This is a genomic window from Chitinophagaceae bacterium (genome assembly GCA_007695095.1).
Lineage (GTDB): Bacteria > Bacteroidota > Bacteroidia > Chitinophagales > REEL01 > REEL01.
Window position 1 is genome coordinate 1 of sequence record REEL01000102.1, and the last position, 56,462, is coordinate 56,462.

Annotated in this window: 49 protein-coding genes; 39 read left to right on the forward strand and 10 right to left on the reverse strand. The window is 35.2% G+C overall.

What is annotated here, in order from left to right; genetic code table 11:
• Positions 1 to 108: 108 nt before the first annotated feature.
• Together lysA and EA412_06350 are read right to left on the reverse strand one after the other, a co-directional pair.
• Complete coding sequence (gene lysA / locus EA412_06345) at positions 109 to 1,347, reverse strand: diaminopimelate decarboxylase (protein ID TVR79415.1); 1,239 nt, start codon at positions 1,345 to 1,347, stop codon at positions 109 to 111.
• A gap of 71 nt (positions 1,348 to 1,418) precedes the next feature.
• Positions 1,419 to 1,820 carry a hypothetical protein gene (locus tag EA412_06350; protein TVR79416.1) on the reverse strand — a complete coding sequence of 134 codons (402 nt, stop codon included), beginning with the start codon at positions 1,818 to 1,820 and terminating at the stop codon, positions 1,419 to 1,421.
• 343 nt (positions 1,821 to 2,163) lie between these two features.
• Between EA412_06350 and paaN the strand changes: the two genes are divergently transcribed.
• The 3 genes from paaN to EA412_06365 all read left to right on the forward strand — a co-directional run bounded on the left by paaN (position 2,164) and on the right by EA412_06365 (position 5,739).
• The gene (gene paaN, locus EA412_06355) at positions 2,164 to 3,819 is read left to right on the forward strand and encodes a phenylacetic acid degradation protein PaaN (protein TVR79417.1); all 1,656 of its coding nucleotides are present in this window, start codon (positions 2,164 to 2,166) and stop codon (positions 3,817 to 3,819) included.
• A 14-nt stretch (positions 3,820 to 3,833) separates the two neighbouring features.
• On the forward strand, positions 3,834 to 4,646 hold the full coding sequence (locus EA412_06360; protein TVR79418.1) for a YceI family protein: 813 nt from the start codon (positions 3,834 to 3,836) through the stop codon (positions 4,644 to 4,646).
• A gap of 163 nt (positions 4,647 to 4,809) precedes the next feature.
• A complete protein-coding gene (locus EA412_06365) occupies positions 4,810 to 5,739 on the forward strand; it encodes a hypothetical protein (protein TVR79419.1) in 930 nt (309 codons plus the stop codon).
• A gap of 69 nt (positions 5,740 to 5,808) precedes the next feature.
• Here EA412_06365 and priA read toward each other — a convergent pair whose 3' ends face one another.
• Both priA and EA412_06375 read right to left on the reverse strand, forming a co-directional pair.
• On the reverse strand, positions 5,809 to 8,286 hold the full coding sequence (gene priA / locus EA412_06370; protein TVR79420.1) for a primosomal protein N': 2,478 nt from the start codon (positions 8,284 to 8,286) through the stop codon (positions 5,809 to 5,811).
• Between the two features lie 13 nt (positions 8,287 to 8,299).
• A complete protein-coding gene (locus EA412_06375) occupies positions 8,300 to 9,460 on the reverse strand; it encodes a hypothetical protein (protein TVR79421.1) in 1,161 nt (386 codons plus the stop codon).
• A gap of 265 nt (positions 9,461 to 9,725) precedes the next feature.
• Here EA412_06375 and EA412_06380 point away from each other — a divergent pair, with 265 nt between their 5' ends.
• From EA412_06380 to EA412_06465, 18 genes are all read left to right on the forward strand, one after another.
• Positions 9,726 to 11,231 (forward strand): F0F1 ATP synthase subunit beta, encoded by a 1,506-nt coding sequence (locus EA412_06380; GenBank protein TVR79422.1) that lies wholly within the window; start codon positions 9,726 to 9,728, stop codon positions 11,229 to 11,231.
• A gap of 45 nt (positions 11,232 to 11,276) precedes the next feature.
• The gene (gene atpC, locus EA412_06385; protein ID TVR79423.1) at positions 11,277 to 11,546 is read left to right on the forward strand and encodes an ATP synthase F1 subunit epsilon; all 270 of its coding nucleotides are present in this window, start codon (positions 11,277 to 11,279) and stop codon (positions 11,544 to 11,546) included.
• Positions 11,547 to 11,831: 285 nt separating this feature from the next.
• Positions 11,832 to 13,118, forward strand: a complete 1,287-nt coding sequence (locus EA412_06390; GenBank protein TVR79424.1) for a cytochrome C — start codon at positions 11,832 to 11,834, stop codon at positions 13,116 to 13,118.
• A 27-nt stretch (positions 13,119 to 13,145) separates the two neighbouring features.
• The gene (locus tag EA412_06395; GenBank protein ID TVR79425.1) at positions 13,146 to 16,229 is read left to right on the forward strand and encodes a 4Fe-4S dicluster domain-containing protein; all 3,084 of its coding nucleotides are present in this window, start codon (positions 13,146 to 13,148) and stop codon (positions 16,227 to 16,229) included.
• Between the two features lie 25 nt (positions 16,230 to 16,254).
• The gene (locus EA412_06400) at positions 16,255 to 17,667 is read left to right on the forward strand and encodes a hydrogenase (GenBank protein TVR79426.1); all 1,413 of its coding nucleotides are present in this window, start codon (positions 16,255 to 16,257) and stop codon (positions 17,665 to 17,667) included.
• Positions 17,668 to 17,669: 2 nt separating this feature from the next.
• Positions 17,670 to 18,206 carry a DUF3341 domain-containing protein gene (locus EA412_06405; protein ID TVR79427.1) on the forward strand — a complete coding sequence of 179 codons (537 nt, stop codon included), beginning with the start codon at positions 17,670 to 17,672 and terminating at the stop codon, positions 18,204 to 18,206.
• Positions 18,207 to 18,223: 17 nt separating this feature from the next.
• Positions 18,224 to 18,889 (forward strand): cytochrome c, encoded by a 666-nt coding sequence (locus EA412_06410; protein TVR79428.1) that lies wholly within the window; start codon positions 18,224 to 18,226, stop codon positions 18,887 to 18,889.
• Positions 18,890 to 18,912: 23 nt separating this feature from the next.
• Positions 18,913 to 20,109, forward strand: a complete 1,197-nt coding sequence (locus EA412_06415) for a quinol:cytochrome C oxidoreductase (protein TVR79429.1) — start codon at positions 18,913 to 18,915, stop codon at positions 20,107 to 20,109.
• Positions 20,110 to 20,136: 27 nt separating this feature from the next.
• Entirely contained in the window at positions 20,137 to 21,204 is a 1,068-nt protein-coding gene (locus EA412_06420; protein ID TVR79430.1) for a cytochrome c oxidase subunit II, read from the forward strand.
• A gap of 10 nt (positions 21,205 to 21,214) precedes the next feature.
• Positions 21,215 to 23,032, forward strand: coding sequence for a cytochrome c oxidase subunit I (locus EA412_06425; protein TVR79431.1), 1,818 nt, complete (start codon positions 21,215 to 21,217; stop codon positions 23,030 to 23,032).
• A gap of 23 nt (positions 23,033 to 23,055) precedes the next feature.
• A complete protein-coding gene (gene cyoE / locus EA412_06430) occupies positions 23,056 to 23,958 on the forward strand; it encodes a protoheme IX farnesyltransferase (GenBank protein ID TVR79432.1) in 903 nt (300 codons plus the stop codon).
• Positions 23,959 to 24,585 carry a hypothetical protein gene (locus EA412_06435; protein TVR79433.1) on the forward strand — a complete coding sequence of 209 codons (627 nt, stop codon included), beginning with the start codon at positions 23,959 to 23,961 and terminating at the stop codon, positions 24,583 to 24,585. It abuts the gene before it with no gap.
• Between the two features lie 10 nt (positions 24,586 to 24,595).
• The gene (locus EA412_06440) at positions 24,596 to 25,312 is read left to right on the forward strand and encodes a cytochrome oxidase subunit III (GenBank protein TVR79434.1); all 717 of its coding nucleotides are present in this window, start codon (positions 24,596 to 24,598) and stop codon (positions 25,310 to 25,312) included.
• A gap of 21 nt (positions 25,313 to 25,333) precedes the next feature.
• Entirely contained in the window at positions 25,334 to 25,705 is a 372-nt protein-coding gene (locus EA412_06445; GenBank protein TVR79435.1) for a hypothetical protein, read from the forward strand.
• Positions 25,706 to 25,717: 12 nt separating this feature from the next.
• A complete protein-coding gene (locus EA412_06450) occupies positions 25,718 to 26,425 on the forward strand; it encodes an SCO family protein (protein TVR79436.1) in 708 nt (235 codons plus the stop codon).
• 39 nt (positions 26,426 to 26,464) lie between these two features.
• Positions 26,465 to 26,989, forward strand: a complete 525-nt coding sequence (locus EA412_06455) for a DUF420 domain-containing protein (GenBank protein TVR79437.1) — start codon at positions 26,465 to 26,467, stop codon at positions 26,987 to 26,989.
• Between the two features lie 92 nt (positions 26,990 to 27,081).
• Entirely contained in the window at positions 27,082 to 27,945 is an 864-nt protein-coding gene (locus EA412_06460) for a hypothetical protein (GenBank protein TVR79438.1), read from the forward strand.
• Positions 27,946 to 27,999: 54 nt separating this feature from the next.
• Positions 28,000 to 28,230, forward strand: coding sequence for a pterin-4-alpha-carbinolamine dehydratase (locus EA412_06465; GenBank protein TVR79439.1), 231 nt, complete (start codon positions 28,000 to 28,002; stop codon positions 28,228 to 28,230).
• Here EA412_06465 and uvrA read toward each other — a convergent pair.
• Positions 28,222 to 31,077: an excinuclease ABC subunit UvrA gene (gene uvrA / locus EA412_06470; protein ID TVR79440.1), complete on the reverse strand. Its 2,856-nt coding sequence runs from the start codon at positions 31,075 to 31,077 to the stop codon at positions 28,222 to 28,224. The genes EA412_06465 and uvrA overlap by 9 nt on opposite strands.
• Positions 31,078 to 31,360: 283 nt before the next feature.
• Here uvrA and EA412_06475 point away from each other — a divergent pair, with 283 nt between their 5' ends.
• From EA412_06475 to dnaJ, 7 genes are all read left to right on the forward strand, one after another.
• Complete coding sequence (locus EA412_06475; protein TVR79441.1) at positions 31,361 to 33,658, forward strand: ATP-dependent DNA helicase; 2,298 nt, start codon at positions 31,361 to 31,363, stop codon at positions 33,656 to 33,658.
• A gap of 18 nt (positions 33,659 to 33,676) precedes the next feature.
• Positions 33,677 to 34,336 carry a DUF4290 domain-containing protein gene (locus EA412_06480; protein TVR79442.1) on the forward strand — a complete coding sequence of 220 codons (660 nt, stop codon included), beginning with the start codon at positions 33,677 to 33,679 and terminating at the stop codon, positions 34,334 to 34,336.
• 12 nt (positions 34,337 to 34,348) lie between these two features.
• Entirely contained in the window at positions 34,349 to 35,659 is a 1,311-nt protein-coding gene (gene murA / locus EA412_06485; GenBank protein TVR79443.1) for a UDP-N-acetylglucosamine 1-carboxyvinyltransferase, read from the forward strand.
• A gap of 3 nt (positions 35,660 to 35,662) precedes the next feature.
• Positions 35,663 to 36,091, forward strand: a complete 429-nt coding sequence (locus EA412_06490; protein ID TVR79444.1) for an acyl-CoA thioesterase — start codon at positions 35,663 to 35,665, stop codon at positions 36,089 to 36,091.
• A 62-nt stretch (positions 36,092 to 36,153) separates the two neighbouring features.
• Positions 36,154 to 36,702, forward strand: coding sequence for a TlpA family protein disulfide reductase (locus tag EA412_06495; protein TVR79445.1), 549 nt, complete (start codon positions 36,154 to 36,156; stop codon positions 36,700 to 36,702).
• Positions 36,703 to 36,779: 77 nt separating this feature from the next.
• Positions 36,780 to 37,358: a nucleotide exchange factor GrpE gene (grpE, locus tag EA412_06500; protein TVR79446.1), complete on the forward strand. Its 579-nt coding sequence runs from the start codon at positions 36,780 to 36,782 to the stop codon at positions 37,356 to 37,358.
• Positions 37,359 to 37,367: 9 nt separating this feature from the next.
• Positions 37,368 to 38,531: a molecular chaperone DnaJ gene (gene dnaJ / locus EA412_06505; GenBank protein ID TVR79447.1), complete on the forward strand. Its 1,164-nt coding sequence runs from the start codon at positions 37,368 to 37,370 to the stop codon at positions 38,529 to 38,531.
• Between the two features lie 63 nt (positions 38,532 to 38,594).
• Here the strand turns inward: dnaJ and EA412_06510 are convergent, their stop codons facing one another.
• On the reverse strand, positions 38,595 to 39,314 hold the full coding sequence (locus tag EA412_06510; protein TVR79448.1) for a glycosyltransferase family 2 protein: 720 nt from the start codon (positions 39,312 to 39,314) through the stop codon (positions 38,595 to 38,597).
• A 232-nt stretch (positions 39,315 to 39,546) separates the two neighbouring features.
• On the opposite strand from EA412_06510, the gene EA412_06515 reads away from it, so the two are divergent.
• From EA412_06515 to EA412_06540, 6 genes are all read left to right on the forward strand, one after another.
• On the forward strand, positions 39,547 to 41,193 hold the full coding sequence (locus EA412_06515) for a glycosyltransferase family 39 protein (protein TVR79449.1): 1,647 nt from the start codon (positions 39,547 to 39,549) through the stop codon (positions 41,191 to 41,193).
• Between the two features lie 9 nt (positions 41,194 to 41,202).
• Entirely contained in the window at positions 41,203 to 41,994 is a 792-nt protein-coding gene (locus tag EA412_06520) for an alpha/beta hydrolase (GenBank protein TVR79450.1), read from the forward strand.
• Between the two features lie 152 nt (positions 41,995 to 42,146).
• Positions 42,147 to 43,052 carry an ATP-binding cassette domain-containing protein gene (locus EA412_06525; protein ID TVR79451.1) on the forward strand — a complete coding sequence of 302 codons (906 nt, stop codon included), beginning with the start codon at positions 42,147 to 42,149 and terminating at the stop codon, positions 43,050 to 43,052.
• Positions 43,053 to 44,360 carry an ABC transporter permease gene (locus EA412_06530; GenBank protein TVR79452.1) on the forward strand — a complete coding sequence of 436 codons (1,308 nt, stop codon included), beginning with the start codon at positions 43,053 to 43,055 and terminating at the stop codon, positions 44,358 to 44,360. It begins immediately after the preceding gene.
• Positions 44,348 to 45,286: a hypothetical protein gene (locus EA412_06535; protein TVR79453.1), complete on the forward strand. Its 939-nt coding sequence runs from the start codon at positions 44,348 to 44,350 to the stop codon at positions 45,284 to 45,286. Before EA412_06530 ends, EA412_06535 begins: the two co-directional genes overlap by 13 nt.
• The gene (locus EA412_06540) at positions 45,283 to 46,161 is read left to right on the forward strand and encodes a DUF1295 domain-containing protein (protein ID TVR79454.1); all 879 of its coding nucleotides are present in this window, start codon (positions 45,283 to 45,285) and stop codon (positions 46,159 to 46,161) included. Before EA412_06535 ends, EA412_06540 begins: the two co-directional genes overlap by 4 nt.
• A gap of 2 nt (positions 46,162 to 46,163) precedes the next feature.
• On the opposite strand, the gene EA412_06545 is transcribed toward EA412_06540, so the two are convergent.
• Entirely contained in the window at positions 46,164 to 47,063 is a 900-nt protein-coding gene (locus EA412_06545) for a MerR family transcriptional regulator (GenBank protein TVR79455.1), read from the reverse strand.
• Positions 47,064 to 47,379: 316 nt separating this feature from the next.
• Here EA412_06545 and EA412_06550 point away from each other — a divergent pair, with 316 nt between their 5' ends.
• The 3 genes from EA412_06550 to EA412_06560 all read left to right on the forward strand — a co-directional run bounded on the left by EA412_06550 (position 47,380) and on the right by EA412_06560 (position 50,914).
• The gene (locus EA412_06550) at positions 47,380 to 49,302 is read left to right on the forward strand and encodes a T9SS C-terminal target domain-containing protein (GenBank protein ID TVR79456.1); all 1,923 of its coding nucleotides are present in this window, start codon (positions 47,380 to 47,382) and stop codon (positions 49,300 to 49,302) included.
• A 101-nt stretch (positions 49,303 to 49,403) separates the two neighbouring features.
• Positions 49,404 to 49,970, forward strand: coding sequence for an AraC family transcriptional regulator (locus EA412_06555; protein TVR79457.1), 567 nt, complete (start codon positions 49,404 to 49,406; stop codon positions 49,968 to 49,970).
• A 209-nt stretch (positions 49,971 to 50,179) separates the two neighbouring features.
• Complete coding sequence (locus EA412_06560) at positions 50,180 to 50,914, forward strand: heavy-metal-associated domain-containing protein (GenBank protein TVR79463.1); 735 nt, start codon at positions 50,180 to 50,182, stop codon at positions 50,912 to 50,914.
• An 83-nt stretch (positions 50,915 to 50,997) separates the two neighbouring features.
• Here EA412_06560 and EA412_06565 read toward each other — a convergent pair whose 3' ends face one another.
• Complete coding sequence (locus EA412_06565) at positions 50,998 to 51,681, reverse strand: T9SS C-terminal target domain-containing protein (protein ID TVR79458.1); 684 nt, start codon at positions 51,679 to 51,681, stop codon at positions 50,998 to 51,000.
• Positions 51,591 to 52,145: a hypothetical protein gene (locus tag EA412_06570; protein TVR79459.1), complete on the reverse strand. Its 555-nt coding sequence runs from the start codon at positions 52,143 to 52,145 to the stop codon at positions 51,591 to 51,593. Before EA412_06570 ends, EA412_06565 begins: the two co-directional genes overlap by 91 nt.
• 294 nt (positions 52,146 to 52,439) lie before the next feature.
• Between EA412_06570 and EA412_06575 the strand changes: the two genes are divergently transcribed.
• A complete protein-coding gene (locus EA412_06575; protein ID TVR79460.1) occupies positions 52,440 to 52,820 on the forward strand; it encodes a hypothetical protein in 381 nt (126 codons plus the stop codon).
• On the forward strand, positions 52,795 to 53,895 hold the full coding sequence (locus tag EA412_06580; protein TVR79461.1) for a hypothetical protein: 1,101 nt from the start codon (positions 52,795 to 52,797) through the stop codon (positions 53,893 to 53,895). Before EA412_06575 ends, EA412_06580 begins: the two co-directional genes overlap by 26 nt.
• Positions 53,896 to 53,954: 59 nt before the next feature.
• On the opposite strand, the gene EA412_06585 is transcribed toward EA412_06580, so the two are convergent.
• Positions 53,955 to 56,444, reverse strand: a complete 2,490-nt coding sequence (locus EA412_06585) for a hypothetical protein (GenBank protein ID TVR79462.1) — start codon at positions 56,442 to 56,444, stop codon at positions 53,955 to 53,957.
• Between the last annotated feature and the right edge of the window lie 18 nt (positions 56,445 to 56,462).

Here is a 56,462-nt window from a genome sequence, read left to right on the forward strand (position 1 = left end):
CTATTTAGTGTAGATACTATTGCAATAATTTTAATTGAATTAATAGATTAAACAAAAAAAGAGCCGGAAATTTTTCCGGCTCTTTTTTGTTATAAAGATTTTTAGAGCTTAAAAAGCTCCTTTTAAATCGACTACATTTCTGGTTAAGTCTTCCATTTCTTCTCTTTTTCTTATGAGGTGATCTTTGCCTTTGTAAACAAATACTTCAGCAGGTCTTAATCGGCTATTATAATTAGATGACATGGCAAATCCATAAGCTCCCGCATTCAAAAAAGCAAGAAAATCTCCTTCTCTGACTTCTTTTAATTTCCTGTCAGAAGCAAAAGTATCAGTTTCGCAAATGTAACCGGCTACTGTATATATACGGTCTTTTCCAATTGGGTTAGAAATATTGATTATTTGATGAAAGGCATTGTAAAACATGGGACGCAGCAAGTGATTAAATCCACTGTTAACACCTGCAAAAACAGTAGCCGTTGTATGTTTCACTACATTTGTTTGTACACAAAAGATACCGCTTTCACTTACTATATACTTACCGGGCTCAAACCATAATTCAAGCTCCCTGCCATATTCTGAGCAAAACTCCTTAAACCGTTTGCTTAGCTTTTTTCCTAATTCTTTAATATCTGTTGAAATATCGTCGTTTTTATAAGCTACTTTAAATCCACTCCCAAAATTCATGAACTCTAAGTCTTTAAAAGTTTTAGCAGCATCTAATAAAATCTCTGCACCCTGCAAGAAAACATTTACATCTAAAATGTCAGATCCGGTATGCATATGCAAACCATTAATCTTAATATTTGTGGATTTTGCAATTCTCTCTATGTGCCTTAACTGATAAATGCTGATTCCAAATTTAGAGTCAATGTGTCCGGTAGATATATTTGCATTACCTCCGGCCATAATATGCGGGTTTATGCGAACACAGACAGGAACACTGTCTCCATATTCACTTCCGAATTGTTCTAAAATAGAAAGATTGTCAATATTGATGATTACACCAAGTTCAACTGCTTGTTTGATTTCTTCAAATGAAACACAATTTGGGGTAAAAATAATATCCTCAGGAGCGTAGCCTGACTCCAATCCTAAAATCACTTCACCTATAGAAACAGTATCCAGACCGGCACCTAATTTTTGGATAAATTTTAATACATTGGGGTTTGTCAGGGCTTTACAGGCATATTTAAGTTTTAATTTTAAATCAGGGAAAGCGCTGTTTAACTCTTTATATCTTTTTTCAATTATGTTGCCATCATATATATAAACAGGTGTGCCATATTTTTGGCACATGTCTATCACCGGGACTCCACCGTGCAGGTAAAGGTTGTTTTTTAATTCCATTGTAATTTTTTTATCGGGCTGTAAAAATAAGTTTTGTAAGATTATTAGCAGAAAAAAAGAAAGTTAAGCGTTTAGTCATTTGTTTTTATGTTTGCTTTTTTGAGAGCAGCTGCCATACCATCTCTAGAAGGTACGTTTTTGACAATAAGTAAAACGGCAGGAATGCAAAAAAGTAAATACCAGTAACTTTGGGTTGACTTCAACAAATAAATATTTGCAATTATCACTATAGTAGATATTACATAGATTATTAATCGACTGTTATAATAATCATCCAGATGTAAGTCAATTGTTCTTTTTGTAGAAAAGCGTTTTAATAAGCGTTCGGAAACATAATGTGCTGCAAAAAGGAAACTCAGACTTAAAAAAGCAACTACAAAAATTCCGCTTTCTGAGGTGCCAACATATTTACCTGCGTTCATAAATGCCGGGAAATAGGTTTCGGCAAAGATAAATAATAGTCCAATGAACACGACTATGCACATAACACTTATGTAAAACACTATAAAAATAGTGGAGAATGTGTTTTCTAATAACTTAAAGGGATTGGATGATTTTTTCATAATATTGGGCAAAAATACTATTATTTACAAGATTTTGAAAACATCAACATAGGGATATTTGTATTATAAAGGCAACTATTAATTAATACATTTTAACAAAACGGCTAAGTAATGTTTATTATTAGTGCAAAAATTATTGACGGTCTAAGATGGAAATTGTAAGTTAAAAGCATTTTTCAGAAATGATTGGGTTGATTATACTTGTAGAAAAGTATTTTAAAACCTAATTTTACACCTCCAAAAACAAGAAATTATGGCAATACAAGAAAATTACAAAACGATATTAGACAATGCTTTAAAAGCAAATAAGGAAAGAGTATTCTATGCTCAATACCCTGAGCACCCTAAGGCTTATGGTGAAGATGCTACTAAAAAGGCGTTGGATAACTTCCAAAACATGCTGAATAAAAAGTTTACTACTTTAAAACAAGCTGAGGCCTCTGATTTTAAAGGAGAGGAAGTTTCCCCTTATACAAATGACCCTTTAAATGTAAGCTATCCGATTTATGATGCTGATGAGATAATTGGTCACACTCACAAAGCTTTTGAAAGTTGGAAAAAAGTATCTGTGGAAAAAAGATCGGAGGTTTTGATTCTTGCTTTAGAAAAAATTAAAGAAAAGTTTTTTGAAATTGCCTTTGCAACCATGCATACAACGGGTCAATCTTTTATGATGTCTTTTCAGGCGTCAGGGCCACATTCAGCTGACAGGGCGCTGGAAGCTATGGCAATGGGTTATCAGGAACTTTCCAGATTTCCTGAAGAATTGAACTGGAAAAAGCCAATGGGAAAATTTGATGTTGAGCTTAAAAAGAAGTTTAAGCCGGTTCCCAAAGGAATTGGTTTAGTGATTGGTTGCTCGACATTCCCGGTTTGGAATAGTGTCCCCGGCATTTTTGCCAACTTGATTACAGGCAACAGCGTAGTTGTGAAACCACATCCCGGTGCTGTATTACCTATAGCTATTGTAATTGCTGAAATACAATCTGCATTATCTGAAAAAGGCCTTGATCCTAACACTGTGTTTTTGGCAAGCGATACTAGCGGAAATTTGATTACTAAAGATTTGTGTGAAAGAAATGAGATTCATTTAATTGACTATACCGGCGGTCCGGGATTTGGTGATTATGTAGAAAACCTTAAAGGTAAAAGTATTTTTACGGAGAAAGCGGGTGTGAATTCCGTAATTCTTGACTCTGTAGCTAATTTAGATGAGGTGCTTCAGAATTTATCTTTTGCAGTTTCGCTTTATTCCGGTCAAATGTGTACAGCTCCGCAAAACTTTTTTATTCCTGAAACAGGCATTAATACAGCAGAGGGAAAAGTGGACTACAATACAGTAATTGAAAAGTTAAAAACCCAAATTAGTGGTTTGGCAAATCACCCCAAAATGGGTGCAGGAACATTAGGAGCTATACAAAACCCTGCAACACTTCAGCGTGTTAAAGAAGCAGAAAGCATGGGAGCAAAAGTTATTTTGAGTAGCAGCCCGGTAAAAAATGAAGAATTTCCAAATGCCAGAACGGTTTCTCCAATAATATTGGAAGTTTCAGAAGAGCAGATGGACATCTTTGCTCAGGAGCTTTTTGGTCCGATAATCGTAGTTGTAAAAACTAAAAATACGAATCGTTCTATAGAGTTAGCCAGAGATTTAGCCGGTCGTCAGGGTGCTATTACCTGTGCCGCTTACACAACAGATGATAAGGTAGCTGAGAAAATAGAAGCTGAGATGGAAAAAGTATTTGCTCCGGTTTCATTCAACTTTACAGGACCTATTTGGGTAAATCAGCATGCTGCCTTTTCAGATTTTCATGTAACAGGTGGTAATCCGGCAGGAAATGCTAGCTTTACAAATCCTGATTTTATAAACAGAAGATTTGTATGGGTTGGGCATCGTTATAAATCTTAATTGATAAAAATTAGTTGATAGGCTCAACTTTTTATAAAAATTTAAATATTTTAAACCTTTTTTTGAACCAAATTGATAACCCTTTGTTATTGACGTATAAAAAATTATTAAACATGAATACAATGAAACATTTTTCAGCAATTGCAATTCTCGCATTTTTATTTACAGCATGTGCTGAAGCTCCCAAGAGTGACCAGGCCGAAGTTGGCGATCGATTAGACTTACCGGATACTTCTTTAGAAGCCATGGTATTGAAAGTAGACACAGATAACAGCTATGTTAGCTGGATAGGTACTAAACCAACCGGATCTCATAATGGTACAATTAAAATCTCACACGGTAAAATGTCTATGGAAAATGATATTTTAGTTGGTGGTGACTTTACAATTGACATGAAAACACTTAAGGTATTGGACATGGACGAGGAGAATAATGCAAAATTAGGCGGACATTTGATGTCAGAAGACTTTTTTACTGTTGAAGAATTTCCAACAGCCAAGTTTGAATTGGTATCTACTACCCCTTTAACTGAAGAGCAAATTGCAAATATTGAACACGATGAGACTTCAATGGCGATTAGAGATGTTACTCATAGAGTTACGGGCAACTTAACAATGATGGATAAAACCAGAAGTGTAACTTTCCCTGCCAGAATTAACATTTCAAATGATCGTATGGAAGCTGTAGCAAATTTTAATATTGACAGAACGGATTGGGGAGTTACTTACGGAAGTGACCGCTCATTGGGAGATAACTTTATTCGCCCCACTGTAAACATCGGATTGAATATTAAAGCAGAGATTGAAGACGTAGTTGCTTCTAACTAATTTTTAATTATAGATATATGAAAGGTCGGCTGATATTCAGCCGGCCTTTTTTGTGTTCCGGAATACGGATATTGATTAGAGATAAAAAATGTAATATTTCGAAACTTTTTTCGGAGGTCGCCGTAAACATTGGCAACCGAATTTTTAACCGAAATAAAAGTTTATGAAAAAACTATTTACTCTCTTTAGCTTATCTGCAGTCTTATTATTTTTTAATGATGTTAAAGCACAAGAGGTTGGTTTTGGAGTGGGTACAAGTAATTACTTTGGAGATCTGGGCAGACAGGGTATGGGTAATTCTTATGTGAGTGATTTGTGGATAGAAGAAACCAAACCATCTTTTACTCTTTTTTACAGATATAGTTTTTTAGAAAGGTTTGCTGTCAAATCATCATTAAGTTTAGGATGGATTGGTGCAGATGATGCGCTTATTTCAGATGTTGAAAGAGGAGATGATGCATGGTTCAGACAATACAGAAATTTACATTTCAAATCACATATTTTTGAGTTAAGTGTTATGGGAGAAGTGAATATTTTGCCTTATGCACCGGGAAGCTACAGAGATAGATTTACACCTTATATAACCGGAGGCATTTCTGTTTTTCATTTTGATCCTAAGGCAGAGTATAATGGCGAATGGGTGAGATTACAACCTTTAGGTACGGAAGGTCAGAATACTCCTGAATATCCTGACAGACAAAAATACTCATTAATTCAGCCTGCTATTCCTTTGGGATTAGGTGTGAAGTACAATATAAATAACAATTTGATTTTAAACTTTGAGGTTGCACACCGATTTACATTTACAGATTATTTAGACGATGTTAGTTTAGATTATGTAGATAGAAGAGTGTTTGACAATAATTATGAAACAGAAAGAGCTGATATGATTTTTGCATTAAGTAACCGCTCAGGTGAAGTTGATGTGGAAGGAGTTGACAGAAATGTGACAGCTCCCGGACAACAAAGAGGAAATCCGGCTGGGAATGATGCTTTTGTTTTTACAACTATTTCTTTATCGTATTATTTCGGAAATCCGAATAACAATTTCACCGACCCGAGGATGATGAGAAGACATCGCCTTCGTTGGTAAAACTCGACTTTTTCATTGCGATTGTTTTTGGGTTTAAAGGGCTCTTTCATTTTTGAAAGAGCTCTTTTTTTATAAGGGATCTACATCTATGCTAATTTCAAATCGTTTGTCTCTGTATTGATGTTGAATTTCCTCAAAGTAAGCCTTTATATCTTTTTTAAGAGCTTCATTTATGGCCTGATTTTTAGGACTTTTAATGAGTAGGTTTTTTAAATATTTACCTTTAATTCTTTTGACAGGAGGATCGGCCGGACCTAAAACGTGTATGTTTTTATTTGAGGATAAAAAATAAGCCAGACGTTCACAAAATTTATTAAGCAGATGAACATTGCGGTGTTTGACAGTTAATTTTATCAGTCGGCAAAAAGGAGGATATAGAAAATCTTCTCTTGATATAAGCTCTTTTTCTACAAAATCTTCATATCTGTCCTCCTTAAGGTATTGCAAAATATAGTGCCCTGTTTTATAGGTTTGTATAATTACTTTGCCCTTTATCTTTTTTCTACCGGCTCTACCTGCTACCTGTACAAGAGTTTGAAAAGCTTTTTCTTCAGATCTGAATTCAGAAAATTGCCAAAGCTGGTCAGCTAATAATATACCGACAACTTCTACATTTTCAAAGTCAAGCCCTTTGGTAACCATTTGTGTTCCCACTAATACATCCGCTTCATTATCCCCGAATTTTTGTAAAATATTTGAACTCCCGTGTTTTTTTCTTGTAACATCCTGATCTAATCTGAGCGTTTTAACTCCTTTAAGATGAAGGCCCAAATCTTCTTCAATTCTTTCAGTGCCAAATCCTTTCAGGGATAAATTTTTACTGCCGCAATCAGGGCAGGAAACAGGCACAGCCGTTCTGTAATTGCAATAATGACATTGCATTTTTTCCTGCAGCTTATGGAAATTTAATGAAACATCACAATGTTTACATTCCGGAGACCATCCGCAGTCCATGCAATTTAGACTGGGTGCATACCCTCTTCGGTTTTGAAATATAATAGCCTGACGCTTATTGCTTATCGTTTTTTCTAATTCACGAACAAAAGTATCTGTGAAAGGGCTGTAAAATTGATTATTTTTGATACTATCCGGAATAGAAACTAATTGAATTTCAGGCATTTCTACACCTCCATACCGATTCAACAGCTTTATGCAGGTAAATTTGTTAAGTTTTGTATTGTAAAGACTTTCAATGGAAGGAGTAGCAGAGCCTAATAAAACAGGCGCTTTTAGCATAGAAGCTAATACCAAAGCAGCATCCCGGGTGTGATATCTTGGAGCCGGATCTTTCTGTTTAAATGAACTATCATGTTCTTCATCAATAATGATGATGCCCGGTTTTGTTATTGGTAGCCAGAGTGCTGAACGTGCGCCTATAATTAAAATAGGTTCACCGTTAATCAGTTTATACCAAATTTCTGTACGCTCATTCTCGTTAAACTTTGAATGATAAATAAAAAGCTTATCCCCAAAATGCTTTTTTAAACGAAAAACAATTTGTTGTGTAAGAGCTATTTCCGGTAGAAGATATAGTGCTTGTTTTCCCTGATCCAATTGCTCTCTGATCAGCTCAATGTAAACCTCCGTTTTGCCACTCCCGGTAACTCCAAATAAAAGTGCCGGTTTATCTTTTGCGAAAGAGTCTTTTATTTTTTTAAAAGCATCAGTTTGTTCCTCACTTAAGATTACCTCCTTTTCTGTGATATACTCCCCTTCAAAATCAAAACGGGAAACAATTTTCTCAATAGTTTTAATCAAACCTTTCTCTTCCATTTTTTTCAATGTTGAGAGGTCTGTATCGGCGCGTTTTAAAAGATCTTTTTGTTTTAATGGTAAAAATTTATCTTTTTGAGAGAGTAAAATCAATAAAATAGCTTCCTGTTTTGGAGCCCGGCTAAGACTATCCAACGCATCATGTAATAATTCTTCTTTGCTGAATTTCTCATCAAGGGAAATATATTTTTCAATTCTGGGCTTATACCTTTCCTTTAGTTTGGTATCTAAAATGATAGCATCTTTTTCCCGAAGTTTATTAAGAATGTTTAAAAAATGCTTTTTCCCTAGAATACTTTCAACAGATGAAAATTCAATATATTCATTATCAGCCAGAGCATCTAAAATCATATTTTCATCAACAGTAAACATTGTACTTTCTCCAATGAAATAAGGGTTTGCCCGAATTGTAGTTTCACTATCCAGCCTTAAACCGGCAGGTAAGGCGATTTTCATGACTTCTCCGGGCTCACAGGCATAATAATTCCAAATCCATTCCCAAAATTTAAGATATAGCTCAGGAACAACAGGAGCCTCATCCAAAATAGATAAAATTGATTTTACCTTTTTAAAATCCGGTCTTTGGAAATTTATATCAAAAACGATTCCCGCATATATTTTTTTTGCCCCAAATGGGACTTCTACCCTTGAGCCTTTTGAAATATAACTATTGAGTTCTATTGGTACAGCATAAGTGTACAAACCCGGAGCAGCAAGTGGTAATATTACCTTTGCATACATTTGCTGATTTATTTTTTCTCCGGAATTTTCCATTAGAGTTGAAGGCTTAGGTGATTATTTTTTCCCGTTCAAAAGGAATTGTCTCATCAAAAATATAGCGATAAGTGATGTGTACTTTAGTTATTTTGCCACCCAAATTTTCAGCAACCCGCATCATTTTAGGATTAAAATCTCCTATCCATGTCATTTGCATCTCTTCATATTTATTCCCTTTTTGGACGATTTTATCTGCTGCCATTATAATTCCGCCTTCGACTCCTTTTCCTTGAAATTCAGGTGTTACGCCAAAGACCATTCCAAAAATTTGTTTATTGGTACCCATTAATTTGTGGTATAAGTACTTAAGTTTTCCAATAAAATTCATTTTACCATTCACATATTTAAAATACTGATTGAGTTCCGGCAACATTAAAAAAACAGCTATAGGTTCTTCCTTATAATAGCCAAACCACATTAAATCTTCAACGATTACATCTTTCATACTGTTCATAAGACCAACGGCCTGCGATTCAGTCATTTTTTTAAATCCGGGATGATTTCCCCATGCTTTATTATAAACTGTAAGAAAATCTATGGCATACTTTTTAAGATTTTTCTTTTGAATATGCACAAAACGGTAGTTAGGATCATCTTTAAAAGTAGCGGCTCTTTTCATGTAAACTTCAGGCCTCGGATCGGCTACCTTAACTCCATAAGTAAACTGTTTGAAGTATAATTTAAAACCATAATTTTCAAACAATTTTTTATAATAAAGGGGGTTGTAATTCATCCCATACAGAGGTGGTGTGAAGCCTTCAACCAATAGCCCCCACCAGAAATTTCGTTCCCCAAAATTTATCGGACCGTCCATTGCATTAAGTCCTCTTTCTTCAAGCCATGTTTTGCATTTGTCGAAAAGGATATTTGCTGCATCCTGATTATCTATACAGTCAAAAAAGCCCATTCCGCCAACGGCTAATTTCCCTTTGGAAGGCTTTTCATTTGATACAAAAGCAGAGACTCTGCCTATATACTCGTTTTTTTCATCTAAAAGTAACCAACGTATAGCTTCGCCATTGCGAAATTTTTTGTTTTTCTTAGGGTTAAAAACGTTTTTTATATCGTCATCCAGAGGGCGAATATAATTGGGGTCATTTTTGTAGAAATTTACCGGAAACAACAAAAAATCTTCCTCGAGTTTTTTATTATTAACTTCTATTATCTGCATTTTGTTCGGATATTTTTGGGGTAAAAGTAAGAAATCAAAAGTAATAAAGAATTTGGCTCATGCCTAACAAGTTTAGTGTCAAATTTCTTGAGCAACTAAAATAAAACATTCATAATTATATTGTAACTGTTACCTTATGAAGTAAAGCTAAATATAATCAGCGAAAAAAATCAAAAAAGAAAAAGCGAAAAAAGGATTTTTTTTATAAAATATCCTTTTATGTATGTAAATTTGCGTCCGATTTTAAAAACGTAAAACACTGTTGATGGCAAACATAGGTAAAGTAAATCAAATAATTGGTCCGGTATTAGATATTAGCTTTGATGGAGAGGGAAACAAGCTTCCTGAAATCTTAACAGCATTGGAAGTTACTAAAGATGACGGACAAAAAGTGGTACTGGAAGTTCAACAACACTTAGGTGAAAACAGGGTTCGTGCTATTGCAATGGATTCTACTGAAGGACTTCGCCGTGGTATGGATGTCATTGACCAGGGCAGGCAAATAACTATGCCGGTCGGGGACGAGATAAAGGGTAGATTATTTAACGTAACGGGTAATGCTATCGATGGAATAAATGAGGTCGAAACGAAAACCAGACGTTCAATTCACAGTAAGCCACCGGTTTTTGAAAATTTATCTACTGAAGAAGAAGTTTTATACACCGGAATCAAGGTAATTGATCTTATTGAGCCTTATGCTAAAGGTGGAAAGATTGGTTTGTTTGGGGGAGCCGGAGTAGGTAAAACGGTTTTGATACAGGAGTTAATTAATAATATTGCCAAAGCATATTCCGGGTTATCTGTATTTGCGGGAGTTGGAGAGCGTACAAGAGAAGGTAATGATTTGTTGAGAGAGATGGTAGAGTCCGGAATTGTTAACTACGGAGAAGGATTTTTAGAGTCTATGGAAAAAGGTGGTTGGGATTTAGATAAAGTGGATGTTGAAAAGCTAAAAGAATCTAAAGCAACTTTCGTTTTCGGACAGATGAATGAGCCACCGGGAGCTAGAGCAAGAGTTGCACTTTCCGGTTTAACATTAGCTGAATATTTTAGAGATGGAGATGAAGGAGATGCAGGTGGAAAAGACATTCTTTTCTTTATTGATAACATTTTCCGATTCACTCAGGCAGGTTCTGAGGTTTCTGCATTACTTGGCCGTATGCCTTCAGCAGTTGGTTATCAGCCAACGCTTGCTACAGAGATGGGGTTAATGCAGGAAAGGATTACTTCAACAAAAAGAGGTTCAATCACATCAGTGCAGGCTGTTTACGTACCTGCGGATGATTTAACTGACCCGGCGCCGGCAACAACTTTTGCCCACCTTGATGCAACCACAGTACTTAGTCGTAAAATTGCTGAGTTAGGTATTTATCCTGCTGTTGATCCTTTGGATTCTTCTTCCAGAATTTTATCACCGGATATTGTAGGACATGAACATTATAATACAGCACAAAGAGTAATTCAAACACTTCAAAGATATAAAGACCTTCAGGAAATTATTGCGATTTTGGGTATGGAGGAGTTGTCAGAAGAAGACAGAATGGTTGTTTATCGTGCTCGTAAAGTTCAGCGTTTCCTTTCTCAGCCTTTCTTTGTAGCGGAACAGTTTACAGGATTAAAAGGTGTGTTAGTGCCAATAGAAGATACAATCAAAGGTTTTAACATGATTATGGATGGCGAGTGTGATGAGTATCCGGAAGCAGCTTTCAACCTTGTTGGATCAATTGAAGAAGCTATAGAAAAAGGTAAAAAACTACTGGAGCAACAGTAATATCAGTTTTAAGCTGATTTAAATAAGAAAAATAATATTAAGTATATGAAATTACAAGTGTTAACACCCGATAAAGTTATCTTCGAAGGAGAGTCTAAAGGAGTTCAGCTTCCGGGAATTAACGGCTCGTTTGAAATACTTGAAAATCACGCTCCAATTATTTCTGCATTGGCTCATGGAAAAGTTAGAATAACGAAAGCCGATGGTTCTGTTGAAAACTTATTGATAAAAGGTGGGATAGTAGACTGCCTTAAGAATAAAGTAATAGTACTTATTGAAGGAATTCAGGAAAAGAAAGACGAATCAAATAAATAAACTACATTGATTTTATGCTTGTCAATGTAATCTGTCCAAAGAGTAAATAAATCCGGTTTAATGATTTTTTCTCAAAAAAATGCAATTAAATAGTTCATATAGAAAAAATTAATTATGCCGAAGTGCTTCTCTGAATATGTTTATGTAAAAAACCTTTATTTAAAAGAAAAATATTGAATAATCACTTGATTTATTTTGCTTTTTTCTTGATTAAATTGATAAGTATATCTTAAATTTGCTCAAATTTTACAATTCTGTGACAATAGAGTTAAAGTACGCATAGATATGAAAATTAAAAAAATAATAGCTTCAATCATTTTTGCCGCCTTGATAACCGGTAATTTATTTTTGTTGAACGCTAACGCTCAGGATGGAGCAATGGACCCTACGGAGGAATCTGTATATGAGGAGTTTGAGTCTGCAGAAGAACCTGCAGAGGAATTTGCTGATGCTGAGATAGGGCCTGACATAGAGCACGGGAGACGTTTGTTTTCCAGTCAGTGTGCCAGTTGTCATGGCATTAACAGAGCTTTAATAGGACCCAAAATGTATGGGTCAGAAGACAATTGGGAAAACAGAGATGATTTATATCGCTGGGTGCGTAATTCTCAGGAATTAATAAGAGAAGGGCACCCCTATGCTGTACAGATTTTTGAAGAGTGGAATCGTTCTGTGATGCCTGCTTTTCCATTGTTGTCGAATGATGATATAGATGCTATTTTTGCCTATGTTGAACATGAGGCCACTTATGTTCCTGATGATGTAGCGCTTGATATAGACTTAATAGGTGTGCCTGCTGATGATGCCTTCACAACTACCTTTTTGATAGTACTTGTTATAGTACTGATTTTCACTTCTTTAATTCTTTATAGAATTACGATTGTACTTGACCGTCTTGCAAAAGAAAAAGAAGGTGAGCCAATCCCTGTGCCGGTTCCATTCTATAAAAGTAAAAAGCTAGCGGTGACTATCGGATTGGTTGTTATTATCTTTTTAGGATACAATGTGGTCGATGGGGCTATAAATTTAGGTCGTCAGCAAGGATACGCACCAACACAGCCAATTAAATTTTCTCATGCATTACATGCCGGAGTTCATCAGATAGATTGTCAATATTGTCATGGTGGTGCAGCGAAAGGCAAGCATGCAAACATACCTGATGTAAGTCTTTGTATGAACTGTCACGCAGCAATAAAAGAAGGGCCGGAATATGGCGAAACTGAAATTGCAAAATTGATAGAGTATTGGGAAACAGGAACGCCCATTAAATGGGTAAGAATTCACAATTTGCCGGATCACGTATATTTTAATCATGCTCAGCATGTGAATGTTGCAGGACTTGATTGTCAAAGTTGTCACGGACCGGTTGAAGAAATGGACGTATTGTATCAGCATGCCAGCTTATCTATGGGTTGGTGTATTGATTGTCATAGAACATATGATGCCGATTTTCAGAATAATGAATATTATGAGATATATGAAAGGTATCACCAGGAATTAAAATCAGGAGATAGAACAAGAGTAACTGTCGAGCAGATTGGTGGAACAGATTGTCAGTCTTGTCATTATTAATTTGTTAAATAAAGTTAAGTATTACCCATGGTAAAAGCTTCTAAAAAATATTGGAAAAGCCTTGATGAGCTAAATCAAACACCGGAATTTGTTGAACAACAAAAAAATGAATTTCCTCAGGAGTTAGAGGTGAATCCCGGTGATGATAAAAAAGATTTGTCTGAAGTTCAGGGCGGAAGAAGAGATTTTCTAAAAGTACTAGGTTTTAGTGTTACAGCGGCTACTATTGCGGCCAGTTGCGAAATGCCTGTAAGAAAATCAATTCCCTATTTGGTAAAACCGGAGGAGATAACACCCGGTATCGCAAATTATTACGCTTCATCTTATGTAGATGGAGGTGAATATTGCGGTGTTTTGGTGAAAACCAGAGAAGGAAGACCTATCAAAATTGAAGGGAACACTTTAAATCCTATTACAAAAGGAAATACATCAGCCAGAGTACAGGCTTCAGTTTTGAATTTGTATGATGGTCACAGACTTCAGTATCCTATGAAAAATGGTGAAAAAACCGATTGGGAGACTGTTGATGGTGAAATTTTAAACTTACTAGAGCAAGCAGCTGCGGCTAATAATCAGGTGGCTATTTTATCCTCCTCAATCATTAGCCCTTCACTTAAGAAAGCAGCTGCAAAGCTGATGGAGAAATATGGGAATATTAAGCATGTAACTTATGACGCTAATTCAGTTAGCGGTCTTTTAGATGCAAATGAAGCTACTTTTGGTAAAAGAGTGGTTCCTCATTATGATTTTGAAAAGGCAGATATTATAGTAAGTATTGGAGCAGATTTTCTGGGTAACTGGATTTCTCCCTCTGAATATTCGAATGCTTATGTTCAAAGAAGAAAAGTATCTAAAGATAATTTGAACATGAACAGGCATATTCAGGTTGAAGCCGGTATGTCACTTGCAGGGGCAAATGCAGACACAAGAGTTATTGTAAAGCCTTCTGAAGAAGCTGCTTTTATACTTCATTTATACAATGCTTTAGCAAGAAAATCAGGAAATGCCACTTTATCAAACCTTCCAACATTAAATGTTTCTGACAAAGCTCAGTCAATTGCCGATGAACTATGGGCAAAAAGAGGTGGTTCATTAGTAGTTTCAGGTATAAATAATAAAGATGTTCAACTAATTGTAAATGCAATTAACAGCATTCTTAATAATTATAACTCAACTATATCAATATCTAAAGGTACTGAATTGAGACAGGGGAGCGATGAAGCTTTGGATGGATTAATATCAGAATTAGAATCTGGCCAAGTTAATGGAATAATAATTTTAGACTCCAACCCGGTTTATGATACCAGATATGGAAAAAGATTTGAAGCAGCCATAGATAATCTTGAATTATCGGTTTATATGGGAGAGTATCCCGATGAGACAAATGCTGTTTCTACTTATACTTGTCCGGTACACAATTATCTGGAAGCATGGAATGATGCTCAGCCGAGAAATGGGGTTTTTGCATTGGGGCAACCAACGATTGAGCCACTGTTTAAAACAAGACACGCAGGGGAGTCCTTTTTGAAATGGGCCGGTGAAGAGCAGAACATGTATGATTTTATTCGCAAAAATTGGCAAGAAAATATTTTCCCAATGCAGGAAGTTCATTCCAGCTTCAATACATTTTGGGATGTATCTCTTCACAATGGTTTTGCAAAAGTAGATATCCCTGAAAGGCCGGAAGAGCTTAGCACAGATAGCCCACAAATAGATGTTCAGTCTGCTGCCGGAAATGTTAGAAATGTAGAAAGTGGTGATTTAGAGATTTTCTTCTATGAAAAAGTAGGTATTGGCAGAGGAAAGTTTGCCAATAATCCATGGTTACAAGAATTACCTGATCCAATTTCAAAAGTTACCTGGGATAATTACGCTACTGTTTCTCCAAAATTTGCTAAAGAAAATGGCTTTGGTCAAAGTCAGTATCAAAGAGATACAAAGCAATTTAAATTAATGGAGATAACACTTGATAATGAAACTCTAAAGTTGCCTGTGTTTATTCAGCCGGGACAGGCAGACAATACTATCGGATTAGCTTTAGGATACGGAAGAAAAAAATCAGGAAAAGCCGGAACTGATGTGGGGGTGAATGTATATCCATTTGTAAATTTTGATGGAAAGAATTTTAATTATTACCGCACGGATGCTCGATTTGAAGGTGTTTCCGGTATTTATAAATTAGCATCTACTCAGGATCATCACAGTTTGTTTGATGGTTTGAATGAAAGACCAATAGCAAAGGAAACAACACTTGAAGAGTATGCAAAAAACCCTAAAGCCGGAAATGAAGACAGAGATTTTGTATTGGATCACTTACATTCATTATATCCGGGGCACGAATTTAACGGACATCATTGGGGACTTGCAATAGACTTGAACTCTTGCATAGGTTGTGGAGCCTGTGCAGTTGCATGTCAGGCCGAAAATAATGTACCTGTTGTCGGAAGAGATGAGGTAGCCAATTCAAGAGAAATGCATTGGATTCGGATTGACAGATATTACACAGGTGAAGCCGATAATCCGGCTGTGGTTTTCCAGCCGATGATGTGTCAGCATTGTGATAATGCACCTTGTGAAAATGTATGTCCTGTTGCTGCAACACCTCACAGCATGGAAGGATTAAATCAAATGGCTTATAACAGATGTATTGGTACTAGATACTGTGCGAATAACTGTCCATATAAAGTAAGAAGATTCAACTGGTTTGATTATCAGAATGCGGATAGTTTCACTAAAGGCACTATTTTCGATAATGTTCAGGATGAGTTGGGAATGACTGAAGATTTAACCAGAATGGTTTTAAATCCTGATGTTACTGTTAGAGCAAGAGGAGTGATGGAAAAATGTTCATTCTGTGTACAAAGAATACAGGAAGGAAAGCTAAACGCTAAGAAAGATAGAAGAAAATTGGAAGACGGAGATATAAAAACAGCTTGTCAAACAGCTTGTGCAAGTAATGCCATCGTTTTTGGGGATTTAAATAATCCTGAATCAATGGTAGCGAAAGTAGATTTAGATGAGCGGACATTTAAAGTTATTGAAGAGATTCATACTTTACCTTCCGTCTCATACAAGACAAAAGTTAGAAACAGAAGTTCAAGAGAAGTATAAATTTATAATATCTAAATTTTTTTAAATGGCAATGTACGAATCACCCATAAGAGAGCCATTAATAACGGGAAAGAAAGATTATCATCAGATAACGGAGGATATTAGTCGTTCTACTGAAGGAGTTCCACCTCTGTCCTGGTTTGCATTAATGGGAGTAACATCTTTACTAACCCTGGTTGGATTAGTAGCAATGGGTTATACCATATTTATTGGAATTGGTGCCTGGGGGTTGAATAAAACAATTGGCTGGGCATGGGATATTACAAACTTTGTTTGGTGGATAGGTATTGGTCATGCCGGTACTCTTATATCTGCTGTATTATTACTTTTCAGACAAAAATGGAGAACAGGTATTAACCGCTCAGCAGAGGCAATGACAATCTTTGCTGTTACTTGTGCCGGTTTATTTCCTGCTATTCACATGGGAAGACCCTGGCTTGCATTCTTTATTTTTCCCTATCCCAATACTAGGGGACCTTTGTGGGTAAACTTTAACTCCCCTCTATTATGGGATGTTTTTGCAATAAGTACTTACGCTACAGTATCTATTTTATTCTGGTACTCCGGTTTATTGCCCGATCTTGCAACACTAAGAGATCGTTCTAAATCCAGTATCAGAAAATCTATTTATAATGCATTAAGCTTTGGTTGGACCGGTTCAGCAAAGCATTGGCAAAGATTCGAATCATTATCATTGGTATTAGCCGGTTTAGCTACACCATTAGTACTTTCTGTACATACAATTGTAAGCTTTGACTTCGCAACTTCGGTTATTCCGGGTTGGCATACAACGATTTTTCCTCCATATTTCGTAGCCGGTGCTATTTTCTCGGGTTTTGCAATGGTACTAACCCTAATGTTAATTACCAGAAAAGTGTTGAAGCTTGAGGATTACATTACCGTGGCTCACGTAGAGTCCATGAATAAAATTATTCTACTTACGGGTTCAATTGTTGGTATAGCCTATATAACAGAGTTATTTGTGGCCTGGTATTCAGGGTTTATATATGAACAGTACGCTTTTTATAACAGAGCCTTGGGGCCATACCTTTGGGCTTACTGGATAATGATGACTTGTAATGTTATCAGCCCTCAGTTTTTCTGGGTAAAAAAGTTCAGAAGAAATTTGTACTTCACATTCGTTTTGTCAATATTGATAAACATCGGTATGTGGTTTGAGCGATTTGTGATTATTGTTACATCATTACACAGAGATTATTTACCAAGTAGCTGGACATACTTCACCCCAACATGGATAGAAGTCGCTATATACTTAGGTACTATAGGCATGTTCCTGACATTGTTTTTACTCTTTGCACGAACCTTGCCGGTTGTTGCAATAGCAGAGGTTAAATCAATTTTTAAAACTTCCAGCGAAACAATGAAAAATAAGCAAAAAGAAAAATTAGCAGAATCAGAAACAACTACAAACACTTAATCATGGATAAATACATCGTAGGGTTATTCAAAGATGAGGAAATTTTGATGGATGCCGTCAAAGAGGTTAGAACAGCCGGCGTTATCATTGATGATGTGCAAACACCTTTTCCTGTTCACGGACTGGATGAGGTTATGGGACTAAAAGAATCTAACCTTCATACGGCCGGCTTTTATGGTGGATTGACAGGAGCTGCTATTGCATTTGGTTTTATGACTTGGGTAAATACATCCAGTTATCCGCTGAATATTGGTGGTAAGCCTTTCTTCTCAGTTCCTTCATTTATTCCTATTACATTTGAGTTGACGATATTACTGGCTTCGTTTGCTATATTTTTTGGATTTTTGATTCGTTGCGGGCTTTATCCCGGAAAGCAACCTAAAATTTTTGATAAAAGAATTACTGATGACATGTTTGCCATGATTTTCAAAGTAAATGAAAATACAACAACAGAAGAAGAAGCAAAAATCAGAAATTTGTTAACAGATAATGGAGTAGCTGAAATTAATGTTATTGATTTTGACGAAGAAGACGAATAATTTAAAAATAATTAGAGATGAGGTTTAATCTTTTTATAACAGTTTGCCTGACAATCATTATGATTTCATGTAGCAATGATCCGGAAAAGCCGGGTAGAATATTTATGCCTGATATGGTTTATCACCGCTCATATCAGCCCTATGCTCCCAGCCCTGTTTTTGATGACTCACTTTCTTCAAGAATGCCTGTGCATGGAACTATTCCATTTGGAGCATTACCGCAAGATCCGGATGTTCAAACAAATGAAAATATGTTAATTTCTTTCAGATATCACCACTATATTCCAAACACTGAAGAGGGATATGAAATGGCCGGAGAAATGTTGGAAAATCCTTATCATTTAACAGAAGAAATTATTAGCAAAGGGAAACGATTATATGCTATAAATTGTGCTGTTTGCCATGGAGATGATGGTGGGGGAGTTGGTCCAATTGTAGAAAATGGAGCTTATCCTCAAGTGCCTTCTTTTCAGGATAGATTACCATTAATAACTGAAGGGCAGATGTTTCATTCCATAACTTACGGAAGGAATTTAATGGGGCCATATGCAGGACAAGTAACACCTGAAGAAAGATGGGCACTTATTTATTATATTCAGCAATTGGCAGGAACCGGTCCTTTTATGGATGAGGGTACAGAAGAAGAAACTGAAGCTGAGATTATTATCACAGCCGAATTATAAATTAATAATTAATCTGCTAGGAAATGACAGAAACATTTAACTTTTCAGACAAAGCGAAAAAGATATTATTAGGACTCATTGCTATTGGTATATTGGGACTCATTTTGGGTTTTGTTTTATATAGCGATAACAACAGAGTATGGGCGAATTTACTTCTAAACGGGTATTACTTTTTAGGCATTACCCTTGCCGCAATATTCTTTGTTTCCGTACACCAGGTAGGGTATTCAGGGTGGCATGTTCTTATTAAGAGAATTCCGGAAGCTATGGGAGCTTTTATTCCTTTTGCCAGTGCAGTTATCCTATTAATAGTTATTGGTACGGCAGCAGGTTTCCATACCTTGTATGAATGGGCAGTTCCCGGAGTTACGGATCCTAATTCTGATAATTATGACAGCATTATTGCGGGTAAAGCTCCGTATTTAAATATTCCATTCTTCACAATTCGTATTGTTATTTATATCATTTTATGGATTGCCTTAATCACATTTATCAGAAAACTTTCTCAAAAAGAAGATTTAGTAGGAGTTTCTATTTATGGCAAATCAAAGTTGTATGCTACTTTATTTCTTGTGGTGTTTGCCATAACATCTTCTACTATGTCTTGGGATCTGGTAATGTCAATTGATTCTCATTGGTACAGTACTCTTTTTGGATGGTTAAACTTTTCAAGTTATTTAGTGGCCAGTGTCGCTATTATGATACTTATATTGATTTATTTAAAATCAAGAGGTTATATGTCTGCGGTGAATGAGAATCATTTACATGATTTAGGTAAGTATCTGTTTGGTTTCAGTATTTTTTATACCTATCTGTGGTTTTCACAGTATCTTTTGATATGGTATGGAAATATTCCTGAGGCTACTTATTATTACTATTACAGGTTTAAAACTCCTTTCTTCCAGATTTTGTTTTTTGCTTCATTAATTATAAACTTTATCTTGCCTTTCTTTGTTCTTATGACAAGAAAATCAAAGAGGAGAGTCAATGTATTGGCTTTCGTTTCTATCATGCTCTTGATTGGACACTGGATAGGCTTCTATTTTATGATAATGCCGGGTACTGTAGGACCGGAAGCAAGTATTGGAATAGTTGAAATATTTATGGCTATCGGATTTTTTGCAGCGTTCTTCTTTATTGCGCTCAGGGCACTTACGACTACTTCTCTATTGCCTGTGAATAACCCTTATGTTAAAGAAAGTTTAAAGCATCATACTTAAAATTTAAAGTGAAATAAAATACATGTCATGATAGAAGTAATTGGAATTATAGCATTATTAATCATTTTTTTAATAGTAATCCAGATAGCACGCACATCTGAATTGGTAAGTGTTATTCGTGGAGATGGCGAGACAACTCACTCAACTAATAAAATTAATGCATATTTGATGCTCGTAGTAATGGTTGTTGGTCTCTTAGGAATTATAGGTTCTGTGTTTTATTATAAAGATGGATTTTTACCTGTATCTGCATCTGAGCACGGAGTTTGGATTGATTCTATGTTTAACTGGACTTTATTTTTTACCGGTATAGTTTTTTTGATTACACAGATTATATTGTTTTATTTTGCTTTTAAATACAGATCAACTAAAAAGACAAAAGCATTTTATTATCCTGAAAATAATAAACTTGAATTGTTATGGACAGCTGTTCCTGCCGTTGTTTTGACCTTCTTAGTTGTAATGGGATTGGAAAGTTGGTTTAAAATTTTCAGCCCTGTACCTGATGATCACCATGTTGTTGAGGTTACCGGCTATCAGTTTGGTTGGAATGTTCGCTATCCGGGTTTGGATGGTGAATTGGGGAAAAATTCAATCAGAGATATAGAAGGTAGCAACATTTTGGGGATTGATTGGACTGATGAAGCTAGTCACGATGATATTTTAGCGTCAGAAATACATTTACCTGTAGACAAGCCTGTTTTATTTAAATTAGGCTCCAAAGATGTTTTACATAGCTTTTTCTTACCTCACTTCAGAGTGAAAATGGATTGTGTTCCGGGTATTCCAACCCAATTTTGGTTTACGCCTACTATAACAACAGAGGAAATGCGTGAAATTACCGGTAATCCTGACTTTGATTATATACTTGCTTGCGCTGAACTATGCGGAGCCGGTCACTATAATATGGGTTTAACGGTTATAGTTGGAACTCAAGAGGAACATGACGAATGGGTTAGCAGTCAAAGACCTTTATATGAAATTCTTAACATCGCAGAGCAAATGGAAGAGAAAACTGAATCAGATGAAGAACCCGCTACTGAAATTTCTTCTGATGAAGAAGTAGAAGTTAAAGATTTAATAAGCGCTTTATAAAATTTAAGAGATGGATTCAACAAAAACAAATGTACAGGAACATGAATTAAATGTTCATTCTCATGGAGACCATCATGAGCATCATGAAGATAATTTTATAACAAAGTATATCTTCAGTACAGATCATAAAATGATAGCAAAACAATTTTTGGTAACAGGGATTATCTGGGCAATTATTGGTGCTTTACTATCTGTATTTTTTAGATTTCAATTGGGATGGCCGGATCAGTCTTTCCCTTTTTTAGAAACATTATTGGGCAGATGGGCTGAAGGTGGAGTAATTAGCCCTGATTTTTATTACGCATTGATCACGATGCACGGTACTATTTTGGTTTTTTTCGTACTTACAGCCGGATTGAGTGGTACATTTAGCAATTTTCTAATTCCACTGCAAATTGGTGCAAGAGATATGGCTTCTCCGGTAATGAATATGCTTTCTTACTGGATCTTCTTTATAGCAAGTGTTGTAATGTTTTCTTCTTTGTTCGTTCAAACAGGACCTTTCTCAGGAGGCTGGACTGCTTATCCTCCATTGTCTGCTTTACCACAAGCTTCCCAAGGTTCCGGAATCGGAATGGACTTATGGCTAATAAGTATGGCGCTCTTTATAGTCTCAGTAGCTATGGGTGGATTAAATTATATAGCTACCGTAATTAATATGCGTACCAAAGGTATGAGCATGTATAAAATGCCACTAACAATTTGGGCATTTTTCCTTACAGCAGTAATCGGATTGTTATCATTCCCGGTTCTGTTGGCAGCAGCTTTATTATTGATTTTTGACCGGTCACTGGGAACAAGTTTTTATCTTTCAGATATATATATTGGAGGAGAATTGCTAACTCATGCAGGTGGTAGTCCAATATTGTTTCAACATTTATTTTGGTTTTTGGGACACCCTGAAGTTTACATAATTATATTGCCTGCTATGGGTATAGTTTCTGAAGTTTTGGCTGTTCATGCCAGAAAACCTATTTTTGGATACAAGGCAATGATTCTTTCCATGTTAGGTATAACTGTTCTAGGCTTTGTCGTTTGGGCACACCACATGTTTGTTTCAGGCCTTAATCCATTTGTTGGCTCTGTATTCGTATTAGTTACTTTATTAATTGCAGTACCTTCAGCTATTAAAGTTTTTAACTGGCTGACAACCTTGTGGAGGGGTAATATAAATTTTACAAGTCCTATGTTGTTTTCGATAGGTTTTGTATCCTTATTTATATCAGGCGGATTAACCGGTATATTTTTAGGTAACTCTACGATTGATATTCAACTTCATGATACTTACTTTGTCGTTGCGCATTTTCATATTGTAATGGGAGTTGCTGCATTTTTTGGTTTGTTTGCCGGTGTTTATCACTGGTACCCGAAGATGTTTGGACGTTTTATGAATAACTCACTTTCGTATATTCACTTTTATGTTACCCTTATAGGTTCATATTTTATATTCTGGCCAATGCACTATATGGGTATGACAGGTGTTCCTAGAAGGTATTATTCATTTGAGCCGTTTGATGCTTTTAATATTTATCAAGGAACAAACCAAATGATAAGTATTGTGACGATTATAGTATTTCTGGCCCAAATTTTATTTGTTGTAAATTTCTTTTATAGTATGTACAGAGGTAGAAAGGTGAAAACGAAAAATCCTTGGAAAGCAACTACACTTGAGTGGACTACCCCAATAAACCCGGGTCATGGAAACTGGGAAGGAAAAATTCCAGAAGTTCATCGTTGGGCTTATGATTACAGTAAAAATGGAAGAGATTTTGTAATGCAGGATGAGCCGTTGTCTGAGGAAGAGAAGAATGAAGTTCATACTGCTTAAAGCTGATTTAATACCTATTTGAGATGAAAGAAAGTACAAAGGAATTATCGCTAGAACTGGCAATACAGTTTGTCTATCAAAGGCTGATGGATTATACTATGATGACTAAAATGCGTTTGACTAGTTCTGTAGTATTATCTTCAATTATTGGGTATCTGTTTGCCGGGGGAAGTTTTAGTTTTCAAATTGTTTGGTTCATTATAGCCGGGTTTTTAGTAACAGCTTCGGCAAATTCAATCAATCAAATTTTGGAGAAGGATTTGGATCGGTTGATGAACAGAACAAAAAACAGACCATTGCCTACAGGTAGGTTGTCTGTTCCGGAGTCAACCTTATTTGCAGGTTTAACCGGAGTAGCAGGACTGACTTTACTATATGTATTATTTAGTCCATTAGCCGGAATGCTAGGCGCCCTTTCTCTTTTTTCTTATGCATTTATATATACACCACTAAAACGTTTAACACCTTTTGCTGTATTTGTAGGTGCTATACCGGGTGCTTTACCTCCATTAATTGGATGGGCAGCAGTAAGTGGAGAACTTACTATAGTGGCTTGGACTCTTTTTTTCATTCAATTTGTTTGGCAAATGCCTCATTTTTGGGCTATCGCTTGGGTAGCTGATGAGGATTATAAAAAAGCCGGTTTTAACTTATTACCAACTACTGAAGGTAAAGGTATATCGACAGCAATTATGATATTAATATATAATGTATTTTTACTTTTAATCAGCATTTTGCCAATAATACTTTTTAACCTGAATTTGTTTTTTATAATACCGATTGTTATTTGCAATATCTTTTTTGTAAAGCAAGCAATAGATTTATATAAAAAACCGGAAGATGCTTTGGCTAAAAAGTTAATGTTTGGCTCTTTTGGGTATTTACCGGTAGTAATGTTATTACTTTATTTTTCAAGTATTTTATAAATGGTAGGAAGCGCATCAAATACAATATCCGGAGAAAGTCCTCGCAAAGGCGGCTTTGTCGTACATCCTAAAAAGTTTGCTCTATGGGTTTCTTTTGCAAGTTTGTCTATGATGTTTGCCGGATTAACGAGTGCTTACATTGTTAGAAAAGGAATGGGCAACTGGACAGAATTTCCTTTGCCTAGTGCATTTACATACTCTACTATAGTTATTATTTTGAGCAGTCTGACTATGTATTGGGCATTTCGTGCTTTTCGTTCAGAGCAATTATATCAATACAGAATTGCATTATTATCAACCTTTTTCTTAGGTTCTCTATTTGCTTATTTTCAATTGATGGGTTGGGGGGCTATGCAAAATATGGGCATAATGCTTCAGGGAAACCCCTCAGGTTCATTTATATACGTTATTAGTTTGGCGCATTTAGCCCATTTAGCAGGGGGTATGATATTTTTATTGGCAGCTATATTCAGATCTTTTTTCGTTTTTAAGAATCCTGCCAATATGTTGATATATATAGTTGACGAAAATAAAAAGGTAAGAATTGAATTATTGGCTTCTTACTGGCATTATGTTGATTTTTTGTGGTTATATTTGTTTATATTTTTTCTATTAAATCATTTGTAAAAATTAGTTCATGTCTGCAACAGAGAATACTGTAAAGCAAGAAATAAAAGAAGAAAAAAACTTATGGGACGGTGGTAGGTCGCCGTTTAAAGCAAGTTATGGGAAGATAATGATGTGGTATTTCTTAATAAGTGATACCTTCTCATTTGCCGGACTACTTCTTGCTTATGCGGCAATCCGCTTAAGTGCTGTAAGTTGGCCGGATCCTCACTACGTATTTACTGCTTTCCCGGGTATGGGTGATATTTCTCTCCCATTAATGTTTGTAAGTTTGATGACTTTCATACTTATTCTTAGTAGTGTAACGATGGTTAGGGCTGTTCAGGAAGGTGTTCAATTGAACAAATCCGGAGTAGTTAAGTGGCTCAGTTTCACAATTATTGGAGGTATTCTATTTTTATTATGTCAGGCCTGGGAGTGGTCTCACATGATTAATGCTGAATTGCCTACAACTATATATGAAAATCCATTTGGTGCTGCTGCCGGAAGATTGGGCGAAGCGGGAAGCGGAAATGTAAATTTTGGACAATTCTTTTTTGTCATCACCGGTTTCCATGGAATGCACGTGTTAGTAGGCGTTTTAATTAATTCATTCGTTTTAGTTAACGTATTAAATGATAAATATCAAAAATTAGGAAACTACGAAATAGTTGAAAAGGTAGGATTATACTGGCACTTTGTAGATTTAGTGTGGGTATTTGTATTCCTCGCTTTTTATCTAATCTAGTAAACTGTAAAACTTTATAAAATGGAATATCAGGAACAAGAACATCAATTACCAATGAAGGAAGAGGAGTACAAGCATCATGTGAATGCAGTATGGGTTACTACCGCATATCTTTCTGTTATCACTATAGTTGAAGTGGCAGTAGCTTTACTTTATGTGGCTGTGCTTTTCCCGGATGCGGGTGCCTCAAGATTACCATTGACAATATTTGTAACCATAGCTACCATAGCTAAAGGCTATTATATTATGAATGTATTTATGCACTTAAAATATGAAAAGTCGGCAATGGTCTTAACTATAGTTTTACCATTTATCTTTTTAGTTTATGCAATTATCGCATTTGGACTTGACGGCTATAGCTGGAACTTACTTAGAAATTTCTGGTATGATTAAGTTCAATAGAGAATGCGCAAAATGTCTTTAAAAAATGCAATAGCTCTCTTCATGGCTATTGTAATGCCATTGATTTTTTATTTTATTGTTTCTTCAATACTTAATAAACAATCCAGTGACTTCGAAATAAGAACATTACCTACTTTTTACGAAGAACCTATCCGTGATTTTACTTTATACTCTCATGTGGGAGACACTATTAACAGAGATTCATTAAAAGGTAAAATCGTAATAAGTGAATTCTTTTTCACTACCTGCCCGGGTATTTGTCCGGTAATGATTGGTCAGATGCTCCGCGTTCAGGATTTTCTGTTAAATCATCCCGGTCTCAGACAACAATATCAAATTTTGTCCATTACAGTGGACCCTACTAATGACAGCATTAGTAGATTAAAAGAATATGCAACTGAGAATAAAGTTGACGGGTCTCTTTGGTGGATGCTAACAGGTGATAAAGAAGAAATTTATGATTTAGCCAGAAATCATTATTATGTGACCGCAATGGAAGACCCAAGTGGTGAAAGTCAAGATGGATTTTTTATACACAGCGATCGCTTTATCCTAAAAGATAAAAAAGGTTTTATAAGAGGTTATTACAGAGGTACTGACTCACTTGAAGTAACGAATTTAATGGATGACATTCTTCAGCTTGAAATAGAATACGAAAAAGAAATGATTAGAGATAGAAAAGTGGAAGTTCGTGTTACAGAAGATAATTGAACGAACCCCCGTTTTTTTTGTTCTTAATTAAAATTTGATATGGAGCAAGATAAGTTATACCGTAATGTCATAATAATAATATCGATAGCAATTCCACTTGTTGTTACCCTGCTTTTTTTTACAAAACCTCCTGACATTGATTTGGGAATCAATATGACAATTTTTCCTAAATTTCATGCTATTCTAAATTCATTAACAACTTTGTTACTGCTGAGTGGATTGTATTTCATCAAAAAGAAAGATATACTGAAGCATAAATCTTCTATGTTCGGAGCCTTTATCTTATCAGCAGTTTTTTTGGTTTCGTATGTAATTTATCATTCTTTAACTGAATCTACACCATACGGAGGAGAAGGAACTATTCGATATATTTATTTTTTCATTTTGATTACTCACATTATTCTTGCAGCAGGTATACTTCCTTTTATATTGTTTACTTTTTACAGAGCCTTGATTAAGGATTTTGATAAACATAAAAAAATAGCCAGATGGACTTTACCTTTATGGCTTTATGTTACTATTACCGGTGTGGTAGTTTATTTTATGATAGCCCCCTATTATTAATAACAGAATAAGCAACTTACACATATAGAATGTAAGTCTTTATATATCATTCATTAATTTTTGTAGTTTTACACCATAACTAAAGTCTTACAATGGGTTTTTATGATGATTTAAAAGATTTACCATCGGATGATAAGAGTAAGAAGCTTAAGAGAATTATTAATTCTACCTTATGGTCTATAATTTCTCTAGGATTAGCTTTTGCATTTATACAACTTGTACAAGTATTTTTATATGATTTGGTAAATATTAATTCACGCCTTAACTTATTCCAAAACGAGTATATTCGAAGTGCAGGAGATAATTGGCGCCGAGCTTACATATTGCTGATTTACGGAACCCCTCAGGTATTTCTTTTTATTGTTGGTTTTATTAGTTACGCTTACTTATGGTACAATTCTTCTGTATTTTCTTTCATCAGAGTATTTTTACTGTGGTTTAGTTTCTATTCTTTGTCAATATTTTGTTCTTATTTGTTTTTTAGCTCTATCGGTATAGATACTTACCATTCAATATTTTATTATGGATTTAGTATTATAGCAGCCTGGCTAAATTTACCGGTCATATTTATGATAGTATTCAGTATAGTCGGAGCCGCACTGGCTGTATTTTCCGGTACCTTACTATATAGAGAGTATATAAAATTTTGTTATAGTTCTCGTTTGGCCAATAATCGAAAAGGCAGATTGCGTTGGCTTGTAGAAATAATGGTCTTGCCCTATTTTTTTTCTATACCGTTTTTTATATTATTCATGGATGATATCAATCATTTCTTTCTCTTGCTAGTTCATATTTTTCCGGGATTTTTGATAATATTGGGCGCAATTATAAAAGCTTACAGTGATGCAGAAGCTGTGAGGGCAAAAAAAGGAGATGTCCTATCAACTCGTTTAGTAACTTCGATTATTGTTTTTATAGTTTTTACCATAGGTATGCTTGCCTTATTTACTAATTGATTTGAAATATTTTGGTGAACATTTTTTAATCTAAAACATTAAATAAAAAAGATTATGTGGAAAGAAGAAAATAATGAATTAGTTAAAGAATTTGAATTTGATGATTTCAGAGCGGCATTCGCATTTATGACTAGAGTTGCCTTTATAGCAGAAGAGCTTCAGCATCACCCAAATTGGCAGAATGTTTATAATAAAGTTACTATCAGACTATCTACTCATGATGCAGGTAATGTTGTCACAGACAAAGACAGAAAGCTTGCTAAAGAAATTGATCGGTTACAGTAATTCATTTTTCAAAAAAGTAGCCGTGTGAGATTCTTTGGATTTGGCCACTTCTTCGGGAGTGCCTTGGGTAATTATTCTACCACCTTTATGACCACCTTCAGGTCCAATGTCTATAATATGGTCAGCAACTTTTATGACATCCATATTATGCTCAATTACAATAACGGTATTCCCCAGAGAAGCAAGCCGCTGTAATATATCTAAAAGCAGCCTTATGTCTTCAAAGTGCAGACCTGTAGTAGGCTCATCTAATATATATAATGTATTGCCGGTGTCTTTTTTACTTAATTCAGTGGCGAGCTTTATTCTTTGTGCTTCACCTCCTGAGAGAGTGGTAGCGGATTGGCCAAGAGAAATATAACCCAGTCCTACATCTTTTAAAGTCTTTATTTTTGAATAAACTTTCGGTTGATTTTCAAAGAATTCAGAAGCTTCATCAACAGACATGTTTAGTACATCGCTAATTGACTTTCCTTTAAATCTGACCTCTAAGGTTTCTCTGTTGTATCTTTTTCCAAGGCACTTTTCACACGGAATTGAAACATCAGGTAAGAAATTCATTTCAATGATTTTTACACCTGCTCCCTGACATTCCTCACACCTGCCTCCTTTCACATTAAATGAAAACCGGCCAATCTTGTATCCGCGTATTTGTGCTTCAATTGCTTTTGCAAAAAGTTTTCTGATATCTGTAAAAACCCCTGTATAGGTTACGGCATTTGACCTTGGCGTTCTGCCAATTGGGGATTGGTCAATTTCAATTACTTTATCGATAAAATCAAGTCCCTTTATCTTATCAAAAGGAAGTGCTTTTTGCTTACTATTATATAAATTTTGTCTGACAATGGGATACAGTGTCTCATTGATTAAGGACGATTTTCCACTACCTGATACTCCTGTAATACAGGTAAAGGTACCCAAAGGAATATGCAAATCTACATTTTTAAGATTATGACCGGTTGCTCCATATAAGCTCAGTTTATTTCCGGTCCCTTTTAATCTCTTGCCCGGAATCTTAATAGATTGCCGACCGGATAGATAATCGGCCGTAAGACTATTTTCTTTAATAAAATCTTGAGGAGTCCCTTTTGCTACTATAAGTCCACCTTTTTTTCCGGCACCCGGCCCTATATCTATGATATAGTCAGAGTCCATCATTATATCTTTATCATGCTCAACCACTAAAATTGAGTTATCCATATCTCTGAGTTGTTTCAGCGCCTGAATGAGTTTTACATTATCCCTTTGATGAAGACCAATACTGGGCTCATCAAGTATGTAAGTGATTCCTGTGAGCTGAGAGCCTATTTGTGTGGCTAATCTAATTCTTTGAGATTCACCGCCCGACAAACTTTTGGCAGGTCTGTCAAGTGTCAGATAGTCCAAGCCAACTTCAAGTATGAAACTCAATCTGTCATGAATTTCTTTTATAACTTCTTTCCCGATTAACTTTTGCCTTTCAGATAACTTTCCCATGAGTCCGTTTATCCATATCTGCAATTCAGAAAAGTCCATTTTAACAACTTCGTCTATGCTTTTTCCGTCTATTTTAAACCAAAGTGCCTCTTTTTTTAGTCTGCTGCCATTGCATTCGGGACATACTTTTTCTTCCATAAAGTTTTGCGCCCAAATTTTCAGATTGTCAGATGATGAGTCGTAAAAACAACTTTTAAGCATCGGATAGACTCCCTGGAAATCTGAATTACGGGTAACTTCATCGCTCAGAATTTCCGCATTTTCAGGTTTGACCTCATGACCGTATAAAATTTTATTCAAAACCTTATCAGGTAGCTCTTTTACAGGGCTGGATAAGCTGATTTGATATTTTTTGGCAATATTTCTCAGTTGCTGAAAAACATAGTTTTTACGAAGTTCACCTATAGGTGCAATTGCTCCTTTATTAATTGACAAATTCTCATTGGGAATAATTTTTTCAGGATCTATAGCGTAAGTAAAACCAAGACCTTTGCAATTTGGACAGGCACCGTAGGGTGAATTGAACGAAAAATTATTGGGAGACGGTTCTTCAAGCGAATGTCCACTTTCGGTATCCATGAGTTGATTAGAAAATCTATAAACATTCTCGGTTTCATAATCCACAATCATTACCTTTCCTTCACCCATTTCAAAAGCAGTCTTTAAAGAACGACTTAGTCTGTTGTCATCTTCTTTTACTTCAATGCGATCTATTACCGCTTCTATATCGTGTGTTTTATATCTGTCAAGTTGTAAGCCGGGTTTCACATCTACAACTTCACCATCAATACGGGCTTTGACGAAGCCTTTTTTTAAAATTCTTTCAAAAAGTTCCCGGTAATGACCTTTTCTTCCAAGAATAAGAGGTGCGAGAATAATGATTTTCTTTTGATTGAAATTAGTGCGAATGTGGTTCTCCATCTGCTCAAATGAAAAACGTACCATTTTGTTTCCATCGGGAGTAATTGCCTCAGCAGTTCTTGCATATAGTAATCTGAAAAAATCATAAATTTCTGTAACCGTTCCTACTGTTGAGCGGGGGTTTTTACTGGTAGTTTTCTGATCAATGGATATAACTGGACTTAAACCGGTGATAGAGTCAACATCCGGCCTTTCCAAACCACCAATAAATTGTCTTGCATAGGCACTGAAACTTTCAATATATCTTCTTTGGCCTTCAGCATAAATAGTATCAAAAGCCAGAGAAGATTTACCACTACCACTAATTCCCGTAATAACAACTAATTGTTTTGAAGGAATCTTAATATTTATATTTCTTAAATTGTGTTTTCGGGCACCTTCAACCTCTATAAACTTTAGAGTGTCTTCAGAAATATCAAGTGTTTTTATGTATTTGGCAGCTTTTGTCATAGGATTTTAAACAGATACAAAGAAACAAAATTTAATCGGGATTGGTTTATAATTTCTATAGTTGTGATATAATTTAAAACTACCGGCAAGACAATTTTTAAATCCTTCACAATTTGTATCTTTACAACCGGATATAAAAGCAATATCTTAAAAGATAAAAGAGTTTTAAAAACAATTAATTTTCCATAAAGGCAGCATAAATCAGCCGATTTCGCTAGAAAATATGGAACAGACTTAAAATACGAATCCGAAATTCGGTGAAAAAAATCGTTATAAAGCGCGAATGAATTATTTAGAAGGTTTAAATGAAATCCAAAGGAATGCAGTGAGCTGTAGTCCTAAATCTCCCATGATGATAATAGCCGGGCCGGGTTCAGGAAAAACCAGAGTCTTAACACATCGTATTGCATACCTGATTGATCAGGGTGGCATTGATGCTTTTAAAATTCTGGCACTTACTTTTACCAACAAAGCTGCTAAAGAAATGCGGGAACGTATTTTTAAAATGGTTGGAAGCGAAGCTAAAAATATTTGGATGGGGACTTTCCATTCGGTTTTTTCAAGGATACTTCGCATTGAAGCCCATAAAATCGGCTATGATTCTAATTTTACAATTTATGACACCACAGATTCCAGAAGCTTGATTAAAACAATCATTAAAGAAATGCAGCTGGATGAAAAAATGTATAAACCTTCAAGTATACAATATAGAATTTCCAGCCTTAAAAATGATTTAATTACACCGGCCCAATATGCAAAAAATACCATGCTCATTACGGAAGATGAGATTAATGGTAAAAAACGATTTGCGGAGTTATATCATAATTATTGTAAACGTTGCAAGCTTTCAGGGGCAATGGATTTTGATGATTTACTTTTAAATACACACATACTTTTAGAGCAGCATCCGGATGTTCTTCACAAGTATCAGCATAATTTTGATTACATTTTGGTTGATGAGTATCAGGATACAAATTTTGTGCAATACAGCATCATTAAAAAATTGGCGGCTGTGCATGAAAGGATTTGTGTGGTTGGTGATGATGCTCAAAGTATTTATTCATTCAGGGGAGCAAATATTAATAATATTCTAAATTTCCAGCAGGACTTTTCTGAGGTGCAGATTTTCAAGTTGGAACAAAACTATCGATCTACCCAAAAAATAGTAAAGGCTGCAAATGAAATTATTGAGAATAATAAAAAAGGTTTAAAAAAGAAAATATGGACGGATAATGAATCCGGAGAGTCAGTACATATTTTCAGGTCTCCCTCTGATAATGAAGAAGGTCGTTTAGTTGCCGATGGAATTTTTGATTTGAAGCACAGAAACCATTTCAAAAATAATGATTTTGTAATTCTGTATAGAACAAATGCTCAGTCAAGGGCCTTTGAGGAGTCTCTCAGGAGAATAAATATTCCTTATAAAGTTTATGGCGGAACTGCTTTTTATCAAAGAAAAGAAATAAAGGACTTGCTGGCCTATCTTAAATTAGTCGTAAATCCATATGATGAAGAAGCTTTAAGGCGAGTCATTAATTTTCCTGCCAGAGGTATAGGTCAAACTACAATTGAGAAAATTTCTATTTCAGCAAATGCTTATGATATCAGAATTTGGGACATTGTTAAAGAAATATATGAAAATCCCGGAAATGTAAACTTTCGATTACCACCGAAAACCTTAAATGCAATTACAGGATTTTATTCCATGATAAAAGATGTTCAGCAACAGCTTGAAAAAAAATCAGCTTATGATTTAGCGTTCGATATTGCCAAAAGATCCGGTTTGTTGAAATTATTGAATGATGATAAGTCTGTAGAAGGAATCAGTAGGTTTGATAATGTTCAGGAATTACTGAATGGTATAAAAGAGTTTTCTGAGCAGGATGAAGTTTTGGAAGGCGAGGTTGCTAAAACAGATAAAAGTCTGGTTACCTATCTTCAGGACATCACCTTATTGACCGATATGGACACTGCTGATACTGAAAGCGATCATGTAAAACTAATGACTCTTCACGCAGCCAAAGGACTTGAATTTCCTTGTGTTTTTATAGTTGGAATGGAAGAGTCTTTGTTTCCATCCATGATGGCTATGAACAGCAGAGATGATTTGGAAGAAGAAAGACGATTGTTTTATGTTGGCGTTACCAGAGCCGAAAAACATTTATTTTTGAGTTATGCCACCTCAAGGTATCGCTTTGGAAGATTAGAGTTTCAGGAGCCCAGCCGATTTTTAAGTGAATTGCCGGATGAAATTGTTTTTAATCATGTAAAGCAAAAAAGTGTTAGCACTAAACCTAAACCGGCTACTCCACAAAACGGCCAGTTTAGAAATCCGCCGGTCAGGACTTTTGCCAAAAAGAATGTCTCTCCCGAAGCAGCATCTGATTTTAAAGCAGATGATCCTTCTAAGCTACAAGTTGGAATGGACGTTGAGCACCTGAGATTTGGAAATGGAAAAATTCAAAGTATAGACGGGCAGGATCAAAATAAAATTGCCACTATTTTTTTTAAAGAACACGGACAAAAGAAAATCATGTTAAAGTATGCTAAATTGCGTATTTTTAACCGTGATTATTTATAGAAATAAAATAATAATTTAATGGAAAATATGGATTTAGAATATAATACCGGAAGAAATCAACTGGTATTCAGAGAATATGGAAGAAATATTCAGAAATTAATTGAATATGCAATTACCGTAAAAGATGATAAAGAACGTCAACAAGTTGTTCAATACATTATAGATTTAATGGGGCAAACAAATCCCCATTTACGAAACGTAGAAGAATTCAGACACAAACTGTATGATCATCTTTTCATCGTATCCCGCTTTAAACTGGATGTTGAGTCTCCGTACCCGATTCCTACTGAAGAGCAATTTGCGATAAAACCGGCACCAATACCTTATCCGGTTAGAAAAATGAACTACAGGCATTATGGCCAGTTTGTTGAAAAAATGATTAAAAAAGCACTTGAAATCGAGGATGATGAAAAACGTCAGGCTTTCACTCATGTGGTGGGGAATTATATGAAGTTAGTCTATGAACAGTGGAATCAGGATACTGTTAATGATATAATTATCAGGCAGGATCTGGAAACACTCAGTAATGGAAAATTATCTATTGATGACGATGTGATTTTAAAGAAATCTAATCTTACTAAAAAGCCAAAAGCAAGAACGACTCCTTCTTACAGAAAGCCTAAGGGGCAAAATAGAAACTTCAGCGGAGGCGGTTTTAAGAAAAGAAAAAAATCCTAAAAAATATATAATATGGAATTATTTCAGGTAGAAGGTGGCCATAAGTTAAAAGGTGACATCATTCCTCAGGGAGCAAAAAATGAAGCACTTCAGATTTTATGTGCGGTTTTATTATCTCCTGAAGAAATTACTGTTTCAAACGTACCGGACATCAGGGATGTAAATATGTTGATTAGTCTGTTACAAGATTTGGGCGTGGAAGTCAGTAAAAAGGCAGCAGATACTTATAGCTTCAAAACAGTTGATGTGGATATGGAATATCTGCAGTCAGAGGCTTTCGTGAAAAAAGCCGGCAGCATACGGGGAAGTATAATGATTGCCGGACCAATGCTGGCGAGATACAAAAAAGCATGGCTAGCCAGACCGGGTGGAGACAAAATTGGAAGAAGAAGGCTTGACACTCACTTTATCGGATTACAGGAGCTGGGAGCTAAATTTGAAATTCAGGAAGAAAGACAACTCTATCATTTACATGCCGATAGTTTAAAAGGGAAATATATACTACTTGATGAAGCCTCTGTAACCGGAACAGCCAATATTGTTATGGCAGCGGTTATGGCTGAAGGAAATACTACTATATTTAATGCTGCTTGTGAACCTTATTTACAACAGCTTTGCAAAATGCTTAATAGCATGGGTGCAAAAATCAAAGGTGTAGGGTCGAACCTTTTAGAAATTGAAGGAGTAGAAAAGTTAGGTGGTTGCTCACACCGAATATTGCCTGATATGATTGAAATAGGTAGTTTTATGGGGTTGGCGGCCATGACAGAGTCCGAAATTACTATCAAAAATGTAAGCTTTAAAGACCTTGGACAAATCCCGGCTACTTTTGGTAAGCTTGGTATTTCTTATGAACTCAAAGGGGACGATATTTATATCCCGGCTCAGGATTCTTATGAAATTCAAACCTATATAGACGGTTCTATTTTAAATGTTGCAGATGCTATTTGGCCCGGATTCACACCTGATTTGCTAAGTGTTGTGCTGGTCGTAGCTACTCAGGCAAAGGGGAGTGTTTTGATTCATCAGAAAATGTTTGAAAGCCGATTGTTTTTTGTGGATAAATTAATTGATATGGGGGCTCAAATAATCTTATGTGACCCTCACAGAGCTGCTGTAGTAGGCTTAAATAAGCAAACACCTCTGAGAGGAATTTCTATGACTTCGCCCGATATCAGAGCCGGAGTTTCGCTTCTAATTGCAGCCATGTCTGCTAAGGGAGAAAGTAAGATATATAATATCAATCAAATTGACAGAGGATATCAATATATTGATAAGCGACTTAATGCTATTGGAGCCGGTATAAAAAGAATTAAAGAATAGTTTATGTCAGAAGTAAAAAAACATAAAACATATATTCAAACCCGTTTTGGGGATTTTGATATGCTCGGGCATGTTAATAATGCCAGATACCTAAGTTATATGGAAGTTGCCCGTATAGATTTCTTTAATGTTGTAATTGGTGGGGAAGTAGACTGGAAAAAAGAAGGTATTATTCTGGCAAAAGCAGAAATAGATTTTTTAAAACCGGTACTCATAAATCATGAATTGTATGTAAATACTTATATCAGCCGGTTTGGTACAAAATCTTTTGATATAGAATATGATTTTTTAATTGAAGAAGAGGAAAAAAGTCAAATAGTTGCTAAAGGAAAAACCGTGATGGTTTCATTTGATTTTACGAAAGGGCAATCTATTTCTGTTCCGGAATGGTGGATTAAAAAAGTAAATAACTTTCAGGAAGCTACAAACTAAACTACCTTAAAAAATCGTAGAGATATTGGAAAAGAAATTTCCATGTAAAAATAATTTCAACAATGAAAAAGTTTCAATTGCTTAAAAAAACACTTTTTGTTTTTTCAATAGTGGGATCACTTATGATGCTAAAAGCTTGTGGCTTGTTCCAATCTGATGATACGCTAACAAATGGTTCAGAGGCCCCTGAATTTGTATTGCCGGATATACAAGGTGATAGCGTTGCCTTGTCAGATTTGAAAGGGAATATCATTTTATTGGATTTTTGGGCTTCATGGTGTCAGCCTTGCAGAAGAGCACATCCAAAGCTGGTAGAAGTATACGATCGGTTTAAAGATGCAAAATTTGAAAGAGCAAACTCATTTACCATTGTAAGCATTTCCATTGATGAACACAGAGATCGTTGGCTTCGTGCAATTGAAGAGGATAAGCTCTCATGGCCTCATCATTTAAGTGATTTAAAGGGAAATCGTTCTGAAGTAGCTGCACTTTATAATGTTCGCAGCATACCCGCTTCATTTTTATTAGATCATAATGGAGTAATTATAGGTGTTAATCCGGATAAAAATGAATTGATAAGGCAATTGGAGTGGCGTTTAGCAATAAACTGACAAATTGTCTTAATTTTTGGATGGCAAGGAATTTGATTGGTTAATGAAAAAAATATTATTTGTTTTTAAAAATAATAATGAAGATGACAGAAAAAGAGCAAGAAAACATGAATAATGAGGAAGCTAAGGACACTTCTCAAAATGAAAATATAGAGCAAGATGTTAATGAAGAATCACCTGAGAATACTACTGTTGAATTAACTCCTGAAGAAGAAATAGAGTTGCTGAAAGCAAAAATTGAAGAGCAAAAAGATAAATACTTAAGACTTTATGCAGACTTTGATAATTTCAGAAAAAGGACAGCTAAAGAGCGTTTACAGTTAATTGATACAGCAACTTCTGAGATTATGACAAGATTACTTCCTGTTATAGACGATTTTGAGCGTGCTGTTGTATCAAATGAAAAATCTGATGATGCTGACCAAATAAAAGAAGGAATGCACATAATTCATAAAAAACTAACCACTACTCTTCAGTCTCAGGGTTTGGTTAAAATGAAAACCGTTGGGGAAGATTTTGATACAGATAAACATGAAGCTATTACAGAAATTGCGGCCGGAAAAGATAAAAAAGGAAAAGTAGTTGACGAATTAGAAGGAGGATACTTTTTAAAAGATAAAATTATCAGGTTTGCAAAAGTGGTAGTAGGAAAATAGTAAAAAATTATGTCTAAAAGAGATTATTATGAGATACTGGGAGTATCTAAAAGTGCTACAGCAGAAGAGTTAAAAAAAGCATATCGAAAAGTAGCTTTAAAACATCATCCGGACAGAAATCCGGGGGATAAATCAGCTGAAGATAAGTTTAAAGAAGCTGCGGAAGCCTATGAGGTGCTCAAAGACCCTCAAAAACGAGAGCGTTATGATCGTTTTGGTCATGATGGTGTTAAAGGTCAGGGTTTTGGTGGCCAGGGTCAGGGTATGAATATGGAAGATATTTTTTCCAATTTCAGCGACATCTTTGGTAATGATGATCCTTTTGAGGCATTTTTTGGAGGTGGCAGAACTAGGTCTTCATCAAGGAGAAGAACCGGCAGAAAAGGAACTAATTTAAGAATCAAAGTAAAGTTAGGTCTTAAAGAGATAGTTGAAGGTGCCAGAAAAAAACTGAAAGTAAAAAAACTAATTGTTTGTCAGGCTTGTAACGGCTCGGGTGCTGAAAATAGTGCAGATGTTGAAACTTGCCCTACTTGTCATGGTTCAGGTCAGGTCCGAAGAGTAACTAATACGATCTTAGGGCAAATGCAGACGGCAAGCACTTGTCCAAGCTGTCATGGCTCCGGAACTATCATCAAAAACAATTGTAAGGCATGTAGCGGAGAAGGACGTATATACGGCGAAGAAATGGTAGAAGTAGATATACCTGCCGGAGTATCTGACGGCATGCAGCTTTCATTAAGTGGCAAAGGAAATGCCGGTGAAAAAGGTGGTCCTGCCGGTGATTTGATAATATTAGTCGAGGAAACTCCTCATGAAGAGCTTATGCGTGATGGGATTAACATTATTTACCCGCTACATATTAGTTTCATAGATGCCGTTTTAGGAACTTCTGTTGAAATTCCTACAGTAGAAGGAAAAGTAAGAATAAAAGTACCTCCGGGAACCCAAAGTGGAAAGATTTTTAGACTGAAAGACAAAGGGATACCCAATATTAATAACCCTTATGAAAAAGGAGACTTATTGGTCGATATGAATGTATGGACCCCAAAGAAATTGTCTCCTGAGGAAAAGGAGCTTTTAGAAAAACTAAAAGATTCTCCAAACTTCAAGCCTATGCCTAACAAACAGGAGAAAGGCTTCTTTTCAAGAATGAAGGATTATTTTTCTTAGGTTGTTTTTCAACACAAAATATTATCGCGTAAGAAAAAAAGGAGATTTTATAGACAATAGCTCCTAACGTCTGAAAAAACCGTATTTAAATATGCAATAAATAGCCCTGAACCCGTCTTTCCAGTTTATGTGTTTCCCTTCCTCATAAGTTCTTCCATAATATGATATACCTACTTCATATATTCTAATTCCGGGAATTCTGGCAATTTTTGCCGTAACTTCCGGTTCAAAACCAAAGCGGTTTTCTTTCAGTTTTATTTTTTTTATTATATCAGTTCTGAAAAGTTTGTAACATGTTTCCATATCTGTCAGGTTCAGATTGGTCATCATATTTGATAAAAATGTTAAAAACTTATTCCCGATTGAATGCCAGAAAAACAAAATTCTATGAGGGTTTCCACCCATAAACCTTGATCCGTAAACAATATCGGCACGACCATTTAAAATAGGGTTCAGTAAAATAGTGTATTCATCAGGGTCATACTCCATATCTGCATCCTGAACAATTAGAAAATCACCTTCTGCTAATTCAATACCCTTACGAATAGCAGCCCCTTTTCCTTTGTTCACTTCCTGTCTGAAATACCGAATTAGAACTACGTCCTTATGCTCCGCAATAAATGTATTTATAATTGTTTCTGAATTATCTGTCGAACAATCGTCTATAATGATAATTTCTTTGGAAATGTTTTCGGGTAGTTTAGCTTTAATGATCTTCTCCAATATTTGGTGAATTGTATTTGCTTCATTATAAGAAGGTATAACTATGCTCAATTTTTTCATTGGAAAATCTATTTAGAATTTTAAAGCGTAAACGGCTATTTAAAAAGGATACGAAAGGTGTTTTAATTTTTTCATTAATAAAAACAATTGTATTCAAAACTTACAATTAAGAATTAGCTCAAAAAGAAATTGCCGAATACTTCCACAAATTTGCGATTTTTTATATAAAATAAATTGATTTTTTTCAAAAACTAAGGCTAAATAAAGATAAATACTAATTTTGTAACTACATATGCTGTCAAATACAAGAGGAATTTCAGCCGTTTTAACATGGCTATTTATTATTTGGGGTAGTTTAAATTTGTTTATTTTAAACGGATATTTCTCGCTTTGGGATCAGGATGAATCTGCTTATGCAGGTTTTGCTCTTCAAATGATAGAGACCGGCAACTGGTCAATTCCTGAATTTCTTTGGTCGGAGCCACACAGAAAAACCCCCTTCCATTTTTGGACTATTGCAGTCAGTTATAAAATCTTTGGAGTAAATGAATTTGCCGTTAGATTTCCGGGAGGTTTGGCAATTATGCTAACCTGGTTGTGTACCTATTTTATGGGCAGGCGGGTTTTTGGCCATCAGGCTGCGGTAACGGCTGTATTGCTTTTGTGTGCTTCATTATTTTTGCCCCATCTCGGAAAAATTTCTGTGACAGATGCTGTTTTGTTATCCTGGCAAACCATGGCAGCCCTCGGGATTATATGTTTTATGCATGAGCCAAAAAAAAGATGGCTGTTTGCAGTTTGGTTGGGGGTTGCAGGAGGTGTAATGACTAAAGGCCCGCCGGTTTTGATGTTGGCAGGGGGCATGGCTTTTATACTGCTGATTTTTCATCCAAATCGCTGGAGATTGTTGCGACTGCATCCATGGTTTTTTCTCCCTCTTGCATTGCTTCCTCTTTATTTTTGGGGTAGACAGGCATGGCAATATGATGATGGTGTTTTTGTAATGTGGATGCTTGACTGGTATATACTGGATAGGGCAAAAGGTGGTGTTGCCTTTGGGCAAACAGGTCCTCCGGGATACTTTTTAGCACTTTTTATTTTATCATTTCTCCCTTTTTTACCCCTGTTTTTTAAGTCCCTTGGAGTAATGTTGAAAAAAGGAGTTTTCAATTCCAGGCGCAACATTAATTATCTTTATTTCTTTGCCTGGTTTGTCCCCTCCTGGTTTTTATATGAATTCATTCCCAGTAAACTACCTTCATATGCACTTGCCGCAATGCCGGGAATAGCCCTTTTAATGGGCTACTATTTACAAAATAGCCGTTTTTTATATGAGCTGAATTCTACATCCAACAAGCTGTTTGCTTCTTTTGGATTACTTTTAGCAATAGGAATTGCGATTGGTTTGCCTCTGGGGTTAAACTCTGTCATAGATATCGGCTTTCAGCCTTTGTTATATTCAGCCTTAGGAATATGGTTACTGTTTTCTATCCTTCAGTTGGTTTTTATTTTCAAAAAGAAAGCATTGATGTGGTATCAAAATGGAATGATTATAGGTTTGTTTTTTGTTAGTGTCGGTTGGTTATTGGCAGTTCCATTATTAGAACCTGCACGTTCTGCTACTAAAAAGGCTGCTAATGTTGTTATAGATAAACCAAATATTGAAAAAGTATATTTAGATATTCCTTATCCACTGCCTTCTTTGCCTTTTTATTTGCACACCAAGAAAATCTCATATACAGACATAAGGCATGAAGCCGGTTTTGAAAATTTCACTACAGCAGGTCATGCATGGATTACAGATTCTGAAAGATTTCAGGAAAGGAAAAATTATCTTACAGAAAGTGTTGTGCTGCAAAATTATGACACATATGAGATAGATGGATGGATCTCTGATAAAGGACGATGGCTGACATATATAGTTGTAGTAAAGAAATAAACCAGACAAATGAAAAAGGCTGAGTTGAATTATGTAAAAAAAGGGAAAGGGCCGGTGATGCTGCTATTGCATGGTTTTGGTTTTGATGGCACTGTGTGGGATATGATGTTGCCGGAGCTTAGTGAAACTTTTACTTTAATTATTCCGGATATGCCGGGATTTGGAAATTCTGACTTGCCAAAAGATAAACCCTTAACAATCGATTCAATAGCTGATAAAATTGATGAAATAATAGAAATTGAAAAAGTAAAAGAGTTTACTTTTACCGGTCATTCAATGGGCGGCTATGTAGGTTTGGCTTATTTAGATAAGTTTCCTCAAAAGTTAAATTATTTGGCATTACTAAATTCTCATGCATTTGAAGATAGTGCAGATCGTGTCGGTAACAGGAAAAAAACTTTGGAATTTATTGAGAAATATGGAAGCAGACCATTTATAAAGGAGTTTTACAAGACAATTTTTCACGCTGATTTTAAATTAAATTTTCCTGAAGTTTATGATAGCTTATTGAAAAAATCATCATCAATACCGGCTGAGAGTCTTATTTGCTCTACAAAAGCCATGATAAACAGGCCTGACCGAACTACAGTTGTCCGGAAATCTAATGTTCCATTGTGCTTGATTCTGGGCGATCAGGACAAATTTATGATACTGGAACAATGTGCTAAAATGGCAGAGTTAGCAGATTTTACTGACTTTCATATTTTAAAAAACTCAGGGCACATGGGATTGCTGGAAGAACCTACAAAGGTTTCGGGAATTCTGAAAAAAACTTTAAATTTTCAAAAGAAAATTCATTAAACAGTACATAAAATCTAATAAAACCACTTAATATTTAGCTAACTTTGCCCGTCATTTAGCCTTTATTTTTAAGCAAAAAAAGCATTTGAAAATGCAATTTTCAGGTGGATATAAAGAAGAAAGCTCATTCAAAACCTAAATAAATTAAGCACATGAATAGTATTTTGAGCTTACAGGAAGTCTCGAAAATTTATGGAAATGAGAAAATTTTACATAATATTAGTTTAGAAGTTCCCGAAGGAAATCTTTTTGGATTATTGGGACCGAATGGTGCAGGGAAAACCACACTTATCCGGATTATTACGGATATAATTGGCGCAGATGCAGGTCGTGTTTTTATAAAAGGAATTGAAAACCCTAAAAATAGACAGACTTTAATCGGATATATGCCGGAAGAAAGGGGATTGTACCGAAAAATGAAAGTCGGAGAACATTTGATTTATCTTGCAAGATTGAAGGGTTTGAGCTCAAAGGTAGCAAAGGAGCGAATTCATTTTTGGTTAGAAAAGTTTGAAATAGAGCAGTGGTGGAAGAAAAAAATTGAAGAGTTGTCCAAGGGTATGCAACAAAAAATACAGTTTATAGCTACAGTTGTACACGACCCGGAAATTTTAATACTGGATGAACCTTTTTCAGGACTTGATCCTGTAAATGCCAGTTTAATACGAAAAGAAATATTTGAACTAAAAGACAAGGGTAAAACTATCATTTTTTCAACGCACCGAATGGAGCAAGTAGAAGAAATATGTGAAAAAATTGCACTCATACATAAAGGAGAGAAAGTTTTAGAAGGCAAAGTGAGTGATATTAAAGAATCTTTTAAAGAAAATATTTACAAGCTTGAATTTGATTCAGAAAACCTTCCGGCTGTTTCTGAAAATGATGTATATGAAGTGATTAATCAGAATCATAATACAGTAGTTGTGAAAATGCCGGCAGATAAAACATCTAATGAATTGATTAGATTTTATCTGGATAGAGGTATGGGGATTAAATCATTTAATGAAATCCTCCCGACTATCAATGAAATTTTTATAAAAAAAGTAACCGAAAATTAGATGGAAAAAATACGCTTAATCATTTTTCGAGAATTTTGGACAAGGGTGCGAAAAAAGTCGTTTATTCTAACTACAGTACTTGCTCCATTGGGGTTTGTCTTGTTTTTTATAGCTATTTTCTTTATTAGCGCATACTCTATGGAGAGCAGACAAAGGGTGGTGGTTTTAGACGAAAGTAATTTTTTTAAAATGAAAATTCCTGATGGTCAGGGTTTATATTTTTTCTTTCAGGATACCACTCTTACCTATCTGGAAGAAAATTATAAAGAGATGGGGTTTGATGGAATTTTGTATATCCCGGAAATCAGAAATTTGCAATTCCCTGCAGGAATAGTTTATCAATCGGAAAATCAACCCGGAAGACAAACTATATCATATATAGAAAGGCGCTTAAGTGAGCGTTTGCGGGAAGTTAAAGTAGAACAAACAAATATTGATAGTGAGATTTTAAAGGAAATACAGGCAATTTCTGTTTCTGTAAGTCCCCGGGTGATTAGTGCAGCAGGCACTAGGGAAGCAAATACCATAGTCGCCACCGCAATAGGATATATAATGGGTTTTGTGATTTACATAGTCTTATTTGTTTACGGTACCATGTTGATGAAAGGTGTTATGGAAGAAAAAACAAATCGGATAGTAGAAATTATAGCATCTTCTGTAAAACCTTTTCAATTAATGATGGGTAAGATAATCGGTATTGGATTGGTAGGTATCACCCAATTTGTATTGTGGGCCGTATTAATTACCATTGCCAATGTATTTTTAAGTCTGGCATTTTCAGGGAGTATATCCTCACTCGATGAAATAGCCGGCCCATCAGCTGCTGCTGAAGCCAGCGGAGTAAATCCGGATCAGGTAATGGAAACAATTGCTGCTGTTAGAGATTTACCTTTGCTCAAGATCGGACTGACTTTTATCTTTTATTTCATTGGCGGATATTTGCTTTATGGAGCCTTGTTTGCTGCAATCGGCTCAGCTACTAATGATGACGGAGATTTACAATCTTTGACTTTCCCAATTTCTATTCCTATTATCATCTCAATGGTTATAATGATGTCTGTGGTGTCTGCACCGGATAGCCCCTTAGCTTTTTGGTCATCTATGATTCCGCTATCCAGTCCTATTATTATGCCTGCCAGAATAGCATTCGGGGTTCCCTTATGGGAAGTCTTGCTTTCAATGAGCTTTTTAATTGCCGGCTTTGTATTTACAACCTGGTTCGCTTCAAAAGTTTATCGAACCGGAATATTAATGTATGGTAAAAAAGTAACTGTCAGAGAACTATTCCGCTGGGTATGGTATCGTTAGAGAAAAATATTAAAAGAATAGCAGCCGTTGATTTAGGTACAAATACTTTTCGGTACCTTATTGTGGACTATGATACTGTTAGTCAATCTAAAACAGTAATTGCCGAAAAGGAAGTTTTTGTGAAAGTGTTTGAAAAAAATAGTCAGATAATCACTGATGAAAAATTAAAATTGGCCGAAGAAACATTAAAAAACTTTAGCAATGATTTTAAGAAGTATAAAGTTGATTTTATTAAAGCGATTGCCACTGAAGCCTGGAGAAGTGCTGAAAACGGTATGCACTTTATAAATGAAATAAAGAAAAGTCTTTCGCTTGAAATAGAAATTATTGACGGGCAAAAAGAGTCAGATTATGCTTTTCAGGCGGTATGCAGTTTGTTGGATGATAATCACCAACCTTTTTTATTAATGGATATTGGTGGAGGGAGTACAGAATTTGTTTTTTTTGAAAATAAAAAAATATTATACTCGGTAAGCTTTCCTATTGGCAGCTCTAAAGTGAAAAATAAGTTTCCGTTTAGTGATCCTCCAAAGTCGAGTGAAATTGCTTATTTGAAAGGCTTTTATCAAGATTCCATAACTGATTTGAAATCAATTTCTATTCCGGAGAATGCATCAATTATAGGTTTGTCCGGTGCATTTGAAACTTTAGGAAGCATTATGAGTAAAGATAAATGCCCGCTATTATTAGAAGTGAAAAAAGAAGATTTTACTGCAGTTACAGAAGATGTGCTGGCTAAAAATCCGGAAGAAATTAAATTAATTCCGGGCATGCATCCTCTTCGTGCAGATTTAATGCCTTATGCATTGTTACTGATAGAAGTTGTCATGCGGCAATTTAGTATAAAGTCTGTATTTTGTACGACAGTTTCATTACGAAATGCTTTGGCAGATGAAATGGCGTCTGAAAAAGTAAATAGATTATGAAAAATAAATGGGTAGGATTGTTTTGGGTTTTAGTCTGTTACCTAGTAGCTTTATTAGCGGCTGTTTTAAGCGTAATGTATTTGCCTTTTGAAAGTCCGGTTTATAAAGCTTTAGCTGCAGATATAATTGCAACTGCTGCTGTTTTTGGCTTTAGTGTAATTTTCAGAAACGCCAGTTTTTATGATGCTTATTGGAGTGTCGCTCCTGTATTTATTGCATTATATTGGAAATATTCATTCGGTGGGATGGAATGGAGTATTCCGGAAATTGTTTCTTTTTTAGTGATATTAGTATGGTCTGTAAGATTAACAACAAACTGGTATAGGGGGTGGGAAGGACTTTCTCATGAGGATTGGAGATATAAGCAGTTAAGAGAACAAACAGGGAAATCTTATCCTCTAGTAAACTTTTCGGGCATACACCTATTCCCTACATTAATTGTATTTGCAGCATGTCTGCCTTTAATTTCAGTTTATACATCTGACGCCATGTCTTTAGATCTTGTAAGTGTTTTTGCAATAATTACAGGATTAGCAGCTGCTGCCATTCAATGGTTTGCTGACGAACAAATGCGTGCCCACAGGGCTAAAAAACGCTTTACAAACAAAAAAGAGATTATTGATACCGGACTGTGGAAATACTCCAGGCACCCGAATTATTTTGGGGAAATACTTTTTTGGTTTTCTATACTTCTATTTGGAATATCAGCCGGAAATATGGAATGGTGGATGTATAGTGGCATAATATGCATGATATTGTTATTTGTTTTTATCAGTATTCCTTTGATGGAGAATAGAATGTTGGTTAAATATCCTCAATATATTGTAGAACAAAAACGTAAGTCTGCTTTGATTCCATGGTTTAAAAACGACTAAAATTAGAGGTCACTATCACTTTTATTTTTTTCAACAAAGCTTAGAAATTCATCAACATTGTTAAATACAAAAGAATTGTCAGGAACGTTAACATTTGCCTTTTCTATATTTATACCTAAATAAATAATTTTCACATCCGGAAATTGAACAGACAATTTATTTATATATGATTGTATGTCTTCAGCGCAGGGAGTTGTAGTAATTGAGCAAACCATAAATTCCGGGCTATGTATGTCACAAACCCCTCTTAGGTCATTTTCAGGTACACTGCAGCCAAGGTAAATGACTCGATTATGTCTTGATTTTAAGATGTATGCTGAAAATAAAAGATTTAACTCATGTTGCTCTCCCTCAGGACAAAATAGTAAATATTTTTTCACACCTTTACCACTTGGGTTTATATGACCATCAACTGCGACTATCAACTTTTGTCGAATGAGGTTTGTCATAAAATGTTCCTGAGCCGGGTTTATGCTACCGGCCATCCACATTATTCCAATTCTTCGTAGAAAAGGGTAAAGAACTTTAACCACACAGTCTTCAAAACCATGCCTCAGGATACAGGTATTTATGGTTTTTTCAAATTGCTCCTCATCCATATCAACAAGAGTGGTGGTAAGGGTATTAATTATATTAGTAGAGTCACATTTTACATTTGAGAACTTTAATACCTGAGTAGAAATTTCATCATCACTCAGTTTGGCAATTTTTGATATTTTAATACCGTTTTCTTTTAAGAAAGCAATGTTAAGGACTTTTTTTAAGTCATTGTTGGTGTAATACCTGATATTTGTTTTAGTTCTTGAAGGATTTAGGATATTGTAACGTTGTTCCCAAATTCTTATAGTATGTGCTTTTATCCCGGTAATTTGTTCCAGTTCCTTAATTGTATATTTAGACAAAATTTATTTTTTTTTAATAAACAATTATTTACGTGCTATTGTTTATAATTGTTGCTCTCAAAGTTAAACAAAACAACCTAAGGTATGGTAGCACAACTAAAAAAAATTAACATATTTTTTAAATAAAGTTATACTGAATCAGGTATTTCAAAAGAATTTCAATATTCTTTGATTTGAATTATAAATGTCAAGAAATATAGTTTAAAAACAAATTGTTTGTTTTTTTATAACAATTATCCTATTGGTTGACAAGGATTTAGCTTTTTAAATTAATTTTATTATATTTGACTAACATTTTTTAACTTAAATAAATTACATGCGCGCACTTTATAAATTCGTTTGTTTTTTCCTTCCGGCATTAATTCTTTTTACCACCTCTAATGCCGAAGATATCTTACCTAAATATCAAACTCAGGCAGAAATAGAAGCATATCAAATGCAGAAATATGGTCAATTAAGAGGCCAATTGTCAAGTGATAGGATGACAGATTCATGTGATGGTATTTGTGGTGAGCAAGCTCCAAGTGGATGTTGGTGTGATAATGATTGTGTTCAACATGGGGACTGTTGCTTTGATTTTTTAGATGTATGTGGTAATCAACCCGATGTGTTAGAAATGCCTGAAGATATGTGGGTCCCCGGTGAGTTCGAAGAGGTTCAATCCGTTTTGCTTCGCTGGCCAACCAGTAGTAGTGGAGCATACAGAAGACTTTATACTGCTCTTGCGGATGCTATTCAACAGGAGGCCGAGGTTTGGATAGTTTATTCGGGAGATACAACAAATGTGCACAATATGATGGACATGGAGGGCAAAACACTTTATAACCATAAGTTCTTAAACGTCCCTTCAAATTCTATCTGGGCACGTGATTACGGTCCATTTGGATTTTATCACGGAGAAGAAGATGAGTTGGCATTCATTGATATGCAATATTATCCTTCAAGACCTTTGGATAATGACATACCACAGGCTGTAGCAGATATGATGGGTATTGATAATTACGTGATGAATTTGTATCAGGAGGGCGGAAATTTAATGGTTGATGGATTTGGGTTTGGTTACTATAGTACCGGTGCTTATGACAGAAACCCTATTTGGACTGAAGAGATTGTGGATGATTATAAGAAATCAACTTTTGATTTTCATTCTGTGGCTGCACCCCTGCGCTTAAGTTGTGACGGCGGTACCGGGCATATTGATATGTATGCCAAGCTTATTGATGAAAGATCAATTTTAGTAACGGAATATCCGGAAGAAGTTACAGCTCAAGATCGGGATATAATTAATGATAATATTGACAATCATTTTGCACCGGCAATATCAACTTATGGAACACCAATGGAAATAGTACGTTCTCCGGTTCCCAACAGAGATAATGGCGATTTAGCAACCAGTTGTGGCCAGATAAATTCGGATGCCAGAGGTTATGTGAATGGTTTGTTTGTAAACAGAAGTTTTATAATGCCGATTTATTCTAATAATAACTCAGGAGACGCCGAGCAGGACTCAATTGCCATAGAATACTACAGAGAAATTATGCCGGGATACAATATTGTACCTATAGATGCCCGATTGTTAACTCCTATGGGAGGCGCTATACATTGTATAACTATGCAAATTCCGGCGGATAACCCAATTCGTTTTTGGCACCCTCCGGTTGAAGGTCTTCAGGCAGCTCAATCTGAATATAACTTTAAATCAAGAATAACCAACAGAAGTGGAATAGAAGATGCTGAATTGCGTTGGAGAGTTAACGGACAAGCATGGAAAAGTGTTAGCTTAACAGATAGCATGGGTTACTATGTTGGCAGCATTCTGAATCCCGGCTTTACAGTTATGGACACAATTGAATATTACCTACATGCTAAAAGTAATAACGGCAAAGAAATGACTAAACCTATAGTTGCACCTGAAGGTCATTATAGATTTTGGTTTGAAACCGGTAAAATTTTCTTACCGGCAATTGAGTATAGCCTTGATGAAGATAAACCTTTGGAAATTTCAGTTTATCCCAATCCTACTAGTACAAATATTAATATTTACATGAAATATAACGGATTTAAGCCATTAGAGTTAAGTGTAACAAATGTACTTGGTGAAACTGTTTATCAATCAGGTGTGAGTTTTAGTGGTGAAAATGTTAAAACGATACCAGTAGAAGATTACTCTCCCGGAGTTTACTTTATAAAAGTATCCGATGGAGATAGTCATCGTATAAGCAGATTTATTAAGCAATAGATTTGTTTTAAAAGAAGTTGTTTTTAAAAGAGGTAGTCAAAAGGCTGCCTCTTTTTTGTTAAAAGTATTAGTTTCATCATATACTTTAAAAATTAAGAATAATATTGGTACTATACATTAAAAATATGGTTTGCAACCGTTGCATTATGGTTGTAAAAGCTACGTTGGAAAAACTGGGAATAAAGCCTGTTTCGATAAGTTTGGGCGAGATTGATTTAGGAGATATAAAATTATCTGATAAAGTATTGATGGAATTAGATAAAGAACTCGAACAGCTTGGGTTTGAACGGATTGATAATAGAAAAAGCCGGATGATTGAAAAAATAAAAAATATCATCATAGAAACAATTCACGAAACAGACGGGGAGCATAATGCAAATTGGTCAGATATGATTTCCAAAGAGTTAAATCAAAGCTACAGCTACCTGAGTAATTTATTTTCCTCAGTTGAAGGAATAACAGTGGAACACTTTATTATTCTTCAAAAAATAGAAAAAGTAAAAGAACTGCTGGTTTATGATGAACTCACCCTTAGTCAGATAGCATTCAAACTGGATTATAGCAGTGTGTCTCACCTATCAGGACAATTTAAAAAAGTTACCGGTTTTACCCCTTCTCAATTCAAAAAAAACAAACAAAAAAAGCGGAAACCACTGGACGAGGTTTAAAATAAATCCTTTTTTTTCCTGAATCTTTGTTTAGCTATAATCCATAAATTTTATAAACTAATCCGGAAATTGTATAAAGCCTATACAGTTTTAAGTCAGTAATTTTGTAGAACAATTATTTAACAGCAAGGGATGTAGAAGAAAAGCTGATAAAATTGTTCAACCGATGTTAGAAATCATTGGATAAATTATTAATAAAATCTATTAAAATGAAACACACGTATAAAGTAGAAGGGATGACTTGTGGGAATTGCGTATCTAAGGTAAAAAGCGAAATCCTTAAGCATCCGGATGTCCTTACGGCAGAAGTCAGTCTTGAAAAGAAGCAGGCTGAAATAGAAATGGATAAACACATTCAAACAAGTGATTTGCAGAAGCGTTTGTCTGATATCGGTAATTATACAATTTCCGAAAAGGATGTCGATATGCAGCATGAAGAAACAGAAACGGAGAATGAAGATTCATGGTTTCAAACATATAAGCCCATTCTGCTGATTTTTGCCTTTGTTGCCGGTGTTTCTTTCTTAGCAGCTTATTCAGCAGGTGTTGTTGATTGGATGCTCTGGATGCAATACTTTATGGCTGGATTTTTCATTACTTTTTCTTTTTTTAAGTTTCTTGACCTCAAAGGTTTTGCAGAAAGCTATTCTACTTACGATCTTTTAGCAAAAAAAATATATAACTACGGATATGTATATCCTTTTTTGGAACTTGGACTTGGTATAGCATATCTGACCGGTGTTTTTCCACTTTATACTTATGTTGCAACAATAGTAATTATGGGCTTCAGCAGTATAGGAGTAATACAAAGTGTGCTTGATAAGCAAAAAATTCAATGCGCTTGTCTTGGAACTGTCTTTAATCTGCCGATGAGTACAGTAACTATAATTGAAGATTTGCTAATGGTGGCAATGGCTGCAGGGATGCTGATTATGGTAGTTTAAGAATTATCAAAAAACTAAAGGCTTTATAGAATCTGTAAACAGAGTCCATGAAAGCCTTTAGGAATTATTAAGGTATCTCTATTTTATCGTCCAACATTCACTTTAAGCCATTCGGTTTTATCTTTTGTTTGAACTTTTAGCATATAATATCCTGCCGGTAAGTGATCAGTATTGATTTGAGTTTCATTTGTTTGCAGTATGCTTTCAAAAATTAACCTGCCGTAAAGGTCAAATAAATATACTTTTTCCAGCTGCTTACCGGATTGAATATTGATTTTTTCAATAGCAGGATTTGGATAAATTTTAATTTGGTTTTCATCCTGAATTTCATTTACACTAACCGGATTAAATTCAATGATTGAAGTGGTTGTCATTGTTTGTACTTCCAGTTCTGTTTCATTTTTATCTATTGCTTTAACATTGCTGATACTAAATTCAATTGGATAATATGTCAGGCCTTTACCGGAAAGATCGTCTTTTATCACGAAACTCACTTCAGCAATTATTCCATATTGAGAGATTATGTTTTGTTGATTAGTACGGGTAATGGCTATATCTGAGGTTCCGGTGCCGGGGAAGTGTTTTGAAAACCCAAGTAGATTTACTCCCGGAGTGCCTACCCATGAACTGTCATACATGAGGCTTGGTGAATTCTCCATTAATTCTTCATCATAGTTCATAGTAAATGCAATTCCATAGATTTCATCAACGGGTGAATTTGCATCTCCGTAAATAATACTTGCAATCGTAATTTGCCCCGGATACATTGTGTCCGGTAACTGAACAAATAGAGGAGGCCCATTTTGCGAAGAATTTTTGCTAATCCATCATTAGTCCCAACCCAGATGTCGCCATTTAACTCTACAGCCAAAGCGTTGACATAATAATCAGGTAAATCAGAACTGGAAGTGTCATAAACAACCCAATTGACACCATCAAACTTTGCTATACCCCCACCAGTCATGCCGAAAGTTCCAACCCAAATATTATCATTTTGATTTATGGCAATAGATGAAAGTGAGTTCTGAGGAATATCAGAGTTGTTTGTATTAAAAATAGTCCAGTTATTCTCATCAAAACTGGCTAAGCCTCCTCCAAGAGTACCAATCCATTTGGATCCGGTGTCATCTATTTTAATGACGCTAATAATGTTATTTGGTAAATCAGAGTTAGAAGTATTATAAACTGTCCAATTTGCCTGACATTCAATGTGATTCAGAAATACATACATTAGTATAAATGTAAATAGTACTGTTTTTAAGTGTAAGTTTTTCATGAGTATTTATTTTTTTGTCCGTTAATGGTCTTTTTCACATGTAAAAGTAAACACAGACTTTATGAAATGAAAAGACAAATTTTCATACTTTTCGGATAAAAATTAGATTTAAAATGAACAATTGTTAATATAAATAAAAGAAAAACAGATGCTTATAAAAATCCATAGACAAACATTTTCGACAAAATAAAAATTTACTTAACAAAATAATATTGACAAAAAGTATAAATTGCACAAAATTGAATAAAGATGCAAAACAGTAAACTCATTCAAACAATTCGTTCTCTGGGAAAAGTTGATCTTAACCGGTTAAAAGCTTTTGTAGAATCCCCTTATTACAACAAGCATATAAATGTGATTGAACTTATGCAGTATATTTACAATTGTTATCCTGGCTTTGATACAGGTCAGCTTGAACGCAAAAAAGTATATAAATCACTATTCCCCGGCCAAACCTATGATTATTCAAAGCTCTCTCACCTGATGAACTATCTGCAGGAGCTTACAGAACATTTTCTGGCAGCAGAAGCTTTTAATACAGATACATTTTTACCTCATTATCTCGCTTTGTTAAAGATAAAAAACACCGGCTTGAATTTTCTATATGAAAAAAAATATGCATGCAGCTAAACTGTTAAAACAACTTCCGGAAAATGACAAACTGCATTTTTATTACAAATTATGCATTGAAAATGAAATGGATAATTTTTTCATCAACAGGAAAAAGAAAGCCGGAACAAATCATTTACAGCAAAAGTCAGACAGTCTGGATTTATTTTTCATTGCTAATAAGCTTGAATATTGGTGCGATATGCTCAACAGGAGCAATGTTCTGAACATTGATTATGACTACCCCTTGATGGAAGAGATCATTCGGCTGATTCATTCTGATAAGGAAAAGTATCTTTCAATATCTGCCATTAAAAACTATTACTTCATCCTGTTGACATTGAAAGAGCCTGAAAATGAGATACATTTTTTTCAATTGAAAAAAAATCTTTCAGCTGACAGTAGTGCAATAGCAGAAAATGAAGAAAAAGTTCTATTTGATTACGCACAGAATTACTGCATCAAACGTATCAATAAAGGAGATTCACTTTTTTTGGAGGAATTGCTTTTTCTCTATAAAGAAATGATTCATCGCGAACTCATATATGAAAGCGGTTTTTTCCCTGCATCGGACTTTAAAAATGTGATTACTATTGCTTGCCGAACAAAATCTTTTGATTGGGCAGAGGATTTTATTTTTCAATACAAAGAAAAATTGGAGCCCGGAATCCGGGAGCATGTTTTTCAATACAATCTGGCATCTTTATACTATGAAAAAGGAGATTATGACAAAGCTCTAGAACTGCTTAACAAGGTGGAGTTTACGGATATTTATTTTGCATTGGGCGGCCGTTCCATGCTGATGAAAATTTATTTTGAACTTAATGAGCACGATGCCCTCAATTGGCATTTGGATGCTTTTATAAATTATCTTCGTAGAAATAAGCTGGTTTCAAAATATCAATACTCAGTACATATTAATTTTATAAGATTTACCCGTAAAGCTTTTCAACTAAAATCGGATACAGAATGGAAGAGTAAAAAAGAACTGGAAAAGGCATCTAAAAAGCTGATAGAAATGATTAATCAAACCAAAGAAATTACCAACAAAGCCTGGCTGGAAAAGCAACTAAAAAAAATAATGAAAGAGGATTAAGAAGTTGATTTTATTTTAAAATATTTGCTTTATAAAGCTTGAAAAATCATTTTAGAACATTACCTCAATAAAGTGACATTCCCGTATTTTGTTACCGTTACACCGGAAAAACATCTTGCCTGTAAATGATAAGCAAATACATCTGAATTTAGTATGACACCATTAAACCTTCCGTCCCATCCGGAGTTGATGTCATTAGTTTCAAACACCAGTTGTCCCCAGCGATTGAAAATTCTGAAAAAATCAATGCTCTCAAGTTTTCGGCTCCTTACATACAATATGTCATTGATTTCATTGCCATCAGGAGTAAATGTATTTGGAATAAAAATGTCTTCTAAACAGTAATCTGTTATCTGTAAGAAAATGGAATCAGTAGCTTCACAGCCATTATTGTCTATAACTGTTAATTCAAAAAAAGAACTTCCATTTTCTAAAATTAGGGGGTTTGGACAATCTGAGCAATCTAAATATTCATCCGGACTCCAATAGTATTCTAATTCATTTCCAATTGCAGAACTAAGTAATTGATAGGTATTCAAAGTTATATCTGTCAATTCATAGCTTATTTTAACTTCAGGGCCTTCTTCAACTACAATATGCACATATTGAACAAAGTTTTCACAGATTTCTCCATCGGTTGAAAGTTGAAATGTTATGTCATGCTGAGGACTGACAACAGGGTTTAATTCATTAGCATTTTCAAACATCCATTCCGGGGACCAAGTAAATGTACTATTTTCATCAAGTTCAGGAATATGTGATTCCAGCTGAACCTCTTGGCCTTTACAAATTGCAATGCTATCAACAAAAGTAGTACTCTGATTTTCAACAACATAAACTGTTGTCTCATTTGACAAGCTACAGCCGTATTGATTTACTGCATATGCATAGTAGGTTGTCGTTTGGTGTGGATTAACAGAAATTTGTTCTGAGTCTAAATATAAGCTCCCGTCATCAGAAAGCCATGTTAGGGTAGTGTTATCTGAGACTATGTTTCCGTTTAAATTTATATGTTGCCCGGAGCAAATTGTCGTATCAGGATCAATTATAAATTCAGGTTCAGGAAAAACATCAATATTTAATGTCCCATAATTTATACAACCATATTCATTATAAACAGCTATATGATATTCAGAGGAAATTTCAGGGTAAATAAAGTTTGAAGGACAATCAATACATGGAATTCCATTTCCACTTAACCATAATATACTATCTGTACTATTTATGTTTATTTCAATTCCATTGCCTTTACATATAGCTGTGTCGGCAGGCAATTGAACTTCAGGAAATGGCAGAATTTGATAATTAAGAGAATCTTCAATATAGCATTGATTAGTATTAGGGATAGAAGCAGTTACATGAAAAATTGATGTTTCTGATGAATAAATAATCGGGTTATGGCAGGTGTCACAACTGATATAAGCAGTTGATGACCAGTTATACTCAAATTCTTCAGGCAAAACTATCGTTAAACTGTCACCGTAACAGGAAGCATAGTCTGTCAGATTTAAAGGGTCAGGAAGTTGACCTTCTTCTACGATGATACTTGACTTTGCTTTGCAATTATTAATATCTCTAACAGTAAGGTTATAATTACCCGCACTTAAACCATTTATATTTTTCCCCATAAAACCATTGCTCCATTGGTAAAGGTAAGGCATAGACCCTCCGGTGGCAGTTGCTGCTACCCATCCATTAAATTCACCAGGACAACTTTCGTCTCCTGATAGCAGAGCTATTTGTATTTCCAATGGCTCTATAATCTCAATGCTGTCGATGTATTTTTCACATCCATTTTCATCTGTTATAGTGAGGTTGTAATAACCGGGAGACAAATCATCTTGTATGCTAGATGCTGAAATGCCATTTGACCATGTATAGGAATATGGTGCATTCCCACCCAATACCGTAATAGAAATTTTCCCGTTATCTTCACCATAACACCTTATGTGTTCTTTTTCATAACCAACCAAAAGAGGAAGAGGCTGCATTACAAAAATATTGGATTTACTTGAATTACATCCTTCTGAATCTGTAACAGTAAGTGAATAAAATCCTGAGCTTAATCCTGAATTTACAGATGTTGTATCACCATTTGACCATGAATAATCATAAGGCGCATTGCCACCCGTTGCTAAAACTTCAATTTGCCCATCATTACCCCCATAACAGCTAACAGCTGTTGCGGAAACATTCAGAGTTACGGGTAAATAAGGCTGAGTTACACTATCAGAAACCGTAAGCTGACAACCATTCGCATCAGTAATAAGCACTTCGTAAAGACCTGCCTGCAGATTTTGGGCAGTTTGTCCGTTTTGTCCGGGATTGGTGTTCCATGAAAATTGATAAGCCGGTGTGCCACCGCTGACATCTACGGTAATACTACCGTCATTGCCACCAAAACAACTGACGTTAGATGTATTAGTTGTAGCACTTAAAGCAGTAGGTTGGGTAATTTCGACGATAATTGATTGGTTACAACCAAAAGAATCCGTGACTAAAACATTGTGTGTTCCTGCCGGTAAACCGGTTGCTGTTGCAGCATTCATGGTTGAATCGCCGTTCCA

Bases quoted from the DNA above. Each gene is read 5' to 3' on its own strand.
- EA412_06570 (TVR79459.1), bottom strand. From the start codon at position 52,145: ATGTATGTATTTCTGAATCACATTGAATGTCAGGCAAATTGGACAGTT.
- EA412_06400 (TVR79426.1), top strand. From the start codon at position 16,255: ATGGCAATGTACGAATCACCCATAAGAGAGCCATTAATAACGGGAAAG.
- EA412_06540 (TVR79454.1), top strand. From the start codon at position 45,283: ATGAAAAATAAATGGGTAGGATTGTTTTGGGTTTTAGTCTGTTACCTA.
- murA (TVR79443.1), top strand. From the start codon at position 34,349: ATGGAATTATTTCAGGTAGAAGGTGGCCATAAGTTAAAAGGTGACATC.
- EA412_06365 (TVR79419.1), top strand. From the start codon at position 4,810: ATGAAAAAACTATTTACTCTCTTTAGCTTATCTGCAGTCTTATTATTT.
- EA412_06515 (TVR79449.1), top strand. From the start codon at position 39,547: ATGCTGTCAAATACAAGAGGAATTTCAGCCGTTTTAACATGGCTATTT.
- EA412_06440 (TVR79434.1), top strand. From the start codon at position 24,596: ATGTCTGCAACAGAGAATACTGTAAAGCAAGAAATAAAAGAAGAAAAA.
- EA412_06510 (TVR79448.1), bottom strand. From the start codon at position 39,314: ATGAAAAAATTGAGCATAGTTATACCTTCTTATAATGAAGCAAATACA.
- EA412_06520 (TVR79450.1), top strand. From the start codon at position 41,203: ATGAAAAAGGCTGAGTTGAATTATGTAAAAAAAGGGAAAGGGCCGGTG.
- EA412_06585 (TVR79462.1), bottom strand. From the start codon at position 56,444: ATGAATGCTGCAACAGCAACCGGTTTACCGGCAGGAACACACAATGTT.
- EA412_06490 (TVR79444.1), top strand. From the start codon at position 35,663: ATGTCAGAAGTAAAAAAACATAAAACATATATTCAAACCCGTTTTGGG.
- atpC (TVR79423.1), top strand. From the start codon at position 11,277: ATGAAATTACAAGTGTTAACACCCGATAAAGTTATCTTCGAAGGAGAG.
- priA (TVR79420.1), bottom strand. From the start codon at position 8,286: ATGGAAAATTCCGGAGAAAAAATAAATCAGCAAATGTATGCAAAGGTA.
- EA412_06575 (TVR79460.1), top strand. From the start codon at position 52,440: ATGCAAAACAGTAAACTCATTCAAACAATTCGTTCTCTGGGAAAAGTT.
- EA412_06480 (TVR79442.1), top strand. From the start codon at position 33,677: ATGGAAAATATGGATTTAGAATATAATACCGGAAGAAATCAACTGGTA.
- EA412_06495 (TVR79445.1), top strand. From the start codon at position 36,154: ATGAAAAAGTTTCAATTGCTTAAAAAAACACTTTTTGTTTTTTCAATA.
- EA412_06445 (TVR79435.1), top strand. From the start codon at position 25,334: ATGGAATATCAGGAACAAGAACATCAATTACCAATGAAGGAAGAGGAG.
- EA412_06530 (TVR79452.1), top strand. From the start codon at position 43,053: ATGGAAAAAATACGCTTAATCATTTTTCGAGAATTTTGGACAAGGGTG.
- lysA (TVR79415.1), bottom strand. From the start codon at position 1,347: ATGGAATTAAAAAACAACCTTTACCTGCACGGTGGAGTCCCGGTGATA.
- dnaJ (TVR79447.1), top strand. From the start codon at position 37,368: ATGTCTAAAAGAGATTATTATGAGATACTGGGAGTATCTAAAAGTGCT.
- paaN (TVR79417.1), top strand. From the start codon at position 2,164: ATGGCAATACAAGAAAATTACAAAACGATATTAGACAATGCTTTAAAA.
- EA412_06415 (TVR79429.1), top strand. From the start codon at position 18,913: ATGACAGAAACATTTAACTTTTCAGACAAAGCGAAAAAGATATTATTA.
- EA412_06405 (TVR79427.1), top strand. From the start codon at position 17,670: ATGGATAAATACATCGTAGGGTTATTCAAAGATGAGGAAATTTTGATG.
- EA412_06465 (TVR79439.1), top strand. From the start codon at position 28,000: ATGTGGAAAGAAGAAAATAATGAATTAGTTAAAGAATTTGAATTTGAT.
- EA412_06420 (TVR79430.1), top strand. From the start codon at position 20,137: ATGATAGAAGTAATTGGAATTATAGCATTATTAATCATTTTTTTAATA.
- EA412_06565 (TVR79458.1), bottom strand. From the start codon at position 51,681: ATGTATCCGGGGCAAATTACGATTGCAAGTATTATTTACGGAGATGCA.
- EA412_06380 (TVR79422.1), top strand. From the start codon at position 9,726: ATGGCAAACATAGGTAAAGTAAATCAAATAATTGGTCCGGTATTAGAT.
- grpE (TVR79446.1), top strand. From the start codon at position 36,780: ATGAAGATGACAGAAAAAGAGCAAGAAAACATGAATAATGAGGAAGCT.
- EA412_06525 (TVR79451.1), top strand. From the start codon at position 42,147: ATGAATAGTATTTTGAGCTTACAGGAAGTCTCGAAAATTTATGGAAAT.
- EA412_06410 (TVR79428.1), top strand. From the start codon at position 18,224: ATGAGGTTTAATCTTTTTATAACAGTTTGCCTGACAATCATTATGATT.
- EA412_06375 (TVR79421.1), bottom strand. From the start codon at position 9,460: ATGCAGATAATAGAAGTTAATAATAAAAAACTCGAGGAAGATTTTTTG.
- cyoE (TVR79432.1), top strand. From the start codon at position 23,056: ATGAAAGAAAGTACAAAGGAATTATCGCTAGAACTGGCAATACAGTTT.
- uvrA (TVR79440.1), bottom strand. From the start codon at position 31,077: ATGACAAAAGCTGCCAAATACATAAAAACACTTGATATTTCTGAAGAC.
- EA412_06550 (TVR79456.1), top strand. From the start codon at position 47,380: ATGCGCGCACTTTATAAATTCGTTTGTTTTTTCCTTCCGGCATTAATT.
- EA412_06560 (TVR79463.1), top strand. From the start codon at position 50,180: ATGAAACACACGTATAAAGTAGAAGGGATGACTTGTGGGAATTGCGTA.
- EA412_06450 (TVR79436.1), top strand. From the start codon at position 25,718: ATGCGCAAAATGTCTTTAAAAAATGCAATAGCTCTCTTCATGGCTATT.
- EA412_06475 (TVR79441.1), top strand. From the start codon at position 31,361: ATGAATTATTTAGAAGGTTTAAATGAAATCCAAAGGAATGCAGTGAGC.
- EA412_06390 (TVR79424.1), top strand. From the start codon at position 11,832: ATGAAAATTAAAAAAATAATAGCTTCAATCATTTTTGCCGCCTTGATA.
- EA412_06460 (TVR79438.1), top strand. From the start codon at position 27,082: ATGGGTTTTTATGATGATTTAAAAGATTTACCATCGGATGATAAGAGT.
- EA412_06425 (TVR79431.1), top strand. From the start codon at position 21,215: ATGGATTCAACAAAAACAAATGTACAGGAACATGAATTAAATGTTCAT.
- EA412_06580 (TVR79461.1), top strand. From the start codon at position 52,795: ATGAAAAAAAATATGCATGCAGCTAAACTGTTAAAACAACTTCCGGAA.
- EA412_06455 (TVR79437.1), top strand. From the start codon at position 26,465: ATGGAGCAAGATAAGTTATACCGTAATGTCATAATAATAATATCGATA.
- EA412_06435 (TVR79433.1), top strand. From the start codon at position 23,959: ATGGTAGGAAGCGCATCAAATACAATATCCGGAGAAAGTCCTCGCAAA.
- EA412_06535 (TVR79453.1), top strand. From the start codon at position 44,348: ATGGTATCGTTAGAGAAAAATATTAAAAGAATAGCAGCCGTTGATTTA.
- EA412_06395 (TVR79425.1), top strand. From the start codon at position 13,146: ATGGTAAAAGCTTCTAAAAAATATTGGAAAAGCCTTGATGAGCTAAAT.